The following is a 57,671-nucleotide window of genomic DNA, read 5'->3' on the forward strand; positions in this document are numbered from 1 at the left end:
CAGTTTGCCATGCGAAAGTAGGGAATTGCCAAGCTCTTAACATCAAAACCCAAGCCGGGTGGCTTGGGTTTTTTTTTGTATTTTTAATGTGCTTGAAGAATCGAAGGCGCTCGAATGATCAATGACATTTACCTGTTATCAGAGCGCTTCAGGTTGAGTTTGTAGAACCGTGTGGTTCATGGCTTGATAAACCCATCACGTAATTGACAGCTGGAAATGGCAGTATAAGTATACTTTTACAACTTCAAAAACGCCATTTAGGTACACCGATAGTCCTAAGTTCATTAACCCCAAAGTACTCACGACGACTAAGCCACCACCCAAGAACCGTTTGAACAACAAATCATTACGCATAATGGCCGTATGGGCTTTTAAGCCTAGTAAATGACCTATAGCCGCAATAGGAATCAACATCAGCGCCGCCTGAAAATGCAGTTCCACCGATAAGGCAATAAAAGTGGTCATTTTAATGCTGACCAGAATAAACCACAGCACAAATAAGGTATCGCGTAATTTGTCTTTACTCACATGACGCATATACACCGCTACCATCAGTGGTGCGCCCGTTAACGAGGTTCCGGCTACATAGCCGCCAATCACCAGCAATAGCTTATCCACCCAATTATGATGACTTTCGATGGCACGGTTAAACAGCCAAACAAAACCGTAAAACAGCGTAATGGAATAAATGAAGGCATTGAGCCATAAAATAGGCAGATTCACTAAGCCAAACACGCCCACAATAGCCGGGGGAATAATATACACGGATGTCTGGCGCAAATAATACCAGTCGACATTATGCAAGCGCGTGGTTAACGTTAACCCTGAAAAAAACAGCAGATGTACACTAATAATCGGTAACCACAAGCGTGGATCATTGTGCACAAACAGCATTAAAGGTAAACCCAAAGCCGCGCCGCCAAAACCAAGGCCAGTACGTACAAAGCCTGTCCAAACGAATAAAACGGCAATAATCAGAGTTTGAGGTAGGCTAAAATCGAGCAGAATGGTATTGTTTATCAGAATGCTTTTATTCGTCCGTCAATACAGCTCTAATAATACCGGCAATAGTACAAATTGTTTGTTTTTCAAGAAATGGGCAAATAGGCAAAGAAAAACAGGTAGCCGCAACCGCTTCAGTAACGGGCAAACTCACAGCCGCGCATTCTGCCTTAAAAACATTTTGTCGATGCAAAGGTACCGGGTAATAAACGGCGCAGCTGATTTCACTAGCCTGCAAAGCTTGCATGATGTCATCGCGCCGATCGGATAATAAGGTGTACTGATGATAAACGTGCTCGCCTAAGCCATCTTCAAATGGCGTGACGAGCGGCAAATCTGCCAGTAATGCCGAATATAGCTGTGCGACATCGCGACGCGCTTGATTGTATTGATCAATGCGTTTTAATTTTGCCCGTAAAATCACTGCCTGCATCTCATCAAGACGGCTGTTATAACCGATAATATCGTGGTAATAACGCACATCTGAACCGTGATTGCGCAAACGGTTTATGTGCGCGGCACTGTCATCCGAGTTGGTGACAACCAGGCCACCATCACCAAATGCGCCCAGATTTTTACTGGGGAAAAAACTAAAACCAGAAGCATGACCTATTGCGCCAGTTTGTATGCCATTAATACTTGCACCAAAAGATTGGCAGCAATCTTCAATCAATTTTAAATTATGCTCGTCACATAGTTGTTTAATGCGTGCCATATCCGCAGGTTGCCCGAACAAATGTACCGGCATCACCGCTTTGGTTTTGGCAGTAATCGCTTGCTCTATGGCTTCTGGGGAAATATTAAAGGTTTTAGGATCAATATCGACAAAAACCGGAATAGCGCCGACATATTTAATAGCTTCGGCGGTCGCAATAAAGGTAAACGCTGTAGTAATGACCTCATCGCCGACACCGATGCCTTCAGCAAGCAATGCAAAATGCAGCGCATCGGTTCCAGAAGCCACGCCAATCGCGTGTTTTACACCCAAATAAGCGGCTGCTTCTTGCTCAAACGCATGCACATTTGGCCCTAGTATGAACGTGCAATTCGCTATCGTTTCTGCTAAACCTTGCTCTACCTCTTGTTTTATTTCAGCATACTGCGCTTTCAGGTTTACCATGGGTATCATTTTATAGGCCTGTTTGTATGTAATAATTCACCAATTTTTATGGCAGTCGCCAACGCACGTCGTCCTGCTGACCCCGAAACCAGCGGGTTTTCGCCAGTGTGAATACAGTTTACGAAATGTTGAATTTCTGCCAATAAAGCATCACCGCTTTCAAACACCGTTTCTTCCGTTTCTATTTCCGGAATACCCGGAAACATTTCTTTACTACCGGTACGATGTTGAGTTAACACCCGATTTTGAAAATCCACCGACACATAAGAAGAAGGCCGAAACAGACGCATCTTGCGTTCAAGCTTCATGCTAATCCGGCTGGCGGTTACATTGGCGACACAGCCATTTTTAAAAAGCAGCCGTACATTAGCAATATCAATACCCTCTGTCAGCACCGGCGTACCACTGGCATCTATGCGGTCTATCTCTGAATCTACCAATGCCAAAATAATGTCAATATCATGAATCATCAAATCGAGCACCACGCTAACATCATTAGCACGCGGATTAAACGGTGCCAACCGGTGTGCCTCAATAAACAAAGGCTTTTCTTCTCTGTCCAGCCCGATTATTGCAGGGTTAAAACGCTCCAAGTGTCCCACTTGCAACACCCGTTGCTTGGCCTTAGCCAAGGCAATCAGCTCATCGGCTTCTGCAACCGTAACGGTAATGGGTTTTTCAACTAAAACATGTGCACCTGCATTGAGAAAATCTTTGGCAACGCGGTAATGCAAAGTAGTGGGCACCACAATACTGACCGCATCTACATTACCCAGCAAAGACTGGTAGCTTGTGAGTGCAGCACTACCATGCTTATCCGCCACTGTTTGCGCGGCCACTTCATCAATATCGACTACCGCGACCAGCTCACAATCAGCTAAGCCAGCATATTTTTCAGCATGAAAGCGCCCCAAATAACCGGTGCCGATGACCGCACATTTTAATTTTTTCATGGGATTTAACCGTTAATTTTGAGCGTAGGGCACAGTTAATTCAGCCCAGGTTTGCTAGCCAACACAGCTAAAAATGCGGGTATTGTAAACGATTTCCTGAGGATCAAGGTTTTTAAAGTGCTGCCAACACTTTGCATCAGTCCAGCGGCGCAGGCGCACCGATGTAATAGCCCTGCACAAAATCAATGCCAATTTCTTTAAGAATATTCAAGGCTGCTTCGCTTTCAACTGATTCAGCCACGGTTTTTTTACCGTAAGCTTGAGCCACACCGGATAACGCTTTCACGAATACCTTGTCATCATCGCTTTTATCAATTTTACGGATAAATGAGCCGTCTATTTTTACATAAGCAATTGGGAAGCGATTAAGATAATACACTGAGGAAAAACCGACGCCGAAATTATCAAAGGCAATTAAATAGCCTAAGTCGTTAATTTGCGCAATCAAGCGATCAGCAGCGGCAAAATTGGAAATAATCGTGGTTTCGGCGATTTCGAAAATAATCTTGCCGGGATCAACATTTTTATCTTTAATTAACCAGGCAATATCATCAAAAATCGATACATCATTAAATAATCTGCCTGACAAATTAATCGTTAGTTTGTAGTCTTTACCTTGTTGATTTAATTCAATATGCTTTTGTACTACTTTTTTCAACACTAAACGATCTATTCTACCCGCTAAGCCAAGCTCCTCGGCATAATTAATAAAATCAGCCGGCATGATCAGCTCACCATCATCTTGTTGCAACCGAATCAGGCACTCAAAATGACTGATCACTTGGGTATTAAGATTGCGAATGGGTTGATAATAAAGAATAAACTTGTCTTGGGCGATGGCATTTTCAATGGTTTCTCGCCAATGTAACATAAGGTTGAGCTTGTCCTGATAATGACTGTCAGGCGAAAAAATGCGGTATTGACCATGCCCAGCAGCTTTAGCCTGATACATGGCGCGATCCGCATTTTTGAGTAACTCAGTCGTTATCAGGCCGTGTGATGGAAAAATAGCCACGCCAATACTGGCAGTAATTTTATAACGTTTGCCAGACAGATCAATGTCCTGTGCTAAAAGCACCCGGTTTATTTTTTGCGCAATATGATCGACACCATTCAGATCAGCATGGGGCATAATGAGTGCGAATTTATCGCCGCCAATGCGCGACAATAAATCCGTTAAGCGCATGGCATCTTTAAGTACGGTAGCGACATGCGTCAGTGCTTTGTCGCCAGCTTCACGGCCTTCCAGATCATTAATAACTTTAAATTTATCTAAATCCAAATAAAATAAGGCCACTTGATAACCGTACCGTTTGGCCGAAGCCAATTCCAGCATGAAATCCTCTTCAAACTTTCGGCGGTTACTCAGTCCGGTCACATAATCGTAGGTTGCCATCCGAAGCATTTTTTCCTGCGCTATTTTGCTAACGCTGATATCAATTCCTAACGTTAAAATAACGGCTTCATCACTGTATCCGTTAACCTTTATTATCGTATGCCACCAGGAAATTTCTTTTTGTCTACTGTCTTTAGTCACCAAAAACCCAGTTATCTGGAACTGTTTTTCTCCTCTATCTAGTCTTAGGTTACTGAGCTTTTTAAGGTGTTCGCGTTCGGATTCGGGGAGAAATATATCAAACACTTTACCCACAATAGAATGTCGATCGGTTTCAAAACCATTAATACCGGCCTGATTGACATTTAAAATAATACCGTTCAATTTTTGGGTCAGGATAATAACAGGCGCAACTTCGATAAGTTGATAAATAAAATCCCGTTCTTTAGCCAAATGCTGGCTTTTTTCCATTAATTCACAGGTGTTGCCATGTACTTCCTGCTCACTATTTTGCAATTTGTTGACTAGCGCTAAAGCCGCGTGATTCAGCTTATCCAATTCATCAGGGCCGTAGCGTACATTTTTAATGATGAGTTGCTCTCGAAATGAAGCGTATTGATTTTGCAATAGTAACGGAAAAGCCTTTGATAATTTGCCGACGCGTTTCAAGCAATCTTGTAGTGTTAAAATCAATAGCAGCAGTACACAAACTAATGCAATTACCCCGTATAACCACATTTGTTGTGCTTGTTTTTGCAGATATTTAACATTTGATGTCACATCATCTACTAATAAAAAATAGGCAGGACTGTCTAAATTAGACGTATTTTGTGGCTGAATAGACAGCACACCGACATCAAAGAAACGGCCTGTCAGCTCTACCAGTTTCCGGCGATTTAAAAAATCACTGATCGGGTAATTAGCTGAAATGAATTCAAAAAGAGGAATATTTTGTTCAGCCAAATTAGCCGTTGATAATTTATAAGACCAGCGATGATTATTGGCATCAACATGGGTATTGGCAATCAAAATACTCATATCTGATCCGCTAGCGCGTTTGTACTTATCAATAATATAGCCAAACGAACGTACCGTGCTGAATAATCCTTGCGTTGCCAGTTCCCCCAATGGTGAAATAAGCTGTTGAAAACAATCGCTAACACAAAGAACACGTTGTTCAGGTAACGCTTTTTTTAAAACGCTCGGCACGGCTAATTTTGGCAACAGGACAGCATTACCCCAAGATTTAACAGACTCGCCTTTTTTATCAAACACGGTGGCATTTTCCAATCGCCAATTTAATTGCCATTGTGGCCAGTTTTTATCAATAACATCCCAATTCTGAGGCAGAAGTTTTGTCTTTTGAACTGGAGTATGCCGGAGTGAGGTAACCAAAGAAGCAAATTGTTGCAGTGCCAAGAACGAATCTTCCGTTAAGGCGTTAGCCAAGCCGACATGACTTGTGTAAACAGTATTTCTATCCATGACAAAATTAGCCTTGGCATTGAGATAGTTTAGGTATGAAAAAAAACTATGCAATATGAGAAGGACACCACCTATTAAGAGCGTCACTTTCCATCTTAAGCTAAAAAACAGTTTGGTCTTTTCCATTTAATTACTATTCAAAAAATTGCACGTCACACAATTTTAAATCCTTTGATTTATAAGGTCATTAGCTGTAATTACTCGGGTAAATTCAGTGCGATAACGATTATCATCACTGAATTTACACGCTTAAACATTATTTTTTTACGTTGGGAAAGCACGCTAATACTGATAAGAAGTGATCAATATTAGCAAGCACCTCATGACGTGAGAAACAGCAATTGCCAACAAGATTATTGATTTCCCGTGGTCTTTAGGAAATAAGTAAACCATGGTAATTCAACAGCATATTAGAAAGTTTGTTAAACCATTAAGTCATTTGTGCGCGATAAATGCCACCTTAAACATTTCTACGACACTATAAACCTTACAGCACAAACTGCAACAAGCAATACATATTAGTTGACATTATTTTAAAAACGTAAAAAGTAACGAACAAAATTCCTTCAAGAAATCATTTGCCCGCCCATTCAAACGGTTTTCTAAATATGTGGACTTAGCTACAGCTAACGTTTTAATGTCATAAAATATAATGGATTGCATTAATGGCAGATCCGGCATTAAGCAGATATATCAACAAACCCGTGCAAACCACGTTTAGATTTTACTGACAGCCAATCTTTTAAATACTTTAACTCTAGCGTTTCGGGTAACTCATCCAGATTTTTTTTATTTTTTAACAGCCTGAAAGCTTGAGCAAGCACTGCGTAGCGATCGCCGGTAATGCCTGCGCGTCGTAAGCCTACCGTGTTTAATTTATAGTGCCGGGCAGGACGGCCGCCAATCAGCATAAAGGGTATAACATCCATATTGAGTCCCGTGGTACCTTGCACAATCGCAAACGATCCTATGCGGCAAAATTGATGGACGACCACAGCTCCGCCCATAAAAACATTATGGCCAACATCCACAAAACCACCGATAGCGACATTATTGGCAAAAATAGTTTTGTCGCCAATCCGGCAATCATGAGCGACGTGGCTGTTATTCATAAAATAACAATCGCTACCAATGAGGGTTTCTGCATGTTCCTTGGTGGCGCGGTGTGCAGTAAAGCCTTCTCGGAATACATTATTATCCCCACAAACCAGCCACGAAACCGTTTCTGCTTTAAAACTGGTATCTTGCGGCAAACCACCCAAAACAGCGTGCGGATGCAAAGTATTGCCACACCCCATTTTTACATGGCCATGCACGACAGCATGTGCCCCTATATGGCAGTTCGCGCCAATAACTGCACCCGTTTCAATCACCGCAAAAGGGCCTACGGTAGTATTTTCACCCAGCGAAATAGCTGAACCTAAATAAGCAGTCGGGTGTATGCGTTGTGTCATGTGATTCTATCCTCTGGGATGATATTTTGCATGTAATTCTTTTAGACGTTCGCGGGCAATGTGGGTATAAATCTGGGTTGTGGATAAATTTGAATGCCCAAGCAACAGTTGTACAACCCGTAAGTCCGCGCCATGATTAAGTAAATGGGTTGCAAATGCGTGCCGCAAGGTATGCGGCGATAAGTCTTTTTTAATATCGGCTTTTTTGGCATAACGTTTAATAATATGCCAAAAAGCCTGCCGGGTCATTGGATCAGCTCGGTTAGTCACGAATAAATAATCTGACTGCCGACCATTAAGCAGCGTTTTTCGGCTGTTATTGATATAGTTTTCCAGCCAGCTAATCGCTTCTTCGCCGATGGGCACCAAACGTTCCTTATCGCCTTTGCCGGTGATTCTGACCCAGCCCTGATTAAAATTTACCTGTTCAAACTTTAGGTTGATCAGCTCTGATACTCGAAGCCCTGTGGCATACAAAGTTTCCAGCATGGTTTTATCTCGAAAACCCAGTAAATTACCGGCTTCAGGTCCTGCCAACAATAACTCGACATCATTCTCAGTCAGCGCAGTAGGTAATGATTGCGCTATACGAGGGGCGGCTATCATTGCTGTCGGATCAACAGCAATAAAGCTTTCACGCATATAGTAACCATAAAAGCGCTTTAAACTCGACAAGGTTCGCGCTAATGAGCGTTTACCGATACCTGTGCCATGACGGTACGCCATAAAACCAGAAATTTGGCTCTTATCAACATCCAACAATTTTATATCGGCTAACCAAAGGTTGAAAATATGCAAATCACTGGCATAAGCGGCTAAGGTATTCTTGCTTAATCCTTGCTCAACCCAAATCGCGTCCAAGAATTGATTTATTAATTTTTCGGCATCCATATCTCTGTGTGTCTCCAAAATTACTATTAGGCTATTGGTGTTTTAACACCTATAACATTAGCCTAACTCTGAGTATTTTGCAGAAGTAACGTTTATGGGTGGCTTTATCTACACACTTTAACTGGGTTTATAAAATAACCGTCGATGCCAAACTGGGTATTTTTACGGCGTATTCTTCCGAGACGTAAATTAATCCCCGCAATACCAAATTATCATCAATAATGGCTTCACAAGCCAGTTGGGTTGAGATAATGCCAGCATCACCACCGGTTAAAATCAGCTGTATCGGCTTGGGTTGCTGGGCAATTACCCGTTCTATCAACCCACAAGCCGCTGACAAAATACCACTGAATATTGCCGACTCTGTGCTGTTGGCCAATCCGACCGTATAATTTTGTTCACTTAACGGTAGCTGGTGCGTACCGTGCGCTAATGAGTGCCGCATCAGTGTTAATCCTGGACAAATCAAACCGCCCTGATGATTACCATCCCCCGTCATTACATCAACGGTTATTGCCGTACCGCAATCAACAATGCAAAGCGTTTGATGGTAACTATGATGGGCGGCAATTAAGGCCAACCAACGATCAACACCTAACTTTTCCGGTTGCTCATAAGCATTACGCACACCACATTGAGATGCCAGCGATTGAGCCTTAATAACGGGGCTATGGGGCCATAAAAAAGTAGCTGCCGAACTTATCAGCTCTATAATTTGTGGTGAATTAACACAGGACAGGGCGATGAGTTGTGGTGAAACTAGGGCTTGCCAGGTATCTATAAGTACCTGAGAGCTGATATGGCTGTTGACCAGCACGCCAGTCGCCATGATTTCACCTTGGTCAGCAAGACCCCATTTTAAACGGGTATTGCCAATATCGACCAGCAATCTCATAAGGTAGCGTTATGAAAACTGACTTCGCCAGAAGCATAGGCTTGGGTAAGGCCATCTGCGTGTTGCAGCAATAATAGACCTTTGTCATCAATGCCTTGCACGATGCCTTCGATGGTTTGATTGCCGATATACAAACACGCTGGCTTACCTTTTAAGCTGTCAAGCGTTCGCCATTCATCGAGATAAGCGGCGATACCTGCTGTTTCAAAATCCGCTATAACAGGGATAAGATGATTTAATAATGTAGCCGCGAGTGTATTTCGGCAGATTTTTTTAGAGCCAGGCAATCGACCTAAATCAGTCCAGGGCTGGGTAATTTTTTCGGCTTCGGTAGCCGGTAAATGTACATTAAGCCCAAGACCAATGACCGCACTGCAAGGCCCGCTGGCTTCACCGGAAACTTCAATCAATATGCCACCCAGCTTTTTGCCTTGGCTGTATAAATCATTAGGCCACTTTAGTTCAATACCTTCAATCTCTAACTGATTTAAAGCTCTAATCACCGCCACGCCAATTGCCAAACTTAAACCGGCAATTTCTCCGAGTCCGCTTTCCGGAAACCGCCACAGAATTGACAGATAAATATTGCTGCCAAATGGCGACACCCAGTCGCGTCCGCGTCTGCCTTTACCTGCGGTTTGATGCTCAGCAAAGCAGACAATACCTGAAGCATCGCCTTGTTGTGATTTTTGCGATAAATAGCTATTGGTAGAATCAAGCTGATCATGGACTTCCAGTAAAAAAATGTGGGCTCGGCTGCTATCATCCAAAGCAGCGGTAATTTTGGCGTGATCCAATAATTCCAGGCGTTTATTCAAGCGATAACCCCTGCCGCTAATACCCGTGTAATGTAGACCTAATTCCGTTAAACCGTTTAATTGCTTCCAAATTGCCGAACGGCTTAAGCCTAACGTTTCAGCCAATTCCTCTCCGGAATGGAATTCTCCATTAGCCAATAAAGCCAGTAATTTTTTTTGTTTATCGGTAATAGGCATACAAAGCTCCTGTAAAGATCAAATGCAAGTACATGTATAGCACATGATTTTAAAAGCTTAGAAGTGTATTTTGATGGTAAGCCTTAGCCTACCTTTAAAAAAAAGAAATCGAGGAAGATTTATTTAGAAAATCCCCTTGATCCTTCTTTTTTAAAAGGGAATGGGACAATTAGCTGTGTTCAACGCGCTTTTGAGAAGACTGGGATTTTTCCAGGGCTTTATTAAAATCCTGCAACTGACGCTTTAATTGGTCGCCAAAGCTTTCCAGGCCTTTTTCAATCAACGGCACTTGTTGTTGTAACTGCTCACCAAAAGTTTCGCCAATATTTTGTAGCTCATTGACTATACCCTGGAACGGAATCATAGAAATATTCATACGGGTTTGCTGATAATCGACTTTCCATACATCATCTTCTTTAAGCAACGCCGTATTAAACGAAACCTTTTTATTGTTTTGGGACAGCATAGTTACAACTGTGGCGCTGTCGCCATCCAATGTCATGGCACCAATCTGCACTAAAGAAAATTTGCTGGCTTCATCGGTAGCAAGAGAGGTTTGGCTGTCTTTAGTAACATAATTTTGCGCCGTTTTTAAATTGCCCGCAATAAAAGCCTGCCAAAACGCGGAGGTCACCGTGTCGGGTGTGGTTTCTGCCACGGTTTGACACGCGGCAAGTAAAACAGAAATGCCCACCAGCCTAATCAAAACCATCAGGCTGGTAAAGCAGTTAAAGCATATCGAATTAATCGTCGCCACCAAAAATCCCCAGTATTTGCAACAAGCTCAAAAACAAGTTGTAAATGGAAACGTACAAAGAAACGGTCGCTAAAATATAATTGGTTTCGCCGCCGTGAATAATTTCACTGGTTTGAAACAAAATCATGCCGGACATCAGCAAAATAAACATAGCTGAAACGGCAATGGATAAGCCAGGTAATGAGAAAACCATCGCGCCAATACCAGCCAAAAAGGCCACTAGCACGCCCACCATTAAAAAACCGCCCAGGAAACTAAAATCTTTACGGCTAGTTAAAGCATAAGCAGAAAGCCCTAGAAAAATAACACCTGTGCCGCCTAATGCTGTCATTACCAGCTGATGACCATTACTAAAAGACTGCACGTACATGCTAATAATGGGGCCTAAAGTTAAACCCATGAAGCCGGTTAAAGCAAATACAGACACCAAGCCCCAAGCACTGTTACTGAGTTTTGTTGTTAAATACAACAATCCAAAATAACCTACCATGGTGACTATCATACCGGGATGCGGCATATTAAAGTACATGGCCGCTCCCGCAGTCATGGCACTGAATAATAAGGTCATTGCCAATAACGTATAGGTGTTTCTTAACATTTTGTTGGCGGATAATATTTGTGTATCCGACCGAGTTACCGCAGTATTCAAATTCATTTTAGTTAAACTCCTTAAATTAAAACAGCACTGCTAAGACATTTGAAGAATCAAGATGTTCAGCGTTACCAGCAAAAAATCAACAATACACCGAGGTTTCGTAAGGGTAGGGTACATCCATCTGATTGGCCTTGTAAATAGCCAAAACGTATCCACCTCATGAATAAAGATGCTCAGCAGTTATAAAGTCCAAGATTAATGAAAAATTAAACCCTAATTAATAAATTAACTAAAATCTGTTCATAAATTTCGGACAAAATTTCTAAATCATCCAGGCCAATACATTCATTAATTTTATGTATGGTTTCGTTAAGAGGCCCTAATTCAATGACCTGTGCGCCAGTTGGTGCAACAAATCGGCCATCCGATGTACCACCGCCAGTATCATCTTTCGTCTCAAAACCAGTCACCGATTTAATCGCCACATGCGCTGCATCAATCAATGCGCCAGATGCCGTTAAGAACGGATTGCCCGACAAGCGCCAGTGCAATTCATAGTTAAAGCCGTATTGATCTAAAATAGCATGGGTGCGCTGTTTAATGGTGGCTTCATCCAGCTCGGTAGAAAAACGCAGGTTAAACTGGGCTTCCAAAGACCCTGGAATAATATTTTCCGCTCCGGTACCGGAATTGATATTAGAGACTTGCAAACTGGTGGGTGGAAAACAACTGTTACCGTGATCCCAGACTTCTTCAGTTAAGGCTTTTAATGCCGGTGCAAAGCTATGGATAGGGTTATTACCCAGCTCAGGGTAAGCGACATGGCCTTGAATGCCCAGCACCGTCAACTTGGCACATAACGATCCCCGCCGACCGACACGGATAACATCGCCCAGCTTTTTATCACTGGATGGCTCGCCCACCAAACACCAGTCAATTTTTTCGTTGCGCTGTTCCAGTACTTCAATAACTTTGACTACACCGTGTGTAGCGATACCTTCTTCATCGCTGGTCATCATCACCGCAATTGAGCCTTGGTGATCGGGATATTTAGCCACAAAGCGCTCCACAGCTGTCATAAACGCAGCAATACCGCCTTTCATATCAGCAGCACCACGACCGTACAGTTTGCCATCACGGGCAGTCGGTTCAAACGGTGGCGACAGCCATTTATCCAGTGGCCCAGTCGGTACCACGTCGGTATGGCCTAAAAAGGTGAACAACGGCCGTTGCTTACCACGGCGCAGCCACAGGTTTTGGGTGTCGCCAAAATCCAGGCGTTCTTCGATAAAATTTAGTTTGGCCAAACGCTCTGCCAACACATCTTGGCAACCTTCATCCAGTGGAGTTACCGACTGGCGGCGGATCAGGTCTTGCAGTAATTCCAGGGTTTCACTCATAGTAGTTCGGTGCGGTAAACGTCAGCTTTAAAACCGATCAACAGCGTATTGTCTCTTTGTAAAATAGGACGTTTAATTAAAGTAGGTATAGCCAGCATTAATTGCAATGCCGTTGCTTGGGTTATGTCGGTTTTTTGTTCATCGGAAAGCTGTCGCCAGCTGGTGCTGCTGCGATTGAGCATGATTTTCCAACCCAATCGTGCTTCAAAATTCACTAGTTGCTCATAACTTAAATCATCCACGCGGTAATCGTGAAAGCGATAAGCGATGGCATTTTCATCCAACCATTGCCGCGCTTTTTTAACCGTATCGCAGTTTTTTATGCCATACAGCGTGTGCATCACTTACAGCGGATCATTCAGTAATTCATCAAGACTCGGCAACTGTTTATCGGCTTTGCAGCGGCCTTTGTAAAAATCGACAAACTCCATAAATGCCTGCTCCAGATCGCCTAAAACCTCTTCTTCATCTTCGCGTTCATCGGCGGGCACATCAGTGGATTCCACATACTCACGTTGCAGGGCTGCTTCGCTGTTAAGGGCAAGCAGGGCGTAGATGATGGCGTTGTTTGATAATTCTGTCATGATATTTTTTTTAGATTTAAGGTTATTTTAAAGGTTATTTAATGCGGCAATGTCTTCGGATGTTAAGCCAGTTGCATTGATGATAGCGTGTTCATCCAGTCCCATCGCCCGCAAATTTTTAACAATGTTCGCCACTTGAGCGTTTATCAATTCACGCTGGTTATATTCTTCAAACATGGCCGCCCGCTCGGTCGGCGTAATGCCATCTTTTTCAATGGAATCAAATGTTTTTTGGATCATTGCGTCATGGTAATGACTTTCATCGACTTCTTCATCCAGGGTATCCTGGATGGCAGCTAGCCACTCCCTATAGGCTTTAGGAGTGTTGTCATTGACATACTTGGGGCATAAATACAGCACTTTATGCGGGATTTCGTTAACACCATTGCCTTGCAAATCTTTCGGGTCAAAGTCGATAGTCAGCACATCTTTTTGATGCCTATCACCCGACGTTAACACGACAATGGTAAACACTTTTAAGGCTGGGCGATAATTTTTGGCCTTGGCAATTTGTTCTAGTAAAGCCACGCAATGGTAATGCAAAAACCGATCGTAGTGGTCGGCATTTTGTGCGTGTTGGATGTCGACAATAATGCGGTTCTTATCATCTTGCGCGAACAAATCGAAACGCGAATCCACATAACCCACCGTGGGTTTAAAGGATTTTTCCGTTTCAACCTTGTCAATTTCAAGCTCTATACCCAATACCGCCTTAACAAAGGCTTTAAAAATATCCGGTTGGGAAAAGGCTTTCTTAAAGATGACACCGTAGCGTAATGAAGCGACTTGTTTCATGGCTAGTCCTTGGGCAATTGGTGGGCAAAAAAGCGTTGCTCACCCTACTAAATCATCAGGCTATATCGGCTAGATTACCCCGCGTTTCCAACCAAGACTTCCTATCTTGCGAACGCTTTTTAGCCAGCAGTAAATCTAGTTGATCATGGGTATCGTTGCTGTCGTCTATGGTCAATTGTACCAGTCTTCGCGTGTCAGGATTCATGGTAGTTTCACGCAATTGGCTGGGATTCATCTCGCCCAAGCCTTTAAAGCGCTGCACGTTGATCTGGCCTTTAAGCTTTTCGGCCGCGATACGATCCAGTACGCCTTGGCGCTCGCTATCATCCAGCGCATAAAATACCCGCTTGCCAACATCAATCCGGTACAACGGCGGCATAGCAACAAACACATGGCCAGCACGTATCATCGGCCTAAAATGCTGGTAGAACAACGCGCAAATCAGCGTGGCAATGTGGTTGCCGTCCGAATCGGCATCGGCCAGTATGCACACCTTGCCATAGCGCAAATACTGCAAATCACTGGAACCTGGCTCTATGCCCAAAGCCACAGCAATATCATGGACTTCCTGTGAAGCCATTACCTGGCTGGATTCCACTTCCCAGGTGTTCAAGATTTTACCGCGCAACGGCATGATGGCCTGAAAATCACGGTCGCGTGCCTGTTTGGCCGAACCACCGGCAGAATCGCCTTCCACCAAAAACAGTTCAGTACGTTTTAAATCTTGCGCGGAGCAATCAGCCAATTTGCCGGGCAACGCAGGCCCTGAAGTAATCTTTTTGCGGATGATTTTTTTATTGGATTTTAACCGTTTTTGGGCGCTGGAAATAATAATTTCGGCAATTTTTTCACCTTCAGCCGGATGCTGGTTTAACCATAAACTAAAGCTGTCTTTAGAAACACCTGACACAAACGCCACGCATTCGCGCGAACTCAAGCGTTCTTTGGTTTGGCCGGAAAACTGCGGGTCTTCCAGTTTGACCGCCAACACAAAATGGCAGTTTTCCCAGACATCTTCCGGTGCCAGCTTAACGCCGCGTGGCAAAATATTGCGGATGTCGCAGAACTCACGCATGGCTTCGGTCAAGCCTGCGCGTAGGCCATTAACATGGGTTCCTCCTTGCGCGGTTGGTACTAGATTGACATAGCTTTCGGCCAACGCCTCTTCAGGGTTTTCTATCGACCAGACAATACCCCATTCGACGGCCTCGTGGTTGGCAGCCATATTGCCCATGAAAGGCGAAACTGGACTGAATTCAATATCGCCGACCCGATCCAGCAGATATTCGCGCAAGCCATCCTGATAACACCACTGGTATTCCTCATCCGTGCCATCAACCTTCAGGCTAATTTTTAGGCCAGAACACAGCACCGCCTTAGCACGCAATACATGCTTAAGCTTTACCACCGAAATTTTATTGGAATCAAAGTATTTTTCATTCGGCCAGAACTTGACTGACGTGCCAGTATTGTTGCGGCCTACCGTGCCGGTTTCGGTCAATTCGGTGAGTTTATGGCCATCGGCAAATTCTATGTGATAGACCTTGCCGTTGCGTTTGACTTCCACTTCCAGCTTGGCCGACAAGGCATTCACCACCGACACGCCCACGCCATGCAAACCGCCGGAAAATTGGTAGTTTTTGTTGGAAAACTTACCACCCGCATGCAGTTGGGTTAAGATGACTTCTACGCCAGGAATGCCTTGTTCGGGGTGTATATCCACCGGCATCCCACGACCATCATCGCTGACCAGCACCGAGCCATCTTTATATAAAACCACATCGATGCTTTTGGCATGGCCAGCGATGGCTTCATCAACGCTGTTATCGACAACTTCTTGCACCAGATGGTTGGGGCGGGTGGTGTCTGTGTACATGCCAGGACGCTTTCTGACCGGATCCAGACCACTTAAGACTTCAATGGCCGACGCGTTATATTCGTTACTCATGTGTTGCTGTTATCCTGATGCACTGTTTGTTCCATTGTATTTTTGTTTGTCCACGAAAAGCACGAAAGACACGAAAAATCTGTTGTTGAAAAATTGGCCTACCCAAAAGTAGGGTGGATAATAGCAACTCATCCACCCTACATAAATATGCTTGTGAATCTCATTCTATAAGACAGGGCAGTTTTAAAAATCTTTTTTTCGTGCTTTTCGTGTCTTTCGTGGACAAGTCCTCTTTAGCTATTTGATCTTGACCAATACCTCAGCCTTGCCCATTTCCGACATATCACCGGCATAGCGCTGCACACGGTTAAACGCCACCGACGCATCGGCAAACTTGGAATTAAACTTTTTAAACGAATTAAATAATAGCGGTAAAAAGCCTAAAGTGTGTGATCCACAATCATTAAAGCTGGCCGACAGTTGCGGTGGATTCCACAATAACAGCGTACCCCGTCGCATGGCATAACCTAAATAACGTCCGGTTTGCCCCATAACGGCGATGGTTCCGGCCGTCATACGCGAACCACAGTAATCACCCGCATTGCCTTCAATCAAAATAGTGCCACGACGTAAATGATCGCCCACCCGCTCACCGGCATTGCCTTTAATTAAAATGGTGCCGCCCTTCATGCCCATTTTATTGCCAGGTAACGCAGCGCCCAAAAAGTCGCCGACGTTGCCGCCAATTTCCAGATAACCTTTTTTCATCTCGCAAGCGGCGTATAAACCTGCATTACCTGTCACTTTAACCTCGCCGTTTTTCATGCCCATCGCCAAATACGCACCGGCATCGCCTTCCACAGTAATGCTGCCGCCATCCAGTTCCTTGCCGATAAAGTCCAGTTTCTCGAAGCTGTTTTTTATGACGATAGCCTGGGCATCTTCACCGGAAATATCAAACACCTGATCGACGCGTAACTTGAGCTTACCACTTTGCAGCTCAAGCGCGGCAATTTGTGCAACGGTTTTTCCCTGTAATAACTGACAGACCAAAGGTGACATGTCCACGCGCTGTTTGGGCTGGTATTTTAAGGTGAAGGTTAACGCGCTCATGCCATGATCTCCTGTAAATGAAAGTGAAACGGCCCCAGTTTACCGCCGTAATTTCCCGCGCTAATACGTTTGATACCGTTGGCCGCCCCCAAGTCGCACACCGCCTGGATGCCAACGCGCATGGCCTTGTCGATGTCTTCTTTGGTTAAACCATCGATAACAATTTCCATGACCGATTCAATTTCCGGTGACAATTCGGTTTTGGTCAAGCCTTTTAGCGTGGGGCAAAACGCATCGTTAGTTGAGGCGTTCAAAGTCGTATATTTTGAGCCGACTTTAGAGCCAGAGCGTACTACGCCACCAGGAAATGGCATGATCACGCCAGGCACTTTTTGCATTACTTCAATAGCCGCCTCACAAGCAGTCAAGGCTTGTTCTTGCGACTGCGCCAACACCAAAAAATTACCGCCGCCAATGGCGCTGACTTGTCCGGTGGTGGCTTCGGTTAAAAATTCGCCATCCATGACCGGTATGCGCCAATAGCGTTTACCGTTAATCACTTTGGCGATTTGGAAGCCGTCGCCAAAATAACGCAGGTTTTTGCCAAGCGGAATTTTAATATCGCTGTCGATACCGGCAAATAATGCCGATGTCGGTGAGGTTAACACGCATTGTCCGGCGCGGGTTTCCAGCTGTTTAGCTAAGCCTTTGCCACCCATCGCAAAAATCATCACGGCGACACCAGGGCGACCATCTGGGGTTTCGGAAGGCTCTAGTATTCTATCGATGCCGGCTTCACAGCCACAGGCGATTACCGAGGTGGCAAAGCCGGTCATGGCTTGTGCTGAAATCATTGCCCATTTTGCGTTGTGCGCGGTGATAATGGCGCGGGTGGCTTTCATAGGGAACGCTTCCGCAAAGGTTGCGTCGATGGTTACACCGTTAATAATCATATTGTTATGCTCATTGTTAATATCTTTTTCTGGTGTTGAATATTATTTATGGATTGAGAATAGTATTTGCTAAGTCAGCTTCTCTTCTAGCTCTTTTAATGTTACTTGATGCAAGAAATCTATTTCAGACATTCAAAATCTTCAATACCGATGCAAGGCTCTATTAAATCACCGGTAATCTTGCTTTTACCTTCGATAGAGGTAGGTGGCTGCCGCCTTTTTTCTTTAATTGTCTGGTATTCCTCATCAGTCATTTCAGGGCTATCGAGCAGAAATCGCTGAAAATCGCTGCTATCTGCATCGTCGTCATCCGCAGATAAAATAATCAACTCTACCCGTTTGGCGGTAAAGTTTTTAGGCAGATTTATGTGGATACTGCCGTCAATGACTTCTGTGTATTGTTTGATGGCTTGCATATATGTTAAGTCCGACTCTTCTCTTCATGTTCAATATTTGACCTAAATATAGAATCCGCAAGTCTCGTCCCTGTTGATACTAATTTCGATAAAACTCTTAGTTGTTCTCTACAAGCTATGCTATCTGTTGGATGAGGATAGTTAATACTATGATCAATTTCGCCCCAAATCTCTTCAAACAATGTTCGTACTTGTATTTCACAACAAATGGAATTTTTATTGTTTGGTTTTACCACATAGTGAATACTTGTGTAATATGTTTCTCTTAGCTCTGTTAGAACGTTTTGAGTTTTATAAAACTTCTCGGATTCAGGATCCCATGTGAATGCTTTAGGCTGTTCGACAAAAACCCAATCACCATTTTCAATTTTTTTGTTAATCGCTTCGTTGATAGATGGAAATTGATCTTGATATAAATGTAAAACGCGAACCCCAATAAGGTCAGTAATTTCAGTAGATACATTCTCTTTTGTTATGACAGCACCGTCCTTGAATTTACGTCTAAGTTTATCTTCGAGGTGGCTCGGATCTTTCAATCTTGATTTTATTGAATGAATTAATGGAAAAGGTGCTTTATTTAGTTCGGGATGTTTTTGAAAAAAACATTCCACTTGTATCAAAAATTGTTCATATTCAAACTTTCTATCTTTGTAGGCTTGTATGGCCTCTTTAATTACTGCACTCATGTTATAGAAATTGGCATTTTTTCTAATGTAGCAACTCTTTCAAGCAATGATTTTGCAAAATCCATATAATTTTGTTTTGTATGGCGATACTTACCATAACTACCTGTATTCACCTCGAAAGAGTTTTCTTTTAATATTTTCTTATATTCTTTTGAAAGAGAATCATACTTATCTGGAACTTTCCACATTGGACATTTTAGTGCCTGCGCTACGGATGGAAATGTGTTATGCGTATGGATAACTGACGAGCCACCAATGGGTTGGTGTAGCATGTAATCACTCAAGTGACTTCTGTTACACTGTTTAATGTAATCCTCAATAATATCTGGAATTTTTTTCAAATAAAAATCATGTGCATCAGCCAAATTATATTCATTTTTTCCACTAGAATATTTTTTAGCGTTATATATTGTAAAGCCTAAAAACTGTACAAATTTTTTAGGAAACTTGTTTCGTTTATCTTCAGAAATTAAACTGTAAATAGTCTCAAATTCTTTCTGCCACAATTCTAACGAATTACCGATATTTCTAATACCATATAAACTAAACATGTCTGGTTGTGCTGGAATAAAAAAACCATCAACTGTAGAAATAATCGTTTTATTTAAAATACCCAAGCTTGGAGACGTATCGATTATCACATATTCAAAATCATATTGTTCCGAGTATTGCTCACAAATATTTCTGATATTGGTTATAGTTCTGATTGCTAAATTGTCTCCCTGATAAGCGCCGTTCCATCTTTCGGCAAGTTTATTTTCATACTTATGCAATGATAAACGACCTGGTATTAAATAAAGATTTTCATCTAGCTTTATAGCTGGGGGTATTGATGATAAATCACTCACACCCTCTTCAGTAGGTTTTAATAGAAAGTGAATACTACGAGGTGTTTCATTAATTTTAGGATTTTTTTGCAGTGCCTTTTCATAGTCTTCAATGAAGGAGTCTTCCTCATCCCAAATTTTATGCAGTGCTTCTTCTTCGATGCTACAAATGGTTAAATTGCACTGTGGGTCTAAGTCAATGAATAAAGTTTTATGTCCCATTTCATTCAACGCATATCCCAAATGATAACCAAGAGTAGATTTCCCCACACCGCCTTTATTGTTAAACAACGAGATTATTTTCATTTAATTTGCCAATGGATGCACCGTAATACTCCCCCGCCCATCCTCGGTAATCTCATCATCACTGATCTTAAAATTACCCAGCTTCATGGTCAGGTAGCGGTCGAAATAATCTTTCAAACCTGTTTCTACCGACGGATCAAAATCAGGTTGTACAACGTGCGTCGTGCCCCATTTGGTATGCACCACCTTGCCGTCAACCACCACCAGCTCGCCATCTTTAAACACATAATCCGGCTTCTCGAACATGGTTTGCCGATTGGTATTGTCGGTATACACAGTAATATCCGCCCAGTTACCGGCACTTAATCCACCACGATCTTTGAGGCCTATCAACTTAGCGGCACCGGCGCGGGTCATGATGGCAATTTCTTGCAGCGTATATTCACGGGTAATTGATGCCAGTGTAGTCATTTTTTGCGCTTCGGGGTGTATGGTAGACAGTACCTCGTTACGGAAACTTCTATCCATCAGCAAGCGTATCAAATGCGGATAACTGGTAAATGGCGCACCGTTGGGATGGTCGGTGGTCAAAAATATCCGCCACGGATCTTCGACCAATAAGAAAGTCTCCAGCCCGATTGCCCATTGCAGCGCATTAACGAAGTTTTGATCTTTGTACTTAAACGGCACTACACCACAACCGGCATCACATTCAATGTCCATCACCACCCATTTGTTAGGGCTGGCAAACTTATGATTGGCGTGCTGGCGCATATTATCGCCCGATGCGGTGACGGTTTGACCAAATAAAATCTGCCCGACATCGACGGTAATATTTTTGTTTTTGTTAATCGCTTCAGCAATTTGCGCCGCGCCGGAGGAGAATTTCATATCGCCTTCCGTGCCATAGCTGTGGAACTGGATATGCGTTAAGTGCATGGGCAAGCCGCCGATACCTTGGATGGTATCCAGCGTGGTTTGTACGTTGCCAGGCACACCCAGATTACAACCGTGTACATGCAACGGATGCTTAACGCCCAGTTCTTTAACAGCGGTTGCCAGCACTTCCAAAATATCCCGTGGCGTGACCCCGTAATGGGCGTTTTGCTCATCTAAATCCAGTTTGCGCTGATTGAATTTAAACGCGTTAATCCCGCCAGGATTGACGACTTTTACACCAATCGCCTTGGCGGCATTCATCGTCCAGGCAACATAATCGTTAATGGCTTTTTGGTCTTTTTTGGCGGTGAGCATGCGTAGCAGATAATCATCGCTGCCCAGCATGACGTAACCGCCCTTATCCAGAATGGGAATATCGCCCATTTCCATGTGCGCCTGGCGTGCGTTGATTGGCAATACCGCAGGCTCAAAACCGGCGGTATAGCCCATTTCGGCATAGCGATAGCCCGTTACAAAGCTGCTGGGCATGGCATGGCCACAACCGGAACGGGTAATGTCTGAACGTGACACCGGATCCTGGCGATGGTCTTCTGGCAGCATGGTGCGGGCGATATTGCCTTTGCCACCACCGATATGGGTGTGCATGTCTATCGCACCGGACATGACGACTTTGCCGTGCAAATCGTAGTCTTTATCGACCTTGAAATCACCCACCGGCATATCAACAATACGCCCGTCCTGGATGTAAATATCTTGAATTTGACCATCAACCCCGCTGGCAGGATCGTAAACTTGGCCACCGGTTAACTTAATTAACATACTGTTTCCTCGCATAAAGCCTTGTCTATGGCGTTCAGCACGTCCGCCGTACTGGGTAAGCCGGAATCCCGTAATTTTTTCAAGCGGATGGCAACCACGTTGTCGGTGCGGTAGGCATGGCCGACATGGTCGATACCTGGCGTACCGACCGGAATAAACACATCGGGTTCTTTAGCAAATGTCATGCCAGAACGCCCTATCACAATAGTCGGTAATTCAGTGACAGGTGGTACTGATTTGCTGTTAAACGCCTGCACCCATACCAACGCATCGGCTTCACCCTCGGCTATCAATACGTTGGTATCGTTCATAAACGGATCGTATTCAGGGTAGCCACGGCTAAAGCGCGTGCGTGCCGGATAACCGGTCGTCCAACCGCAGACTTGGTTAGCGGTCAGATCGCCTTCTTTACCCGCTAATGGCAAGCCTGAGCAACGGGTATTTTGATTATTGAGGTCCTTAATCATTTCGGAGACCGTCTGCACGGTCAATTCTGCATGGCGATAGGTGAGTGCGCCTGCCGCCCATGTAATCACACTGTATTTTGCAGCCTTTAATTTATCGGCCAGAATTTGTAAATCAGCGACTTTGATGCCTGCCACACTTTCAGTACGAATTGGTTTGCCTTTAATCAAGGCTCTTAAGACTGCGACGACATCGGGTAAATCCTCGGTTGCACAGGGTAAGATTTGTGCTGCTTTACCTGTAGGCGATGTTGCTGCACTGCCCGATGGTGCTGTACCTAAATAAATTACTTCGCGTTGATCGGTTTTTTCGATGAACATGGATTCGGCGTTCCAAATATAGCGTTCGAAAAACCGTGGCAACAGCGTTTCCAAATCTGCACCGATCACTACGAACAAATCGCAGCGATTTTTAACTTCCGCCAGTGTAGTGTTCATCCAGCCGGAATCTTGCAAGGCCAAAAAGTTATTACGGGCGCGGGTAAAGTTCATGTTATCAACCACCGCACCACAGCGATCCGCCAAAGCCAGCAAGCCACGCATACCATTCACATCGGTCGCACAGCCGCCTATTACTGGCAACACGGTATTTTTTAATAGCGCAGCCGCTTTGGCAACGGCAATATCCAGGCTCACTATCTGGCCATCAACTCTAGGCTGCGTATCGGTAATCGCTTGTTCAAATGCTGGTGTATTCACCGCGCAGCCATTTTCCAGTATTCTAACTGTCAGGCCATCAATCTGTATTTTCAGATCGTCCGTGCCGATCCCGCAAAAAGGACTGGGTACTTCAGCTATTTCAGTCACACGCAAACCTCTTGTTCATTTTCGTTAACATTCATTCAAAACCTTTTAACGCTGTATAAAAGCGATTTTCAATGTCTATTCTAACCTTGATTTACGGCGCTGTCTTTACTGTACAGCGTAGCTCCCTAAAACGGCTTATCATTAAGGCTGTAGTTTAGAGCGCTCCACGAACCAGATTGGTAAATTTATGCGTTTATCGTAAAAGCAATATCTGGTAGTATTCGACCACAGCGGGCTTAGCTGTCGCCCGGTAAATCCAGAGGGTTAGATTTCACGGGTTTTGCCATAAAAACCAACCTAAAACAATAGAACAATAAATAATTTTTTTTGGAGATGTAGTTATGAATAGTTTAACCGCGCTGTCTTTAAGCATAGGCGTTTTGAGTGGAGTGGCCACATTTTTGGCTGTAGGCCCTTTAAGCGGCGTATTTTTTATCTGGGCGGCAACGATTGCCTGGGCAGCTTATTTTGCTTTGGGTGCTAACGAGGATGCACTGAAAAAAACCATCGCATGCAGTATTTTCGGTGTGTTTATGGCGACTTTCACGGCGTATGAATTAACCAATGTGCCTGCGGATGCTTATTTTCCTGCTTGGGCAGCATTTACAGTAACTGTATCAGTTGTGGTAACTTGTTTGGCGGCTAATCTGCCTATGCTGTCAGCTATTCCTGCCAGCGTATGGGGTTATTCATCAACGTTTGCTTACTTGCTGCAAACACCTGACAAAATGAACAAAGACGTATTACTGGGTATTTCTCTTGATAACCCGCTGGTGGTTATTTCAATTTCTATTGTAGTGGGTGCTTATTTTGGGGTGGCTTCTGGCAAGCTGGCTGCCATGTGGACAACTAAAGCAGAATAATCTGCTGAGCAACAAAATAACGGCGGACATGATTTCAACGTATTTTCATGTCCGCTCCGCCTATTAATGACCACAACAGTCTTTATCACCTTGCTGTATAGGCGGACAAGGCACTGTGGCATAAGAACAAAAAACGCAACAATCCCCCGATTTTGGCTTTAGTACTACTTTGCAATTCCCGCATTCATAAAACCACTGACACGCATCTGTTGGCATAATCTCGATTTTTACATGACCGCATTCGGGGCACGTAATCGTTGATTCAAGGATTATTGCTTGCGCCATTATTTTTTACCGTCTTGCAGTTTTGATGGATAACCTACATTTTCCGTCGCCTTTAAAAGATCAGGTAGTCCACTTAGTTGGTCATCAAAAACAACCGCCGCTGTTTTGCTTTCATAACTGACATCAACTGATTTAACCCCCGCAACCTTTTGCAAACTTTTCTTGATGGTAATGGGACAAACGGGGCAATCCATACCTGGAATGGATAATACAACGGACTGCTCTGCGGCAAACAAAAACCCAGACTGTGTTAACAATAATAAAAAAACAATATTTTTCATAACAATCTACCTATACATAAATGAAATCAAATAAGGCGATGCAATAGCGGCTATCACCACCGCCACAACGCCCCAAAATGCGCTTTTATACCAGTGCTGCGAAGCTGGTTCTGCACATATCTTGCCTTCTTCACAGGACTGATCAGAGGCGGATTGGTGAATAGCCAAATAAGCAATAACCAAAGCAATCAATGCTATTGCGATAAATAACGGACGATAGGGTTCAAGTGCGGTTAAATTGCTAATCCATGCGCCACTAACGCCCAATGACAATAAAATCAAAGGCCCAGCACAACACAGTGATGATGCAATACCCGCGAGCAAGCCCCCTATTAATGGGAGACTAAATTTTTCTGACACAATAAACACCTCTGATTTTTTAACGGTGTTGAGAAGTGTAGCCCCCGTACCTAACTACAGAGTCAAGGCATTTTTATTTTTTTGAAATAGCGGTGATGATGGGGCATCCGTGAGGGACTGAATTGGATTCGCACGATTGGATAAGCTTTTCCAATGTACTGGCTATGGCTTGCAAGTCCTGAAGTTTGCTTTTGATGATGTCTAGCTTGTGTATAGCAAGCTCTTTTGTCTCCAAACAACTGCCGTCATCCAATGCTAGCAGGTTAGAAATTTCAGTAAGACTGAAGCCCAGTTCTTTAGCGCGTTGAATAAAAAGCAACCGCGCAACGGTATCCTCACCGTAAACACGGTAGCCAGACAATGGTTTTTCAGGTTTCTCTATCAGTCCAATACGTTGGTAGTAGCGGATGGTTTCGAGTCCAATACCTGCTTTTTTGGCTATTATGTTGATAGTTGCTGGTTTATTTGGCATTGACAATGCTTATATAATTAACAGGTTATACTGAGACTCTAGTCATTGAATTTAATCCAGCGCAAACGGTTCGCATTAAACACCACCGTTAACGACGACATGGCCATAGCGGCTCCTGCAATCATCGGATTCAATAACACACCCGCTATCGGATAAAGCAATCCCGCCGCCACCGGAATACTCAAGGTATTATAGAAAAACGCCCCAAACAAATTCTGCTTAATATTTTTTACCGTCGCCTTGGATAAATCAATCGCTTCAGAGACTTTTAACAACGACCCTTGCAAAATCACCACATCGGCACTTTCAATGGCTACGTCAGTGCCTGTGCCAATCGCAAAGCCAACATCAGCCTGCACCAAAGCAGGCGCATCATTCACGCCATCACCGACCATGCCGACAATCTCTTGCGCTTGCAAAGTTTTAATAATCGCCGCTTTATCCTGTGGCAACACTTGCGCCTTAACTTCGGTAATACCAGCAAGATTAGCAATCGCCTGCGCCGTAATCGGATTATCGCCGGTAACCATAATCACGCGGATACCACGCGCTCTTAAATGCTGCACCGCCTGCACAGAATCTTTTTTAATCGGATCAGAAACCGCCACAATACCGACAATTTTATTATCAACAGCCAGTAACATGGGGGTTTGCCCTAAGGCCGACAGTTGTTCAAGTTTTGCGTTGTAGGCATCATAATTCACCAATTTTTTGTCCATTAATGCCTTATTGCCAAAAAATATCCTTTTCTTGTTGATAAGCGCAGTAACTCCGTGACCTGACACGCTTTCAAACTGCTCTACTTTTTCAAGGCTGAGGTTTTTATCTGCTGCAGCGCTTAACACACTGGCCGCCAAAGGATGTTCCGAGCCAGACTCAATGCTTGCAGCCCATTGTAAAATCGTATCTTCGGTGTAATCATCAAAGGTATGAACCGATGCAACAGTCGGTTTGCCTTCGGTAATCGTGCCGGTTTTATCCAACACCAGGCAAGTAATCTCGCCTGCTTTCTGTAAAGCCTCGCCTTTGCGTATCAAAATACCGGATTCTGCTGCTCTGCCCACCGCCACCATCACCGAAATAGGCGTGGCCAAACCTAATGCACAAGGACAAGCAATCACCAAAACCGTCATAGAGGTGACAAACGCATAACCCAAGGACGGTTCTGGCCCCCAGTTATACCAGATGGTAAAGGTAAGCACGGCTATGACGACTACTGCGGGTACAAAAACAGCAGAAATCTTATCCACCAAACGAGCAATATCCGGCTTGCTGCTTTGCGCTTGTTGCACACTTTGGATGATTTGCGCTAACGCGGTATCTCGGCCTATGCGCGTCGCTTTAAACAAAAAACTGCCGGTTTGGTTCATGGAACCCGCCACCACTTTGGAACCGAGCATTTTTTCCACAGGCATGGATTCACCGGTTAGCATGGATTCATCAACTGTGGAATGGCCTTCGAACAACTCGCCATCTACCGGTATCTTTTCGCCGGGTCGAACTCTAACTGTTTCGCCCAGGCCGACTTGCTCAATTTCAATATCAATTTCTTTGCCATCACGCACCACCCGTGCTGTACGGGGTTGCAGACCAATTAATTTACGAATAGCGCCCGAAGTTTTGCCGCGTGATAGCGTTTCTAACCCAGAACCCAGATTGATAAACGCCAAAATCACGACGGCGGCCTCAAAATAAGCATGTTTTGCTATGGATGGCAAAACACCCGAATAACTGATGATTATGCAAGAATACAACCACGCCGAACCCGTGCCCAAGGCAATCAGGGTGTCCATATTGGCCTGGCCGTGTTTTAAGGCATTCAGCGCACCCTTATAAAAGTGCAATCCTGAATACACCAACACGCCCAGCGTAATCAATGCGACTTCTGGCCAAAACTTTTGGCCAGCCGGTGATCCAATTTCAGGAAACCAGGCTAAATGCTCACCTAGCATCAGTAGAATGCCCACTACAGCGGCAACGGCGGCTTTTTTCATTAAGCTGCGATAATGTTGCAACTCCAGTTTTTCCTGCTGACTAGGATCTTCCAGACCTTGCATCACAGCGGCATCGTAACCGGCATTTTTAACGGCAACAATTAATGCATCAGGATCAGCACGGCCTTTTACCCTAGCAGAGTGATCGGCAAAATTGACCGCAACCTCAGTGACACCCGGCACAGACTTTAAAGCTGATTCTACTGCACTTACGCAACCGGCACAGGTCATGCCGAGGATTGATAAACGCAATTCTTCAGAAGCTTGTTCTACACTCATATCCCCATCCTTTTTCTTTGTTAAGGAATGAAAACCACTGTGATGTTACGATTTTTGCCCACGAAAACCACGAAAAAGTAATAGGCAGCTCGTAGGCTGGGTTAGCAGCTTTATCGCGTAACCCAGCGTGTTTGTTAATTGCTGAGTTATTGCACGCTATAACCAGCGGCCTGAATAATACTCTTAATAGCATCCATGCTGGTTTTATCCGGATCAAAATCAACACTAACGCTCTTGTTTGCGCTGGATGCTTTCACCGCAGCCACACCATCAACAGCAGCAAGCTTAGTGCTGACATTGCTTTCACAGCCACCGCATTTCATACCCAATACTGTTAACTCGATTGATTCAATCATTTCATCCACCTTTTGTTTGTATTCACTTTCAATGCTTTATATCACAACTCGACTACTATCCGGTAATCATGGTATAAAAGCCACTAATCATACATACACTTACCTTTCATTATTGCTATTGTTGCCTATTTTACTTAAGAGGTTAAATTGTTGTTACGCTTCTGTTCATTGTCACATCACGGATAACTCATGCAATTAAACTCTCTCACCAACCAAACGATAGCCTTGGCCGGTATCGCACAGGCCGCAGCTTTAATGGATCAACTCGCAACTACCGGCACAGCTGATCCTATTGCCCTGGAAGCCAGTATTGGCAGTATTTTAAAAATAGATTCGGACAGCGTAGTCGATGTGTATGGCGGTTTGTCGGGGCTTAAGTTGGGTCTTGAGCAAATGCAAACGCAAATGACCGGTTATAGAATACCCAGTCACCAACAAGCACGTTATGCGGCTTCCATTGTGTATCTGGAAACTAAGCTGTCTGGTAATAAAGACATGTTAAAAACCATACAAACCGGCATTGCCAGAGCTAAGGCGCAAAGTGAGCAATTTGGCATATTGCATGAAAATGTCATTGCCAATCTGGGTGATATTTATTTTAATACGGTCAGAACGTTAGCACCGCCGGTTATGGTCAACGGCGAACAGGAATATTTATCCAGAACTGACACCACCAACAAAATTCGTGCTTTGCTGTTGGCCGGTGTGCGCTCATCTTTGTTATGGAAACAATGTGGCGGCGCGCGTTGGAAGTTTTTGTTTCATCGTAAAAAAATTGTTACTGAATTGCAGGATTTGTTGAAGCGGGTATAGCGATCAAAATTCAAAGAAACTTAATGACTTTATTGCAATCGTATAGCCAATAAAACGGGGAAATTGATTTTTTTCTTGTTATACATAAAATTAGCATTTTCTTTTAATCCTGCATTTCGGAACTTATTCATCCCATCGTGCAACAAAAACCCTTTAAAATTCACAGCCGTTTTCAACCCGCGGGTAGCCAACCTGAAGCCATTAAGCATTTGGTGGATGGCTTGAATGACGGTGAGCTTCACCAGACTTTATTAGGCGTAACCGGCTCCGGAAAAACTTTCACCATTGCCAATGTTATTAATCAAGTGCAGCGCCCTGCGATGATTATGGCGCCCAATAAAACCCTGGCTGCGCAGTTGTACGGCGAAATGAAAGAGTTTTTCCCAGAAAACAGCGTCGAGTATTTTGTCTCCTATTACGATTATTACCAACCGGAAGCTTATATGCCAGCTTCTGATACGTTTATCGACAAAGATGCTTCGCTCAACGAACACATCGAGCAAATGCGCTTATCCGCTACCAAAGCCTTGATTGAGCGCCGCGATACTATCGTTGTCGCTACCGTTTCCGCTATTTACGGTCTGGGCGAGCCGGAATCGTATTTTAAAATGGTCTTGCATCTGGTCAAAGGCGATATGATCAAGCAGCGCGACGTTCTGCGCCGTCTGGCTGAAATGCAATATACCCGCAACGATATAGAATTACGCCGTGGGACTTACCGTGTACGCGGTGAAATCATTGATGTTTTTCCTGCCGAAGCCGATCAGCAAGCCTTACGTATTGAATTATTTGATGATGAAATTGAGCGCCTGTCGTTATTTGATCCATTGACCGGCGAGATTTTGCATCGCTTGGCGCGTTATACGGTGTATCCTAAAAACCATTACGTTACCCCGCGCGAACAGCTATTATCGGCAGTTGAATCCATAAAAGCGGAACTCAAACAACGCCTGGAATATCTGCGTTCAGTCAATAAACTAGTCGAAGCGCAGCGCCTGGAGCAACGTACTTTATTTGATATCGAGATGATTTTTGAAGTCGGTTATTGTTCCGGTATAGAAAACTATTCACGTTATTTATCGGGCCGGGATGCCGGTGAATCCCCGCCCACTATGTTTGATTATCTGGGCAAAGATGCCCTGCTGATTGTGGATGAAAGCCACGTCAGTATTCCGCAAATTGGTGCGATGTATAAAGGTGATCGATCCCGCAAGGAAACCTTGGTGGAATATGGTTTCAGATTACCATCCGCGTTGGATAACCGACCCTTGCGCTTCGATGAATTTGAAAACAAATCGCCACAGCGTATTTATGTATCAGCAACGCCCGGCAAATATGAAAAAGAACATTCTGGAGTTTTTGTTGAACAAGTGGTCAGGCCCACAGGCTTGCTTGATCCCATTGTAGAAGTCCGTCCGGCCAGCAATCAAGTCGATGATTTATTGTCGGAAATTAACTTGCGTGTTGCGGTAAAAGAGCGGGTGTTAGTTACCACCTTAACCAAAAAAATGTCCGAAGACTTAACCGAATACCTGACTGAAAACGGTGTGCGGGTACGCTATTTGCATTCCGATATAGAAACCGTAGAGCGGGTGGAAATTATCCGTGATTTACGTTTGGGTCAGTTTGATGTATTGGTGGGCATTAACTTACTGCGTGAAGGCCTGGATATACCGGAAGTATCTTTGGTGGCCATATTGGACGCTGATAAGGAAGGCTTTTTGCGTTCGGTAGTATCGCTGGTGCAAACCATAGGCCGTGCCGCGCGTAATGTGAATGGTAAAGCAATTTTGTACGGCGATCGCATCACCAACTCCATGCAACAGGCGATTGACGAAACTGATCGTCGCCGCGAAACCCAACAGCTTTATAATACTGAACATAACATCAGTCCGACGACCATTTATAAATCCGTCCTTGATATTATGCAGGCAAGCATTCCTGGATCCGGTAAACCGTCAAACAATAAAGCCCAAGATAAAGTAGCGGAAATTTCCGCCAGTTATCAGGTCATGACACCCAAGCAATTGAGTAAAAGGCTTAAACAACTGGAAGATGCCATGTATCAACACGCCAAAAATCTTGAATTTGAACAGGCCGCCAAAACCCGTGATGAAATTAAGTTATTGCGTGAGCAAATGCTGATTTAAATATGTTGAGTCAATGCCTGTAGTGTTGTACCTTAATTCGCAAGTACAACAAAATTCCTGCTTGAATCTCTCACCACAGTCCACACAGAAAACACCGCATGACGCAGCCTCCAAGCCAACAAATTTTTCTAAGCTTCAGCCCAACAGACAGGCAAGCCGCCGCCATTTTACGTGCAGAACTGGAAAAAGCAGGAATGCTGGTATTTCAAGAGAAAAACACAGTAAGTTTGAGTGATAGCTGGTTATATAACCTACAAGATAAGCTAAAAAACTGCTCTGTGTTTATCGCACTGGTGGGACACGAAGGTGTGCAGCAATGGACGAGTGTTGAAATGCAACTTGCCCTGGCGCGTAATCTATTACCCCATGATGATAGCCAGTGGCTCCCCATTTATTTATTGTCGCTACCGGATGCCGATCCTCAAAAAATCCCACCTATACTCAGCGATTTTCAGTGGCTATCGTGGCAAATTGACAGCGCCGTCCCTAAAATTCTGCTTACCGCCATACAATCACGCACCGAACTGGTTGCTACCGAAAAACAGGCTGAAATTTGTCCGTACCTGGGGCTTAACACCTTTCAACGCGAGCATGCGCCGCTATTTTTTGGTCGCCGCAAAGAAACACTGGAAATAATCCGTTTTTTTGGTACCCAATCACAAGTTAATCCCGATCATATCCGTCGTGATGATGATCAGTTCTGTCGCTGGATACAGATTGAAGGCAGCAGCGTTAGCGGCAAATCGTCATTAATTAACGCCGGATTGATTCCGTTAATTGAACAAGGGGCATTGTGGCCACGCACCGGATTTAAAACCTGGAAAATTCTGGGGCCAATGATACCCAGCGAAAACCCTTTGCAGCAATTGGCGGAATTACTGGAATGTGCCTTAGTTAAAGATCCTGACGAGCGTGATTTTAACCGAAGCTACAAACAGCTGTTACCGGATGATACGGTACTTAATAAGCGTCTGAATGCAGTTAAAGAGCTCGATGTGGGTTTTGTGCTAATTGTCGATCAGTTTGAAGAGCTGTTTACGCTATCAAATAAAAATGAGCAGCGTCGGTTTGATGCCCAGCTAGCCAATGCCTTACTGGAAAAAGACAGTCGTTTTTTTCTGATGACATCGATAGCGACCGGTTTTCTGGAAGGCTTCGAACACTTGCTGTATCTTTCGGAATGGTATAACACCCGCTGTAAGCGCTATGCGCTGCCTAGTATTTCGCAAACAGCTTTGCGTGAGATTATTGAACGGCCTGCGCAGTTATCTGGGCTAAATGTTAAAGATATTGTACCGGTTATACTGGCCGATGCTAAAAATGAAACCGGTGTTTTACCCCTTGTTGAAAATGCCCTGCATTACTTGTGGGAACACCGGCACGATAATCGGCTCAGTGTTACTTTATACACACAAAAAGGTGGGATTGCCGGCTTACTGGAAACAGAAGCCGATGAATTGCTGGTACGTTTAGAGCAGGAAATTCCAGGCAGTAAAGAAAATGCTTTAAAACTGCTGCTTGCGCTAACACGCATGAGTCCCGATGGCCGCCATAATCGTCAACGCTTGGCTTTGGATGAAGCCAGACATATTGCCGGGCAAGGTGATGTGAAATTGGGTCGAAAAATAATCAATTTCTTATCCGGCAAACCCGACGCCAGCCAAGCCAGTCAAAAAAGCAAGGGTGGCCTGCGTTTGCTGACCATAGTAGGTGCAGGAGAATCTACCGGCAATTATCAAATGCCACTGCATAAGCAACAATTTATCGATCTATTGTATGAACCGTTGATTCGCCCCCGTGGTCAAGATGAAGACACAGGCCAGCCAGTGGGTTATTGGCGAACACTGTATGAATATATTGGCAGTAGCAGCCAAATCAATAACTATCAACACTCGTTAACGCAACGCGCTAAAGCCTGGAACCATAGTCGAGGTTTTTGGCGCTGGTGGCAGCTGGCGGGGTGGTCCGATTTACGCACTTATCACAAGCTGGCTATCAGCAATCCTGAGTCTACAGAAGGCCGATTTATACACTGGAGTAAGATTGCTCTAGGCGTAAAAACGGCATTACAGGTACTGGTGCTGGCTTTTGTGGGTCAATCTTTTTATTGGACGGTAAAACACAATTTACCCCTCAGTTATATGCTGATGCAGCAACGTTTTCGCTTGATGGATGCAGGTTTTTTACCCGTGCCTCTACCCGAAATGGTAGCCATTGAAAGCGATGAAGTGTCACCACCAATGAGTGATCCGAATATCAGTTTTCTGTCTGATGACGGCGAACCGGCGCTACAAGCCGCAAAATTTGCTGCACCGGGCACCGAAATTGGCTTGGCGAAACGCTTTTATCTGAGCAAATACGAAATTACTTATCAACAGTTTGATTATTACGTCTGGACGCAAAATGACAAAGTAGATTATCCCGCCACAGCCAAGGGCGGACGTGATCAGCATCCGGTCGCGAATGTGTCCTGGTACAATGCCAATGCCTATTTAACCTGGCTCAGTGACAAAACCCACAAGCATTACCGGTTACCCACAGAAGCCGAATGGCAATATGCGGATCGCGCCAAAACCACTACCAATTTTTGGTGGGGTGATGGCATCGGTAAAAACAAAGCCAATTGTACTGATTGTGGCAGTGCCTGGGATGGTGAGCAATCTGCGCCCGTGGGTAGTTTTGCAGCAAATTCTTTCGGCTTGTATGATACGGTAGGGAACGTCCATGAATGGACTTGTTCAGCATGGAAAGAACAACCCGATGGCAACGAATATACGTGCGCTATGCAAAGCGGTGCCTCAAGGGTATTTTTGGGGGGGTCATTCCGTAACCGTTCGATATTTTTATTATATTCATCGCGGGATTGGGATGTGCCGGGCTATACCAGTGATAACTTGGGTTTTCGGGTGGCCAGGATTGATTGATTATGCTTAAAAGTTGATGTTATAAAGATGAAGCTGAATCAACTGGGGGTTTAAAAAGCAAAAAACCATTTGCGAATTAACCGAACCTGTCTGGAAGTAAGATTGTTATTAATATCTACGCTAGCACTAATACCACGAATGATGCCATCGTACCTTGGCACATTTGTGATTGATAAAGCCGATTATTAAAAAATTAACAAGCGCGTCTATAGTAAAGAAATGAAGCAAGCAATGATCGGTAGAGGGGTTAAGTCCACTGATCTTTAAACCTAAGCATCGAAAAATTTTTTCTCGTGGAGGTTAATTATGCGTATCGCCCATATAGAGTCATCCATGCACTGGGGTGGACAGGAATTAAGAATTGTCGAGCAAACTGAATGGCTTAATGGACATAATCATCCAACCTGGATAATCGCTCGTCCGGGCGCTGCGATTGTCGAAAAAGCCCAGGAAAAGTCGTTACCTGTCTACCAAATGCCCATTAGAGGAGCTTTTAATGTCAATACCTTGCGGAAATTACGGCGATTTTTGGACTTTCAGGGCATTGAGATAATGGATTGTCATGGCAGCCGAGATGCTACTTATGGCGCTTACATCCGCTGGCTGACCGGCTTGCCGGTAGTTAGATCCAGACATATTATTGATCCGATTCGTAGCGATCGTTTTAATCGCCTTATATGGCGACACGGTAATAACGGTATTATAGTGACGGCGAAAGCGATTCGCGACGACATTATTAAATCTGGTCTAAATTCCCAGGATAAAATTTTTGTTGCTGAAGCCGGCGTTGACGAAAAGCGTTTTCATCCACAAATTGATGGCGCTAAATTAAGGCATCGCTTAGGGATTCCCTTGCATCATTTGGTAATAGCCAATATCGGCATGATCCGCGCTGACAAAGGTCAATTGCAGTTTATCCATGCGTGTCGTCACTTATTAGCCAAGCACAAGAATATTACCTGTATCCAGATTGGTGAAGCGCCATCACACTCTATTTCTTATAAGAAAAAAGTAGTGGAAGCGGCCAATAAATACCCTACCCAAGGCTGTATTCGTTTTTTGGGCTATAAACCTGATATTGAAAATTGGCTGGCATTAGCTGATGTGATTATCATTGCCTCCATTGGCACCGAGGCCAAGACTCGCTTGGTATCGCAAGCCTTTTTAATGAAAAAAAATATTGTAGCCACCAATGTTGGCGGTTTGCCAGAAATGATTGAGCACCAGAAAACTGGCCTGCTTTGCCCGGCAAATAATCCTGGTGCGTTGGCAGAGGCGGTCGAACAGCTTATTGACAATAAACCATTTGCGCAACATTTATGCGAAAATGCCTATCAATATGCCCAGCAAACTCTCACTTTTGGACGTATGATGAATGGTATGCTGTATACGTATGAGAAGGGAATAGCCGCAGCACAAAAACCACTAAACAATCGCTCTATTTTTATACCTTGATTTGGATAAACCCATGCTAGAACAATACCGCAAACATGTAGCCGAACGCGCCGCTGAAGGCATCGTACCTAAACCGCTCAATGCCGAACAAACAGCAGCTTTAGTTGAATTAATCAAGCAGCCACCTACTGGAGAAGAAGGCTTTGTATTAGATTTGCTAGCCAACCGAATCCCGGCAGGTGTCGATGAAGCTGCTTATGTTAAAGCCGGATTTCTAGCAGCAGTGGCTAAAGGTGAAGTTAATTCGCCCATATTAAGCGCAGAACGAGCCACTGAATTATTGGGAACTATGCTGGGTGGTTACAACGTTGCGCCGTTGATTGAATTATTAGATAACCCCGTAATGGCATCGATTGCCGCGCAGGCTTTATCTCGAACCTTGCTGATTTTTGACGCTTTCCATGATGTGGAGGAAAAAGCCCAAGCAGGTAATACTTACGCCAAACAGGTCATTCAGTCTTGGGCAGATGCAGAGTGGTTTACTAATAAGCCGGTTGTGCCGGAAAAATTAACCGTTACCGTGTTTAAAGTGACGGGTGAGACTAACACGGATGATTTATCACCGGCACCGGATGCCTGGTCGCGCCCTGATATTCCTTTACATGCCAAAGCCATGTTAAAAATGCCCCGCGAAGGCATTACCAACGCCGAACAGCAAATCAACGAACTTAAACAAAAAGGCTTCCCCATTGCTTATGTCGGCGATGTGGTCGGCACAGGATCGTCGCGCAAATCCGCTACCAATTCAGTATTATGGTTTATGGGCAATGACATGCCGTATATTCCTAACAAGCGCGAAGGCGGTGTGTGCATAGGCGGCAAGATTGCGCCGATCTTTTTTAATACCATGGAAGATTCCGGCGCATTGCCGTTTGAATGCGATGTAACCAGTATGGCGATGGGCGATGTTATTGATATTTACCCTTACCAAGGTGTTGTTAAACGCCATGATACTAATCAAGAAATCTGCAAATTCGAACTCAAAACCGATATCCTGCTTGATGAAGTCCGCGCCGGTGGCCGTATTCCGCTAATTATCGGCCGTGCTTTAACAGACCGCGCCCGCAAACTCTTAGGTTTAGATGCTTCTACAGTCTTTAAACGTGCTGGCGATGTCGTGATCAGCAGCAAAGGCTTTACGCTGGCACAGAAAATAGTGGGTAAAGCGTGTGGTGTAGCCGGGGTACGTCCCAATACGTATTGCGAGCCGTATATGACCACCGTAGGTTCACAAGATACCACCGGCCCTATGACCCGTGACGAGTTGAAAGACTTGGCTTGTTTGGGTTTTTCGGCTGATTTGGTATTGCAATCGTTTTGCCATACCGCCGCTTACCCCAAACCAATTGATGTGGCCATGCAACACAGCCTGCCGGACTTTATCATGAACCGTGGCGGTGTGTCGTTACGGCCTGGCGATGGCATTATTCATTCCTGGTTAAACCGTATGTTATTACCCGATACTGTCGGTACGGGTGGTGATTCGCACACCCGTTTCCCTATCGGTATTTCCTTTCCGGCAGGTTCCGGTTTAGTGGCTTTTGCAGCGGCAACTGGGGTAATGCCATTGGATATGCCGGAATCGGTACTGGTGCGGTTTAAAGGCACAATGCAACCTGGTATTACTTTGCGCGATATGGTTAATGCCATCCCTTACGCTGCTTTAAAAAGTGGTTTGCTGACGCTGGATAAAAAAGGCAAGAAGAACGTGTTTTCTGGCCGTATCTTGGAAATTGAAGGCTTGCCGGATTTAAAAGTCGAGCAGGCGTTTGAGTTATCTGATGCGTCTGCCGAACGCTCTGCCGGTGGCTGTACTATTCGTTTGAATGAATCACCGATCCGTGAATATCTCACTTCCAACGTTAGTTTGTTAACATGGATGATCGCCCAGGGTTATGGGGATGTACGCACTATTGAACGCCGCATTAAACATATGCAAGACTGGTTGGCTAATCCGGTATTAATGGAAGCCGATGCGGATGCTGAATATTTTGAAATCATTGAAATCAATATGGATGATATCAAAGAGCCGTTGCTGGCTTGTCCGAATGATCCCGATGACATCAAACCATTATCGGAAGTGGCCGGAACGGTAATTGATGAGGTATTTTTAGGGTCATGTATGACCAATATTGGTCATTTCCGTGCCGCAGGTAAATTGCTGGAACAACAAAAAGGCGATTTGCCCACACGGCTTTGGATAGCCCCGCCCACTAAGATGGATCAGAAGCAACTCACTGAAGAAGGCTATTACGGTATATTCGGTAAAACCGGAGCCCGAATGGAAATGCCGGGGTGTTCTTTATGTATGGGTAATCAGGCACGGGTAAAAGAGGGCGCGACTGTGGTCTCAACCTCTACGCGTAATTTCCCTAACCGTTTGGGAAATGGTGCGAATGTATTTTTGTCGTCTGCTGAATTGGCGGCAGTGTGTTCAATTTTGGGCAAGATTCCAACTTTTGATGAATACATGCAGTATGCAAATCAGATTAGTGCAACAGCTGATGATACCTTCCGCTATCTCAATTTTGACCAAATGGACAGCTATCAAAAGGCGGGTTGAGTTGTTTAAGGTCAGTTAAGATTCAATTGATTGCATTCACCCTATAAACGGTTATGAGTTTTCCCCTTTTTCAAAGAGGGGAATTGAATCTTATTGGAACCTTGAATCCTGGTTATAGTTTGTATCCATGCTAAAAAAGCCCAACTTACCGATTAGCGCTAACTTGCTGCTCGCGCATTATCAAGACAGAGTAGCCAAGCAGACTATTCACGCGGATGATGCCCAGCTAATCACTTTGCAACATCTCCAGAACCTTTTGGATAACGCGCTGCTTACTATTGCTTACGAGCAAAAATCTAGCCTGGAAAAGTTGCTGTCCAAACGGCCAGAGCCTTGTAAAAGCTTGTATTTGTACGGCGGTGTGGGGCGCGGAAAGTCTATGTTGATGGATTTGTTTTACGACGCTTGCCCTATTTCACAAAAGCGCCGTGTCCATTTCAGCGCTTTTTTGCTGGAAGTCCACACGTTTACTCATCAATGTCGGCAACAAAATATTCCTGATGCGCTGCTGCTGTTAGCAAAATATCTGCGCGATTATGTGCGTGTATTGTGCATTGATGAGTTTCACGTTACCGATATTGCCGATGCCATGATTATAGGCCGCTTGTTTAGCGCATTGTTTGAACATGGCGTTATCGTGGTAATTACTTCTAATCGGCATCCAAATGATTTATATCAGGGCGGTTTGCTAAAAGAACAGTTTTTGTTTTTTATTACCGTGTTGCAAAAAGCAGCGGATATTATTGAGCTCCAGGCGCTAGAAGATTTTCGTCTAAGGCAACCGCATACCCATAAAATCAGCTATTGCTTTCCATTGGATGCTTACGCCAATGCTTTTATCCAACATCATTATGATACTTTAACGCGCTGCGTTCCCCGTCAGCCCATGATATTGGAAGTATGGGGCCATCGTATTACCTTAACGGCGGTATATGAAGATATTGCGCTCAGTTCTTTTGAAGAGTTGTGCGTACACCCCTTGGGTGCAGCGGATTACATTAAAATAGCCAGCTTATTTAACACACTTATTATTGCGGGCATTCCAAAATTAACCGCCGCCATGCGTAACGAAGCCAAGCGTTTCGTCAGTTTGGTAGATGCGCTTTATGAGCATAAGGTCAGATTAATTTGCAGTGCCGCTGTGCCCATTACTGAAATTTATACCGAAGGCGATGGCTCATTCGAATTTGAACGTACGGTGTCGCGATTGATTGAGATGCAATCGGAGCGCTATTTGGATAGTGTTGGTTAGATTATTACTTTCGGCGCTGACTACGCAAAAGTATTTTCCTGTTACAATTAACCCATAAAAATGTAATGTATTGTGAAGTTTTAATACATTATTTTGCCCTTGATTTCTACTCCAGCCAAAATATGATCGAATACCCCATAGGCCCCGTTATGCTTGATGTTGCTGGCTTAACGCTAACGCAGCATGAACGTGAAATAATTAATCACCCCAATACCGGCGCGGTTATCTTTTTTGCCAGAAATTATGAAAGTCCCGAGCAAATTACCGCGTTAGTTAACAGTATACGGACAGCACGGCAGGGGGATATTTTAATCGCCGTCGATCAGGAAGGTGGTCGTGTACAGCGTTTTAGAAACGGTTTTACCCGTTTGCCAGCGGCCTGTTGTTATGCAGATTCACCCGAATTGGCAGAACCTGCTGGTTGGCTAATGGCAGCGGAATTGCGGGCAGTTGGCGTGGATTTCAGCTTTGCGCCTGTGCTGGATGTTGATTGCGGCATCAGTCAGGTTATTGGTGATCGCTCCTTTTCAACCGAATGTGTTGATGCTGCAAAACTGGCCAGTGCTTTCAGGAAAGGCATGAACAGTGCCGGAATGGCAGCTACCGGCAAACATTTCCCAGGGCATGGCGCAGTGGCGGCAGATTCACATCTGGCATCACCGGTAGACGATCGGGATTTTGACAGCATCATGGCAAAAGACGTGCTGCCGTTTAAACAATTGATTGCTGAAGGGCTGGAAGCCATCATGCCAGCCCATGTGGTGTATTCTAAAGTCGATGCTAATCCGGCCGGTTTTTCAGCGTTCTGGATACAACAAGTGTTACGTCAGCAACTGAATTTTAACGGCACAGTATTCAGTGATGACTTAAGCATGGAAGGTGCGGCGTTTGCAGGTGGTTTCGTTGAACGGGCATTGATGGCGCAACAAGCCGGTTGTGATATGTTGTTGGTTTGTAATAACTCGGACGCGGCTGAACAAGTGCTGGAATCACTGCCAATAACCCAAAACTCAGTGCGTGAACAACGTTTAAACGCCATGCGGGGCAGGGCGGCGCTCAATCTTGAACAATTACAGCAAACTGAAAAATGGCAACAGACTGTTGTACTTATCAATCAACTCATGGCTAAACATGCTTAACGAAATCCAACAAATCCAACAAACATCGCAATTACTGCATACCGAACGTCAGGTTGAAGCGGCGTTAGATGTTATGGCTCAGCAGATTAACACCGTGCTGGCGGATAAAAATCCACTGGTATTGTGCGTGATGAATGGTGGTATTGTCGTTGCGGGTAAGTTATTAACTCGATTAACCATGCCGTTAACGATTGATGCCATTAATGCAACTCGCTATCAAAACAAAACTATTGGCCAGATTATTGAGTGGGTACTTAAGCCTTCAGTATCCATTAAAAATAGAACAGTTTTGATTGTTGATGATATTCTTGACGAAGGCATTACCTTGAAGGCAATCCAGGAGTATTGTTTAGAGCAAGGCGCAAGCGCTGTTTATAGTGCGGTTTTGGTTAATAAAATACTGGATCATCAAAAACCTATTGCAGCCGATTTTGTTGGTTTAGATGTAGAAAATCGTTACGTATTTGGTTATGGTATGGATTACAAAGGTTATTTGCGTAATGCCGCTGGTATTTATGCTGTGCCGTAGAGACGCAAAATCTTGCATCTCTACCTAGATAATTATCAAAAAATGACTGAATTTTAGAACAAAGAGTTGAACGTGAAAAAAATAGCAATCATCGGTGGTACCGGCTTAACGCAAATCAGTGGTTTAAACATTATTAAGCACGAGCAAATCGCTACGCCTTACGGTTCGCCTTCTGCTGAGTTTGTCACTGGGGAATTTAACAAAAAGCAGGTGGTGTTTTTGGCCAGACATGGTAATCCGCATAGCATACCGCCGCACCGTATAAATTACCGCGCTAATATGTGGGCGCTTAAGCAACTGGACGTCGAAGGCATTGTTGCCGTTGCCGCAGTAGGGGGGATTACATCAGCTATGGAGCCTGCGTGTTTGGCATTGCCGGATCAAATTATCGATTACAGCTACGACCGTAAACACACGTTTTTTGACGATGAGTTCAGCCCCGTTACCCATATAGATTTTACTGTGCCGTACAGTCAGTCATTGCGCGAGCAGTTGATTACGGCGGCGGCTAACGCTAATGTAAAACTGGTAACTAATGGCACTTACGGTTGTACCCAGGGTCCGCGTCTGGAAACGGCTGCTGAAATAAGACGCATGGAAAGAGACGGCTGTGATTTAGTCGGCATGACCGGTATGCCGGAAGCGGCTTTAGCGCGTGAGCTGGAACTGGAGTATGCAGCGCTTGCGGTAGTGGCTAACTGGGGGGCTGGCAAAACCGAAGGTGAAATCACCATGGCCGAGATAGAACAACATTTGTACACAGGCATGGCCAATGCGCTTGCATTATTAAAGGCGTTTATTGCTTTGGTATGATTGATTCAGCAAGCTTAATGATGGCTGCGATTTAAAAAAGTGATTTGCACCTTTATACAGAAATTTTTCCTTTGCGTTGAATGAAGTATTTTTGTCTGATGTAAAGGGCAACCTTAACTAAACCGATCAATACTGGCACTTCTATTAGCGGCCCAATCACCGCCGCAAAAGCCTCGCCTGATTGCAGACCAAATACGGCGACTGCTACGGCGATAGCCAGTTCAAAATTATTACTGGCAGCGGTAAATGCTAATGTCGCACTGACTGGATAAGTAGCACCCACTTTAGCTGACAAGTAAAACGTAACCAGAAACATGATAATGAAATAAATGACCAAAGGGATTGCGATACGCAGCACATCGAACGGCAATTGCACAATGTAATCACCTTTCAGGGAGAACATGACCAAAATAGTAAACAACAGCGCGATTAAGGTCATCGGGCTTATTTTGGGAATAAAGGTTGTTTCATACCATGATAAACCTTTGCGCCGAACCAGAAAAAAGCGCGTCAACATACCGCCGAAAAACGGGATACCCAGATAAATCAATACACTTTTGCTCACTTCCAGAATAGTAATAGGGACGGCAAGGCCGGAAGCAATACCCAGCCAGTCCGGTAACAAGGTCACGAAAACATAAGCGTACAACGAAAAAAACAGCATTTGGAAGGTCGAGTTAAACGCCACCAATCCAGCGCAATAGTCCGGATCACCCTCTGCTAGCTCATTCCAGACCAACACCATCGCAATGCAGGGTGAAATGCCGATAATGATTAGGCCAACCATATATTCCGGATAGTCACGCAGAAACACAATGGCGAGAACGAACATCAACGTAGGGGCAATAATCCAGTTTAGCGTGATTGAAAGCAAAAGCACTTTGGTGTTCTTGAAGACCTTGGGCAATTCCTCGTAACGCACCTTGGCAAGCGGTGGATACATCATCACAATCAGGCCGACCGCAATGGGAATAGAGGTTGTGCCTAATTGAAACTGGTTCAGCCATTGCGTAAAGCTGGGCACGAAAAAGCCCAGAGCGATACCACCTGCCATAGTCATAAAAATCCACAGCGTTAAGTAGCGTTCTACGAAACCCAGGCGTTTGGAAGTGTTAGTCAACGTGTTATGGCATTGTTTATTCATGGACAGTGTTCTCCGAGTGGTTAAACGATTTCTGATCCGATCTTGTTCAGTGCTTGAGTCAACTCAGTTTTAGACAAGGTTTCAACCGGTAGCGCCAGCAATTGCTGGATACGTTTTTCCAGGGTAGCGTAGGTCGCCTCAAATGCCGCTTCGATAACCTCAGCACTGCCCTCAACATGGCCAGGATCAGATACCCCCCAATGTCCACGAATTGCAGAACCTAAATAAACCGGACAGGTTTCGTCAGCTGCGGAGTCGCATACTGAAATCATAATGTCGATCTGCTTATCGTTGAATTCATCCCAGGATTGGCTGATATAGCCTTCTGTCGGTAAACCATGGCGTGCCAAGGTAGCCAGTGCGCCATTGTTGATTCTGCCAATAGGGTGGCTGCCGGCGCTATAGGCTTTGAAACGGCCAGCACTGAGGTGATTAAATAGCGCCTCGCCCAGCACACTTCGGCAGGAGTTGCCTGTGCAAAGTACCAGGATATTAAGAGGGCGTTGAGTCATGATTATTTCCTTGTAGTCATATCGGATAATAAAGTAGGGATGCGATGTACGTGTTAAGCAGTGAATTTAAACAATGCGTTCATAGATTTTCTACCATGAGATCACACTTGATGTGTTCAGAGCGTGTTAAATCTTGTTGAAATTGTTCGGTTGTTTCAGCGGCGGCTAACACGTTCGTTAAAATCGGATAAACCCAGTCTGGCAGTTTTGGATTAATCTGATAAAACACCCACTGGCCGTCTCGGCTATCCAGCAATAAACCACATTGGCGCAATTGCGCTAAATGCCGGGAAATTTTAGGCTGCGATACATCCAGTGCGGTGGTTAGTTCGCACACGCACAGCTTGCCTTTTTTGTGTAGCAACGTTACGCAACGTAAGCGCGTGTCATCGGATAAGCATTTAAAGAGTAGAGCAGGGGTCATGAGTTGATAGGTCTGTATATATTGATATATGGATAATCATATATCAATAGGGGCTATATCTCAATGTTTTGTATTTTTGTGCCGAGAGGTTATTGCTTGATGACGTGGGGAAAGTACGTTAGCTTGAAGGTAACGAATCTTATATCTGCTGGGCTATATTGATGTTCTTAATGTTATCCCGTACTGAAAATCTTCTCCTTTATACCCAAAGATATAAAAGAGAAGATAAATAAAATCAGTTTTGTCTAATGCGTTTTATGATTCAGTTTCGCTATTATGATGAAAGTCTTCATGGGTTTTAGGTGCAGATTCTGTAATCACTGGCGCTGGTGACGGCGATGCTACGGCGGCCGGAGCTTTCGGTGCTTCAGCAGGTTCGGTTTTGGTCATTCTTTCTGCAAAACCTGCGGCGTAAGTATTACTGGATGTTGAGCTTATTTCGGATGCACCTTCTTCGGAAGGAGTGGTTTCACCGTTAAAGCCGGGGTCATTAGGATCGCGTTTTTTGTAATTGGGATTACGTGGCCGTCTGCGGTTTGGGCCTCTACGGGTATTATTTTTTCCGTTAGCGGGTTTGGCTTGTTGCTCAGTTGTTACTTCTTCCGTTGCTATGGTGTGGACAACTTCTTCAGTACCAGAAATCTGCGTGGGGATTTGTGCGGGAGCAGGAATCGTCTCATGGTTTATGGCTTCCGGCTTTATGGTTTCCGGAACGGCAGACGGTAAGTTACGACGCACGTTTCTACCCAGTTCTCTAGGTTGGCGCGGTGGACGATTTTCCTGAGGGGCTGCTTGCTCGGTTGGCTGTGATTGCGGTTGTGCGGGAGCCGGACGCTCTTTGCGATCATTTTGGCGCTTGTTTTTCTGGTTACGCCTGTTGTTGCGATTTCTGTCGGGCTGGTGCGTTTCGCTAACCGTTTCGGCGGGTACATCGCTAGGCGAAGTAATTTCAACCGATATATCACCGACTTCAGATTCGCTGGGAGCGCCTACCAGCTTGTTCCAAAAGCGTTTAATCAGGCTTGCGGATTCATTTTTGTGCTGCATTGGCGCTGGCGCAGGAGAATCGTGTAAAAATTCTGTAATAACGGCTTTTTCAACACGGGGTTTTATTTGCTGTGCAAATTCAGGAACGGTAATGTCTTCGGCTTTAATTTGCAAATAGCTGGGTTTTTCAGGGCCGGTTTCTTTTTCCTTGATGCGCTCGATGTCGTAAGCCGGTGTTTCCAGGTGTCTGCTAGGCAAAATAACGATACTAACTTTTAAACGGTTTTCGATTTGTTCTATGGCACTGCGTTTTTCGTTTAACAAAAAGGTGGCGCATTCAATCGGCAAATGCGCAATCACTTTTTCGGTGCCTTTTTTCATGGCATCTTCTTCAATAATGCGTAGCACCGAAAGGGCAACTGATTCCACATTACGGATAGTGCCTTGACCTTTACAACGCGGGCAGGGCAGTTGAGTAGAATCGCCTAAAGACGGCCGCATGCGCTGTCTGGACATTTCCAGTAAACCAAAGCGCGAAATGCGGCTGGTTTGTACGCGTGCACGGTCAATTTTTAACGCTTCGCGCAGGTGGTTTTCAACAGCACGCTGATTTTTATTGGACATCATGTCGATGAAGTCGATAACAAACAGTCCGCCTGAATCACGCAGTCTAAGTTGACGGGCAATTTCTTCAGCGGCTTCCAGGTTGGTATTTAGCGCGGTTTCTTCAATATCACTGCCTTTGGTAGCACGGGCAGAGTTAATGTCAATAGAGGTTAAGGCTTCGGTATGATCGATAACGATAGAACCGCCGGAAGGTAGTGACACTTCACGGCCATAAGCGATTTCAATCTGTGATTCGATCTGATAGCGGTTAAATAAGGGCACGACATCTTGATACAGTTTTGCCTTGGGCAAAAAGTGCGGCATGACTTGCTTTAAAAATTTTTGTACCAAGCCAAAAGCATCTTCATTATCGATCAGAATTTCGTCGATATTACCGCGTAAATGATCACGCAAGGCGCGGATGATGACGTTGCTTTCCTGGAATACCAGAAACGGTGCGGCTTGGTCATTGCAAGAGCGTTCAATGGCTTCCCACAGTTGCACCAGATAGTTTAAATCCCATTGCAGTTCTTCAGCGCTTTTGCCACAGCCTGCGGTTCTGACGATCAAGCCCATATTTTCGGGGATATCCAGATTGGCCATAACTTCACGCAGGTCGTCACGCGTCTCGCCTTCAATGCGTCTTGAAATACCACCGGCCTTGGGGTTATTGGGCATGAGCACTAAATAAGTACCGGCCAGACTGATGTATGTAGTTAGCGCCGCGCCTTTGTTGCCGCGTTCTTCTTTTTCAATCTGAACAACAATTTCCTGACCTTCTTTAATCAGGTCTTTAATGCCCAGGCGACGGCCATCATTTTCGGCATTGTCTTGAGGGTGTCTAAAAGCAGGAGATATTTCTTTAAACGGTAAAAAACCGTGTTTATCGGCACCATAATTAATAAACGCAGCTTCTAAACTAGGTTCTACCCGAGTAATAATTCCTTTGTAAATGTTGGATTTCTTTTGTTCTTTCGAAGGTATTTCAATGTCAAAATCGTATAACTTTTGACCATCTACCAAAGCGACTCGCAGTTCTTCAGCCTGCGTAGCATTGATAAGCATTCTTTTCATGTTGTATCCTTGTAGTTTCCTGCTCCTTGATCAGATTTACTGATTGGGACTGGTTTTGGCGCATTGCTGTTTCTATAATGCAACACAGATTTCTGTGTATGGCCAATAACACAATCAACTTAGGTTTTTACGGCACAATTATGGCCGTCATCTGGGTGTTTAATCTGTGTGTTGCAACAGTGGTAGCAACCCGAGCTGCGCTAAGCAAATAAATATTCTTTTTGTCAGTCTTGCTTGTAAATTCTGTCTTAAACAGGATTTGTATCTCGTTCGTCATGGGTCGAACGCTAACCCGAAAATCTTACAATGACCCTTGATCCGATAAATCAGGAAAAGTGGGCTTCCATTGTGTAGCTCAAATACGCCATGTATAAAATAGGCGTAGAGCTTCTATATTTTTGTTGTAGGCCTAACTAATATAACAACCTTATGGCTTAACATCAATTTAAACAATCAATTCTCGGCAGATGCTGATATTATTTACACTATGAATACAGATACTCAAAACACCAAAAGCCAAGTTAAATTGTTTGAAGTTACCGATAACCATAGCGATCAGCGACTGGATAATTTTTTAATCACTTATTTAAAAGGTGTGCCTAAAAGCCATATCTATAGAATAGTCCGTAAAGGCGAAGTACGTGTAAATAAAGGCCGTGTAGACGTTAAATATCGTCTGGTTATTGGTGATATTGTCCGAATTCCGCCAATGAGGGTCGCAGAAACCAACGATGTTGTGTATGTTAAACAAAGTTTACGTGATGCCTTACAACAAGGCATTTTGTTTGAAGATGAGGGCTTTATCGTTTTAAATAAGCCCGCAGGTTTTGCGGTACATGGTGGTACCGGTATAGATTCGGGGATTATCGAAGGTCTTCGTGTCATTCGACCTGAGGCGCATTTTTTGGAACTGGTGCATCGGCTCGATAGGGATACGTCGGGCTGCCTGATTATTGCCAAAAAACGCAGCGCACTGCGCAAATTACATGAATACTTCCGGACTGATCAGGTGCAAAAGACTTATCTGGCGTTATTATCTGGGCAATGGGCACGCAAAAAACTGGTGGTGACCGCGCCGTTGCTGAAAAATATCAGTAAAGGTGGTGAGCGCATGGTAGTGATTAGTCAAGCGGGTAAAGAAGCGGAAACGCTATTTAGACGCTTGCGATTATTTGCGGATGCGACATTGGTTGAAGCCTCACCCAAAACGGGCCGTACCCATCAAATACGGGTTCATGCGGCGTCATTGGGACATCCCATCGTTGGTGACGAACGTTATGGACTGAATGACGTGAATAAAAACTTTAAACAAAGAGGCTATAATCGTATGTTTCTACATGCAGAAACCTTACGTTTTGAGCACCCTACTACCGGTGAACCTATGACATTTTCTGCACCGTTGCCACAGCAATTACAAAGCCTGCTACAACATGAACAACAAGTTTGATTTAATCATATTCGATTGGGATGGCACTCTCATTAATTCCATAGACTGGATTGCCCATTGTTTACAAAAAGCTGGGCAGGTGTGTGGCTTTATTATTCCTGAACTACAAGAAGCTAAAAATGTCATTGGTTTGAGTATTCACCACGCCATGCTAGCCTTGTTTCCTGATGCCGATAAAATAATTCTGGAAAAACTGGTGGATTGTTACAGCCAGGAATATTTTTCCAAGCAATTAAGTCGCGATGATTTTTTCCCGGGCGTATATGACATGCTGCTGCATCTCAAACAATCGGGTTACCAGCTGGCGGTGGCAACCGGCAAAAATAGGCTAGGGCTGGAACAAGCCTTGTCAGCTACCGATACCCGCGATTTATTTTGCGTGACGCGTTGTGCAGATGAAACCGCATCAAAACCTGATCCTAAGATGTTACATGAAATTATGGATCATACTAATACAGCTAAACACCGGACGTTAATGGTAGGGGATTCTGTCCACGATTTGCAAATGGCAAGCAATGCTCAAATTGTTTCTGTCGGGGTATTATGCGGTTCGCATACCGAAGATTTTTTACAACAACATAATCCGTTGGCCTGTTTGCGGCAGCCGACGGAATTACTGGATTTTATTTAGGTTTAACAACGAATGGATAATCAACAAGATAATCAAGTTAAGACGGGCAGTTCTCAACAACCGGGTTGGGAGCGTGAAATTGTTGAAAAACTGGCTTTTGCAGCCATCACTGAACAAAGAAGAACACGGCGCTGGGGCATTTTTTTTAAAGCGATAGTATTTTCGTACTTGCTGATAATGTTTGGTGTATTGATGTACCCAAAAATTAAAAATGACGTGGGTGCGGGCAATGATCACACGGCAGTTATTGATGTCGTGGGAGTTATTGCCGAAGACCAGGCTGCTAATGCCGATAGCATTATTCAAAGCCTGCGCGAAGCGGCAAAAGACAAGCATACCAAGGGTATTATTTTACATGCCAACTCACCCGGTGGCAGTCCGGTTCAGTCCTCTTACGTGTATGAAGAGATTAAGGTGATTAAGAAAGAACACCCGGGAATGCCGATTTACACTGTAGTCAGTGATATCTGTGCATCAGGTTGTTATTTTATTGCTTCTGCAACCGATAAGATTTTTGTTAATCCGTCCAGCTTGATAGGTTCTATTGGTGTCATTATGGATGGCTTCGGTTTTGTAGATGTTATGCAAAAACTGGGTGTGGAACGCCGATTGATTATCGCAGGTGCGCATAAAGCTTTGCTGGATCCTTTTTCGGCCTCTAAACCCGATGAAAAACAGTTCATGCAAGGTTTGATCGATCAAGTGCACCAGCAATTTATTGCCGCCGTAAAAAATGGCCGAGGCAATAAGTTAAAGGAAACCCCCGATACTTTTTCCGGGCTGGTATGGACCGGTGAAGAGGGCATAAAAAACGGTATCGCGGATGCGGTAGGTACGCAAGATTCTGTCGCCAAAAGCATTGGGGCTAAAAAACTGGTTGATTTTACCGAGCAAGGCCGTTTGATTGACAGATTGGCCGGTAAGTTGGGCGCGTCTTTTGCCCATAGCGTCAGTAGCTTTGCAAAAGATGTGTCGTTACGTTAATAATTCAGGCTGGATTCAGGCTATCTGGTTAATATGACTCATGCCTGAAACCCCAGTAATATATCTTGCTAAACGCTTTGTTTGGATTTATGCAAGGCGTATTACTCGGGGGATGGAAGGCGCATACTTAACTGGATATGATCATGAAGAGCGCGATTAAAGTTGTTATATTGTTTTTTTTAGCTTCAAGCCTTTGTTTTTCTGAAGGCGAGAATATTTTGACGCGTGTCAGCCTGGATCAGGCGACCCAACAGATTTTAAGCATGGCCAATCATAAGGTTTTGGGAGCAACAACCGAAATTCTTGAGGGTAAAGAGGTTCATATTATTAAGGTGTTAGATGCCGATGGCTGGATTAAATTTTATAAGATTGATGCGGAAACAGGTATTCTAATCAGCTAGCCGCTGGCATAAACAAGGGAGTTAATATGCGCATTCTTATTGTTGAAGATGAGATGGTCCTCGCTAAACAAATTGATAAATATCTGAGTGACAAAGGTTTTGCAGTTGATGTCGCCAATAACGGTAGTGAAGGTTACTTTATGGGGAAGGAATATCCTATAGATGCTGCTGTGATTGATATTGGTTTGCCGGATTTTTCGGGTATTGAGCTGATCAAACGCTTGCGTAAAGACAATGTAGTAACGCCTATACTTATTCTAACGGCCAGAAGCCGCTGGCAGGAAAAAGTAGAAGGCTTAGAAGCGGGCGCTGATGACTATTTAGTCAAGCCTTTTCATTATGAAGAATTGCTGGCACGTCTAAACGCTTTATTACGGCGATCAATGGGATTGTCGCATCCTGTGTTAACCCATGACAATATTACCCTTGATACCGTAACACAAGAAGTATTGGTATCCGGTGAAAAGCTCGAGCTGACCGCTTTTGAGTATAAGGTGCTGGAGTATTTAATGTTTCACAAAGGTCAGTTAATTTCCAAATCTGTGCTGACCGCGCATATTTACGATGAAGAGTTTGACCGCGACAGCAATGTGATTGAAGTGTTTATTGGGCGGTTAAGAAAAAAACTCGATCCAGATGGCAGCCGCAAGCCAATTGAAACCTTACGCGGTCGCGGCTATAGAATTCCTGATGAGATTAGTTGATGTCCCCTGTGCTGTTGGCAGCGTTTTTGTTCATCATCCATTTGAGTTATGAAGGCTAAATCATTAAGCTTTCGGCTGGTGGTTTCTGAAGGCTTGGTATTAATTGCTTTCTTTGCTCTGGTAACGTTGGTGTTAGAGCAAAGTTTTCGCGAAAGTGCCGAGCAAGCCTTACAGGAGCGTTTGCAGATTCATGTCTATGCCTTATTATCTTCTGTTGATCTGAATAATTCCGGACAATTAAAAATGCCCGCCACTTTGCCGGAACCGCGTTTTGCCAGCCCAGGTTCTGGTTTGTATGGGTTTATTCAGCAACCTAAGAAAAAAAATTTGGTGTGGCGTTCACCTTCGGCGATTGGTTTAGACGTTATCGATCCCCCTAAACTCAAAGCCGGTAAATCGGCTTTTTTGCTTGAAAAGCACAAGCGTTATGCCTTGCATTATGATGTGGTCTGGAAAAATATTGCTGGTATTGAACGTGAATATGTCTTTACTGTCTCCGAGGATGCTCAGTTTGTGACCGATCAGGTGCAGCGCTTTAGGGCGACCTTAAGATTTTGGTTGTTAATTATTGGCATCGTGTTGGTATTCATTCAGTTTAGCTTGTTGCGCTGGAGTTTAAAACCCTTGCGCATTATCGCGCACGATCTTGAAGCCATTGAAAAAGGTAAAAAAACCCATCTGGATGGCGAATATCCGGTCGAGTTGCAAGGCCTAGCCGGAAACCTGAATGTGTTTATTAACCATGAGCGGGCGCATCTGGAACGTTACCGCAATACGCTCGCCGATTTGGCGCACAGCTTAAAAACTCCGCTGGCCATCTTGCAAGGCTGTACTGAATCTTTCAGCGATAATAAAGATACGGTACAAGAACAAATTTCCCGCATGAATAAAATTGTCGAATATCAGTTACAACGTGCTGCTGCCAAAGGTGAGCAACATACCAGTAAATCGGTGGATTTGTCGGATGTCATCAATAAAATACACTTGTCCTTATCTAAGGTATACATCGACAAGAACATTGTGTTTGATATTGTTATTCCCGATCTATGTCAGGTTTATTGCGAGGAAGGTGATATCTACGAAATTGTCGGCAATTTAATGGATAATGCCTGCAAATGGTGTCATAAAGCCGTTAAGGTGAGTATCTTGCTAGATCAACGCAAGGCTAGGCGCAATTTTTCGGTAATGTTGCAGATAGAAGATGATGGTCCCGGTATTCCGGTGGGTAAGTTTAATGATATTTTAAAACGGGGTGTGCGTGCTGATCAAAACATCCATGGCCATGGCATTGGCGTATCGGTGGTGGCCGAGTTAGTTGGGCTTTTGGGCGGAAAATTGGAAGGCGGTGAAAGCACTGTGCTAAAGGGAATGCGCTGGAGTGTTTATTTACCTTAGCCATTATTGGGTTAATAGGTAATTAACATCGACAAAAATAATTAAGGCGACATCTGTCGACATGAGTCTGGAACAAAACTTTTTATGAAAATTGCCATACTGTCCCGGAATCCAAAATTGTATTCTACTACCCGATTAGTCGAAGCGGCTACCGCACGCGGCCATGAAGTACGGGTGCTTGATGTATTACGCTGTTATATGAATATCACCTCATATAACCCCTCCATACATTATCGCGGTGAAGCGTTGACGGGTTTTGATGCCGTTATTCCGCGTATTGGCGCATCGGTTACTTTTTATGGCACAGCGGTATTACGCCAGTTTGAAATGATGAATGTGTATCCGCTGAATGAATCAGTGGCGATTTCCCGTTCACGCGACAAGCTGCGCTCGATCCAGTTGCTGGCGCGTAAAGGTATCGGTTTGCCGGTAACGGGGTTTGCCCATAATCCGGATGACATTGCCGATTTAATCGCACAAGTAGGTGGCGCGCCGCTGGTGATTAAGTTATTGCAAGGCACGCAGGGCATTGGTGTGGTTTTAGCCGAAACGCATAATGCTGCCGAAAGTGTCATCCAGGCGTTTATGGGGCTGAATGCCAATATTATGATTCAGGAATTTATTAAAGAAGCGGATGGCAGTGATATTCGCTGTTTTGTGGTGGGCGATAAGGTGGTTGCCGCCATGAAGCGTCAAGGTGCGCCGGGCGAATTTCGCTCAAATTTGCATCGGGGTGGTTCGGCAACGTTGGTGCGCTTAAGCCCTGAAGAACGTTCTACTGCGGTGCGTGCTGCCAAAATTATGGGGCTTAATGTCTGCGGTGTGGATATGCTCCGTTCCAATCATGGTTCTGTGGTAATGGAGGTGAATTCATCGCCAGGATTACGAGGCATTGAAGATGTCTGTGGCAAAGATATTGCCGGTATGATGATTGAGTTTATTGAGTGCCGACTTAAATCATTGGAGACTGCCAAGCAAGATTCATCCGGCCAAACACCTACGCGTACGCGTACGCGTGGTAAAGGGTAAGTTGTTACGGCGCAAGAATTCAGGGGTGACACATCAGCTCACCGATGCTGGCGACGCGCCCAACACATCGTGTGCGCCAACGCCCATCAGGGCTCCTGTCTAAAGCTATACCGGATTGTAACACAACAAAAACGCCTGCCGTTTGGTAGGTTGGCTTCAGGTAAGCATTGGGTTGCCGGATAGGGTGCATACGGGTTTTTAGTTTTTTAGCTTGCGTAGATGGGCACACTGCGCTTTGCACATCCTATAGTTGTATTTATTATTCTGCTTCCAAGCCATCCACCCGCTGAAAACCGCGCGGCAATGGCATACCGCGTTTGGCGCGTCCACTGGTGTAATGCAGTATGTCCAGATGTTTCAATGACAGATGGCGCTTACCCGACAGGACTTTTAATGCGCCATCTGATGGCATGGCCACGGCGGCAAGTACATAGTCTCTTTTGCCATCCAAATCCGCTGGTGGAATTTGAATCAACTTATTGCCTTTGCCTTTTACCAATGCTGGTAATTCTGCGCTAGGGAAAATCAGTAACCGACCTTGCAAAGTGACCACAGCCAATAAATCGCTCTCGTTTTGTAAAGCTATCGGTTTGATAACACTGGCAGCATCGGGCAGATTAATCATTAACTTCCCCGCCTTGTTTTTGCTCAGCAGTTCTTTTAATTGCACTCTAAAGCCATAGCCAAACGTACTGGCCAGAATATACCAATCATCCGGATTACCCGACAGTAAATGGGTAAATACCGCGCCATCGGGCGGGTTGAGCCGTCCGGTTAACGGTTCGCCCTGTGTTCTGGCAGAAGGTAGATTATGTGCGGGTGTGCTGTAAGCGCGTCCGGTAGAATCCAGGATATAGACTGGTTGCGTAGAACGGCATTTCACCACATCTAAAAGGCTATCGCCTGAGCGGTAGCCTAAGCTTTCAACATCAAAATCATGGCCTTTGGCGGCACGTATCCAGCCTTTTTGCGACAATACCACGGTAAGCGGTTCATTGGCGATTAAGGCGACAGTTTCCAAGGGCTGCGAGGCTATGCGGGCTACAATCGGTGATTGGCGATCATCGCCGTATTTGTCGGCATCTTGCTTTAGTTCTTTACGGATGAGCTGGCTTAACAAGCGTGGTGAGCCCAGGATTTTTTCCAGTGCGGCGCGTTCTTTATTCAATTCGTTCTGTTCGCCGCGTATCTGCATTTCCTCTAGCTTAGCCAGATGTCGCAGTTTTAAATCCAGCACTGATTCAGCCTGGATATTGGTCAACCCAAAGCGTGCCATCAGCACCGGCTTGGGCTTGTCTTCGCTGCGGATTATGGCGATGACTTCATCGATATTAAGATAAGCGATCAGCAAACCGTCCAAAATATGCAGTCTGGCAATCACTTTGTCCAGGCGATATTGCAAGCGCTTACGCACGGTTTCAGTACGGAAACTCAGCCATTCCACCAGGATGTCACGTAGGTTTTTAACCTTAGGACGACCATCCAGACCAATCATGTTCATGTTAACGCGATAGCTTTTTTCAAGATCGGTGGTGGCGAACAGATGCGACATTACCGCCTCGACATCAATGCGTTTGGATTTGGGGATAATCAGCAAGCGGGTCGGGTTTTCGTGGTCGGATTCGTCACGTAAATCTTCAATCATCGGCAGTTTTTTGGCCAGCATTTGCGCGGCGATCTGTTCCATTAACTTTGCGCCAGACACTTGGTGGGGCAGGGCGGTGATGACGATTACGCCGTCTTCCTGCTCATACAACGCACGCATTTTGATTGAACCGCCGCCGGTCAAATATATTCTCTGGATGTCATCATTAGAGCTGATGATCTCGGCTTTAGTGGGGTAATCCGGGCCTTTGACTAAGCCAAATAATACGTCGTCCGTGGTCGTAGGATCGTCCAGCAACTGCAAACAGGCAGTGGTGATTTCACGCAGGTTATGCGGCGGTATGTCGGTGGCCATGCCGACGGCGATGCCCATCGTGCCATTAAGCAAGATATTGGGCAAGCGTGCGGGCAACAGTTCAGGTTCTTTCAGCGAGCCGTCAAAGTTGTCTTCCCAGTTAACGGTGCCTTGCGCCAATTCACTCAGCAAGGTGTTGGCGTAGCCGGTCAGCCGCGATTCGGTGTAACGCATGGCGGCGAAAGATTTAGGGTCATCCGGCGAACCCCAGTTGCCTTGGCCGTCAATCAGCGGATAGCGGTAGGAGAAACTTTGTGCCATCAATACCATCGCTTCGTAACACGCGGAATCCCCGTGCGGGTGGTATTTACCCAGCACATCGCCTACCGTACGTGCGGACTTTTTGAACTTAGCCAGCGAGCTTAAACCAAGCTCAGACATGGCATAGACGATGCGCCGCTGTACTGGCTTTAAGCCATCGGCAATATGCGGCAGCGCCCGATCTAAAATCACATACATGGAGTAATTCAGATAGGCTTTTTCGGCGAAATCTTTTAATGGCTGTTGTTCGTAATTTTCCTGCAAACCCACTTAATACTCCTCTTCGGGTAAATCAATGTTTAAGATACGTTCTTTTTCCAGGCTTTCCTGGCGTAGTTGTTTGCGTAGTGCTGCGGCGGCAAACTGTCTTTTTTCGGCATCAGTATTTAATTCTAGTCGTGGTACTTCTATACTGCAACCGTTGTCATCTAAAGCAACCATCGTAAAATAACACGAGGTGGTCGGGCGTTTTTGGTGGGTGCGCAAATTTTCCGCCACTACGTTGACACCAATTTCCATCGATGAGCGCCCGACGTAATTGACATTGGCATGGAAGGTTACGAGCTCGCCGACGTTGACTTGCTGGCGAAAAAATACCTGATCCAGCGAGGCAGTCACCACATAATTTTTGCAAAATTTAGCGGCACAAGCGTAGGCCACTTGATCGAGCAATTTTAATAACGAACCACCGTGGACGTGCCCGGAAAAATTGGCCATGTCGGGGGTCATCAATACCGTCATGGCCAGGGATTTTTCTTGTTTCATGCAGTTGTTGCCTTGTATTTTTGGATGCTGCTATTATCCACGAAAGTTAGGAAAAATGGCTTTTTGCTTAACGTGGGCAAAATTTTTTAGGCTATTGCCATGGAAATATAAGCGTTTTGTAAAGCCAATGCATGCCATTTAACCTCTAACCCATCAATAATGCTGAGCTATATGGTAAACCTGATTATAACTATCCGTTATTTTAAAATTTACATTCAAAACTCTTCTTACAAAAAAAGAAGCCATAAAAGGTCCTGTACTGACAATAAAGGGCATTATTAATCTGAGATTTTAAAGCTAGAACCACAAGAAAATGCCGTTTTTATGTACTACACCATGCGATTTATTATGATGGCTAATAAATTAAAAACAATTACTTGGAAGATGATCTGTAAACAATAAAATCAACTCGGCCTATTCCTTTTAAAACCTGGCACAGCTATTGCATTTCAAAATTAATGATGAGCTCGTCTTATTTATTTTGGAAAACTATTCGTTTTGTATCTGCTAGCGTTGTCACAAATAATTTAGCGTAGACAGCGCCCCGCTTAAATGGAAAAATTATGTATTCAATGCCTTTTAAAAAACCTGTTTCAAACAATGTTGTTTTAACACTCAAATATGCCGCCATTGGTTTAATACTTTGCATGGGATTACATACGCCACGTAGTCATGCAGACGTAGTGGCAAACTTTTCCGGGAGCAGTCTCAATCCCAATGTCCATCTTGATGTGGCGAATGCCGGTTTGTCCAGTGCGATTGCCAATAGTGAGGACACTCGACTGGAGTTTAGGTTATTTGGCGATGTTAATAATATGTGGATCCCGCGTAATAGTGACCTATTTGCCTGGAAGGAGCTCCCTGTGATATCTTTTAGCAATATCATAGGGATGGAAACCAAGGTATCAATGCCAAATAGCGACGCTAGGACATTTGCGGGATTTGCTTTTTATGACAGACCTAAAGGAATTAGCTTTAATCAGGATGCTGAAAGTTTGTTTTTATCATCTATAATTTTGATTTCTTTATTTTTGGCGAGGGCGCATCAAAAAACAATCACGCGTTATCGTTTGTTAACTACTAATGAAGATGCTTTAAGTCTTACCTGAACAATGCCGAATGTTTTAATTAATTTCGTTTTTAATTTGCATTAATACTTTTTCAAGCAAATCCGTTTGACCCGTTTCAAAATGGTGCGCATCGATTTCTTTGCGTAACCAAGTAAATTGCCGCTTAGCCAGTTGCCGAGTGGCAATAATACCTTTCTCAACCATAGTCGCATAATCGTCATCGCCTTGCAGATAAGACCAGACTTGTCGGTAACCCACGGCGCGGATCGCTGGCATTTTTTCGCTTAAATCGCCGCGCTGATATAAAGCATCCACTTCATTTATTAAACCTTGTTGTAACATGGTCTTAAAACGCTTAGCGATAGTATTGTGCAATATTGCTCTATCTGATGGCGCGATAATGAGCTTTATAATATGGTAAGGAAGGG

Annotated in this window: 54 protein-coding genes (1 of these 54 running past the window's edge); 18 read left to right on the forward strand and 36 right to left on the reverse strand. The window is 44.5% G+C overall.

The window, feature by feature from the left end; translation table 11 throughout:
* Positions 1-195 precede the first annotated feature (195 nt).
* From ACHZC4_RS05755 to ACHZC4_RS05860, 22 genes are all read right to left on the reverse strand, one after another.
* On the reverse strand, positions 196-1,026 hold the full coding sequence (locus tag ACHZC4_RS05755) for a TSUP family transporter (protein ID WP_394753057.1): 831 nt from the start codon (positions 1,024-1,026) through the stop codon (positions 196-198).
* A 4-nt stretch (positions 1,027-1,030) separates the two neighbouring features.
* Complete coding sequence (locus ACHZC4_RS05760; RefSeq protein WP_394752871.1) at positions 1,031-2,131, reverse strand: DegT/DnrJ/EryC1/StrS family aminotransferase; 1,101 nt, start codon at positions 2,129-2,131, stop codon at positions 1,031-1,033.
* Positions 2,128-3,075 carry a Gfo/Idh/MocA family oxidoreductase gene (locus ACHZC4_RS05765; RefSeq protein WP_394752872.1) on the reverse strand — a complete coding sequence of 316 codons (948 nt, stop codon included), beginning with the start codon at positions 3,073-3,075 and terminating at the stop codon, positions 2,128-2,130. The genes ACHZC4_RS05760 and ACHZC4_RS05765 overlap by 4 nt, the downstream gene beginning before the upstream one ends.
* A 136-nt stretch (positions 3,076-3,211) precedes the next feature.
* Complete coding sequence (locus ACHZC4_RS05770; RefSeq protein ID WP_394752873.1) at positions 3,212-5,896, reverse strand: EAL domain-containing protein; 2,685 nt, start codon at positions 5,894-5,896, stop codon at positions 3,212-3,214.
* A 680-nt stretch (positions 5,897-6,576) separates the two neighbouring features.
* The gene (gene lpxA, locus ACHZC4_RS05775) at positions 6,577-7,350 is read right to left on the reverse strand and encodes an acyl-ACP--UDP-N-acetylglucosamine O-acyltransferase (RefSeq protein WP_394752874.1); all 774 of its coding nucleotides are present in this window, start codon (positions 7,348-7,350) and stop codon (positions 6,577-6,579) included.
* Between the two features lie 6 nt (positions 7,351-7,356).
* A complete protein-coding gene (gene xerD / locus ACHZC4_RS05780; protein ID WP_394752875.1) occupies positions 7,357-8,241 on the reverse strand; it encodes a site-specific tyrosine recombinase XerD in 885 nt (294 codons plus the stop codon).
* A gap of 127 nt (positions 8,242-8,368) precedes the next feature.
* The gene (locus ACHZC4_RS05785; protein WP_394752876.1) at positions 8,369-9,136 is read right to left on the reverse strand and encodes a type III pantothenate kinase; all 768 of its coding nucleotides are present in this window, start codon (positions 9,134-9,136) and stop codon (positions 8,369-8,371) included.
* The gene (gene birA / locus ACHZC4_RS05790; RefSeq protein ID WP_394752877.1) at positions 9,133-10,131 is read right to left on the reverse strand and encodes a bifunctional biotin--[acetyl-CoA-carboxylase] ligase/biotin operon repressor BirA; all 999 of its coding nucleotides are present in this window, start codon (positions 10,129-10,131) and stop codon (positions 9,133-9,135) included. The genes ACHZC4_RS05785 and birA overlap by 4 nt, the downstream gene beginning before the upstream one ends.
* A 169-nt stretch (positions 10,132-10,300) precedes the next feature.
* Complete coding sequence (locus tag ACHZC4_RS05795) at positions 10,301-10,843, reverse strand: hypothetical protein (RefSeq protein WP_394752878.1); 543 nt, start codon at positions 10,841-10,843, stop codon at positions 10,301-10,303.
* A 31-nt stretch (positions 10,844-10,874) separates the two neighbouring features.
* Complete coding sequence (locus tag ACHZC4_RS05800; RefSeq protein WP_394752879.1) at positions 10,875-11,543, reverse strand: Bax inhibitor-1/YccA family protein; 669 nt, start codon at positions 11,541-11,543, stop codon at positions 10,875-10,877.
* Between the two features lie 206 nt (positions 11,544-11,749).
* A complete protein-coding gene (gene dapE / locus ACHZC4_RS05805) occupies positions 11,750-12,883 on the reverse strand; it encodes a succinyl-diaminopimelate desuccinylase (RefSeq protein ID WP_394752880.1) in 1,134 nt (377 codons plus the stop codon).
* A complete protein-coding gene (locus ACHZC4_RS05810) occupies positions 12,880-13,224 on the reverse strand; it encodes an ArsC family reductase (RefSeq protein WP_394752881.1) in 345 nt (114 codons plus the stop codon). The genes dapE and ACHZC4_RS05810 overlap by 4 nt, the downstream gene beginning before the upstream one ends.
* Before the next feature lie 3 nt (positions 13,225-13,227).
* A complete protein-coding gene (locus ACHZC4_RS05815; protein ID WP_394752882.1) occupies positions 13,228-13,467 on the reverse strand; it encodes a hypothetical protein in 240 nt (79 codons plus the stop codon).
* A 27-nt stretch (positions 13,468-13,494) separates the two neighbouring features.
* Positions 13,495-14,262: a PD-(D/E)XK nuclease family transposase gene (locus ACHZC4_RS05820; protein ID WP_394752883.1), complete on the reverse strand. Its 768-nt coding sequence runs from the start codon at positions 14,260-14,262 to the stop codon at positions 13,495-13,497.
* A gap of 55 nt (positions 14,263-14,317) precedes the next feature.
* A complete protein-coding gene (gene parE / locus ACHZC4_RS05825) occupies positions 14,318-16,210 on the reverse strand; it encodes a DNA topoisomerase IV subunit B (RefSeq protein ID WP_394752884.1) in 1,893 nt (630 codons plus the stop codon).
* Positions 16,211-16,447: 237 nt separating this feature from the next.
* Positions 16,448-17,263 (reverse strand): formylmethanofuran dehydrogenase subunit C, encoded by an 816-nt coding sequence (locus tag ACHZC4_RS05830; RefSeq protein WP_394752885.1) that lies wholly within the window; start codon positions 17,261-17,263, stop codon positions 16,448-16,450.
* Positions 17,260-18,156, reverse strand: a complete 897-nt coding sequence (gene fhcD / locus ACHZC4_RS05835; RefSeq protein ID WP_394752886.1) for a formylmethanofuran--tetrahydromethanopterin N-formyltransferase — start codon at positions 18,154-18,156, stop codon at positions 17,260-17,262. Before fhcD ends, ACHZC4_RS05830 begins: the two co-directional genes overlap by 4 nt.
* A gap of 119 nt (positions 18,157-18,275) precedes the next feature.
* A complete protein-coding gene (locus ACHZC4_RS05840; RefSeq protein WP_394752887.1) occupies positions 18,276-18,572 on the reverse strand; it encodes a hypothetical protein in 297 nt (98 codons plus the stop codon).
* Positions 18,573-18,577: 5 nt separating this feature from the next.
* On the reverse strand, positions 18,578-19,258 hold the full coding sequence (locus ACHZC4_RS05845) for a RelA/SpoT domain-containing protein (RefSeq protein ID WP_394752888.1): 681 nt from the start codon (positions 19,256-19,258) through the stop codon (positions 18,578-18,580).
* On the reverse strand, positions 19,255-20,391 hold the full coding sequence (locus ACHZC4_RS05850; protein WP_394752889.1) for a ParA family protein: 1,137 nt from the start codon (positions 20,389-20,391) through the stop codon (positions 19,255-19,257). The genes ACHZC4_RS05845 and ACHZC4_RS05850 overlap by 4 nt, the downstream gene beginning before the upstream one ends.
* Positions 20,392-22,050: a formylmethanofuran dehydrogenase subunit A gene (locus ACHZC4_RS05855; RefSeq protein WP_394752890.1), complete on the reverse strand. Its 1,659-nt coding sequence runs from the start codon at positions 22,048-22,050 to the stop codon at positions 20,392-20,394.
* A complete protein-coding gene (locus tag ACHZC4_RS05860; RefSeq protein WP_394752891.1) occupies positions 22,044-23,321 on the reverse strand; it encodes a formylmethanofuran dehydrogenase subunit B in 1,278 nt (425 codons plus the stop codon). The genes ACHZC4_RS05855 and ACHZC4_RS05860 overlap by 7 nt, the downstream gene beginning before the upstream one ends.
* A gap of 341 nt (positions 23,322-23,662) precedes the next feature.
* On the opposite strand from ACHZC4_RS05860, the gene ACHZC4_RS05865 reads away from it, so the two are divergent.
* The gene (locus ACHZC4_RS05865) at positions 23,663-24,184 is read left to right on the forward strand and encodes a DUF1097 domain-containing protein (RefSeq protein ID WP_394752892.1); all 522 of its coding nucleotides are present in this window, start codon (positions 23,663-23,665) and stop codon (positions 24,182-24,184) included.
* Between the two features lie 63 nt (positions 24,185-24,247).
* Here ACHZC4_RS05865 and ACHZC4_RS05870 read toward each other — a convergent pair whose 3' ends face one another.
* The 6 genes from ACHZC4_RS05870 to ACHZC4_RS05895 form a co-directional block, all read right to left on the reverse strand.
* Positions 24,248-24,469: a GDCCVxC domain-containing (seleno)protein gene (locus ACHZC4_RS05870; RefSeq protein WP_394752893.1), complete on the reverse strand. Its 222-nt coding sequence runs from the start codon at positions 24,467-24,469 to the stop codon at positions 24,248-24,250.
* Complete coding sequence (locus ACHZC4_RS05875; RefSeq protein ID WP_394752894.1) at positions 24,469-24,750, reverse strand: cation transporter; 282 nt, start codon at positions 24,748-24,750, stop codon at positions 24,469-24,471. Before ACHZC4_RS05875 ends, ACHZC4_RS05870 begins: the two co-directional genes overlap by 1 nt.
* A 6-nt stretch (positions 24,751-24,756) precedes the next feature.
* Complete coding sequence (locus tag ACHZC4_RS05880; RefSeq protein ID WP_394752895.1) at positions 24,757-25,110, reverse strand: mercuric transporter MerT family protein; 354 nt, start codon at positions 25,108-25,110, stop codon at positions 24,757-24,759.
* Positions 25,111-25,183: 73 nt separating this feature from the next.
* Positions 25,184-25,582, reverse strand: coding sequence for a MerR family transcriptional regulator (locus tag ACHZC4_RS05885; protein ID WP_394752896.1), 399 nt, complete (start codon positions 25,580-25,582; stop codon positions 25,184-25,186).
* Positions 25,583-25,620: 38 nt separating this feature from the next.
* Positions 25,621-27,855: a heavy metal translocating P-type ATPase gene (locus tag ACHZC4_RS05890; protein WP_394752897.1), complete on the reverse strand. Its 2,235-nt coding sequence runs from the start codon at positions 27,853-27,855 to the stop codon at positions 25,621-25,623.
* Between the two features lie 146 nt (positions 27,856-28,001).
* Complete coding sequence (locus ACHZC4_RS05895; protein WP_394752898.1) at positions 28,002-28,211, reverse strand: heavy-metal-associated domain-containing protein; 210 nt, start codon at positions 28,209-28,211, stop codon at positions 28,002-28,004.
* Positions 28,212-28,400: 189 nt separating this feature from the next.
* Here ACHZC4_RS05895 and hflD point away from each other — a divergent pair, with 189 nt between their 5' ends.
* From hflD to ACHZC4_RS05940, 9 genes are all read left to right on the forward strand, one after another.
* On the forward strand, positions 28,401-29,024 hold the full coding sequence (gene hflD / locus ACHZC4_RS05900; RefSeq protein ID WP_394752899.1) for a high frequency lysogenization protein HflD: 624 nt from the start codon (positions 28,401-28,403) through the stop codon (positions 29,022-29,024).
* 137 nt (positions 29,025-29,161) lie between these two features.
* Positions 29,162-31,174: an excinuclease ABC subunit UvrB gene (uvrB, locus tag ACHZC4_RS05905; RefSeq protein WP_394752900.1), complete on the forward strand. Its 2,013-nt coding sequence runs from the start codon at positions 29,162-29,164 to the stop codon at positions 31,172-31,174.
* A gap of 98 nt (positions 31,175-31,272) precedes the next feature.
* On the forward strand, positions 31,273-34,098 hold the full coding sequence (locus tag ACHZC4_RS05910) for an SUMF1/EgtB/PvdO family nonheme iron enzyme (protein ID WP_394752901.1): 2,826 nt from the start codon (positions 31,273-31,275) through the stop codon (positions 34,096-34,098).
* A 306-nt stretch (positions 34,099-34,404) separates the two neighbouring features.
* A complete protein-coding gene (locus ACHZC4_RS05915) occupies positions 34,405-35,553 on the forward strand; it encodes a glycosyltransferase family 4 protein (protein WP_394752902.1) in 1,149 nt (382 codons plus the stop codon).
* 13 nt (positions 35,554-35,566) lie between these two features.
* Positions 35,567-38,116: a bifunctional aconitate hydratase 2/2-methylisocitrate dehydratase gene (gene acnB / locus ACHZC4_RS05920; RefSeq protein ID WP_394752903.1), complete on the forward strand. Its 2,550-nt coding sequence runs from the start codon at positions 35,567-35,569 to the stop codon at positions 38,114-38,116.
* Between the two features lie 127 nt (positions 38,117-38,243).
* The gene (gene zapE / locus ACHZC4_RS05925; protein ID WP_394752904.1) at positions 38,244-39,368 is read left to right on the forward strand and encodes a cell division protein ZapE; all 1,125 of its coding nucleotides are present in this window, start codon (positions 38,244-38,246) and stop codon (positions 39,366-39,368) included.
* A 122-nt stretch (positions 39,369-39,490) separates the two neighbouring features.
* Complete coding sequence (gene nagZ, locus ACHZC4_RS05930; protein ID WP_394752905.1) at positions 39,491-40,507, forward strand: beta-N-acetylhexosaminidase; 1,017 nt, start codon at positions 39,491-39,493, stop codon at positions 40,505-40,507.
* Entirely contained in the window at positions 40,500-41,036 is a 537-nt protein-coding gene (locus ACHZC4_RS05935) for a hypoxanthine-guanine phosphoribosyltransferase (RefSeq protein ID WP_394752906.1), read from the forward strand. Before nagZ ends, ACHZC4_RS05935 begins: the two co-directional genes overlap by 8 nt.
* A gap of 72 nt (positions 41,037-41,108) precedes the next feature.
* The gene (locus ACHZC4_RS05940) at positions 41,109-41,849 is read left to right on the forward strand and encodes an S-methyl-5'-thioinosine phosphorylase (protein ID WP_394752907.1); all 741 of its coding nucleotides are present in this window, start codon (positions 41,109-41,111) and stop codon (positions 41,847-41,849) included.
* Between the two features lie 52 nt (positions 41,850-41,901).
* Here ACHZC4_RS05940 and arsB read toward each other — a convergent pair whose 3' ends face one another.
* From arsB to ACHZC4_RS05960, 4 genes are all read right to left on the reverse strand, one after another.
* Complete coding sequence (gene arsB, locus ACHZC4_RS05945; RefSeq protein ID WP_394752908.1) at positions 41,902-42,993, reverse strand: ACR3 family arsenite efflux transporter; 1,092 nt, start codon at positions 42,991-42,993, stop codon at positions 41,902-41,904.
* Between the two features lie 20 nt (positions 42,994-43,013).
* A complete protein-coding gene (locus tag ACHZC4_RS05950; RefSeq protein ID WP_394752909.1) occupies positions 43,014-43,505 on the reverse strand; it encodes an arsenate reductase ArsC in 492 nt (163 codons plus the stop codon).
* Positions 43,506-43,584: 79 nt separating this feature from the next.
* On the reverse strand, positions 43,585-43,929 hold the full coding sequence (locus ACHZC4_RS05955; RefSeq protein WP_394752910.1) for a metalloregulator ArsR/SmtB family transcription factor: 345 nt from the start codon (positions 43,927-43,929) through the stop codon (positions 43,585-43,587).
* Between the two features lie 255 nt (positions 43,930-44,184).
* The gene (locus ACHZC4_RS05960) at positions 44,185-46,596 is read right to left on the reverse strand and encodes a ribonuclease E/G (RefSeq protein WP_394752911.1); all 2,412 of its coding nucleotides are present in this window, start codon (positions 46,594-46,596) and stop codon (positions 44,185-44,187) included.
* A 487-nt stretch (positions 46,597-47,083) separates the two neighbouring features.
* Between ACHZC4_RS05960 and rluC the strand changes: the two genes are divergently transcribed.
* From rluC to rimK, 7 genes are all read left to right on the forward strand, one after another.
* A complete protein-coding gene (rluC, locus tag ACHZC4_RS05965; RefSeq protein WP_394752912.1) occupies positions 47,084-48,043 on the forward strand; it encodes a 23S rRNA pseudouridine(955/2504/2580) synthase RluC in 960 nt (319 codons plus the stop codon).
* The gene (locus ACHZC4_RS05970; RefSeq protein WP_394752913.1) at positions 48,027-48,674 is read left to right on the forward strand and encodes an HAD family hydrolase; all 648 of its coding nucleotides are present in this window, start codon (positions 48,027-48,029) and stop codon (positions 48,672-48,674) included. The genes rluC and ACHZC4_RS05970 overlap by 17 nt, the downstream gene beginning before the upstream one ends.
* A gap of 12 nt (positions 48,675-48,686) precedes the next feature.
* Positions 48,687-49,658 carry a signal peptide peptidase SppA gene (gene sppA / locus ACHZC4_RS05975; RefSeq protein ID WP_394752914.1) on the forward strand — a complete coding sequence of 324 codons (972 nt, stop codon included), beginning with the start codon at positions 48,687-48,689 and terminating at the stop codon, positions 49,656-49,658.
* 143 nt (positions 49,659-49,801) lie between these two features.
* Positions 49,802-50,059, forward strand: a complete 258-nt coding sequence (locus ACHZC4_RS05980; RefSeq protein WP_394752915.1) for a PepSY domain-containing protein — start codon at positions 49,802-49,804, stop codon at positions 50,057-50,059.
* Positions 50,060-50,085: 26 nt separating this feature from the next.
* Positions 50,086-50,763 carry a response regulator transcription factor gene (locus tag ACHZC4_RS05985; RefSeq protein ID WP_394752916.1) on the forward strand — a complete coding sequence of 226 codons (678 nt, stop codon included), beginning with the start codon at positions 50,086-50,088 and terminating at the stop codon, positions 50,761-50,763.
* 48 nt (positions 50,764-50,811) lie between these two features.
* Positions 50,812-52,158, forward strand: coding sequence for an ATP-binding protein (locus ACHZC4_RS05990; protein WP_394752917.1), 1,347 nt, complete (start codon positions 50,812-50,814; stop codon positions 52,156-52,158).
* An 84-nt stretch (positions 52,159-52,242) separates the two neighbouring features.
* Positions 52,243-53,187, forward strand: coding sequence for a 30S ribosomal protein S6--L-glutamate ligase (rimK, locus tag ACHZC4_RS05995; protein WP_394752918.1), 945 nt, complete (start codon positions 52,243-52,245; stop codon positions 53,185-53,187).
* Between the two features lie 19 nt (positions 53,188-53,206).
* Here rimK and ACHZC4_RS06000 read toward each other — a convergent pair whose 3' ends face one another.
* The 3 genes from ACHZC4_RS06000 to ACHZC4_RS06010 are packed head-to-tail and all read right to left on the reverse strand — an operon-like array spanning position 53,207 to position 56,173.
* Entirely contained in the window at positions 53,207-53,428 is a 222-nt protein-coding gene (locus ACHZC4_RS06000) for a hypothetical protein (RefSeq protein ID WP_394752919.1), read from the reverse strand.
* Between the two features lie 18 nt (positions 53,429-53,446).
* Complete coding sequence (parC, locus tag ACHZC4_RS06005; RefSeq protein WP_394752920.1) at positions 53,447-55,678, reverse strand: DNA topoisomerase IV subunit A; 2,232 nt, start codon at positions 55,676-55,678, stop codon at positions 53,447-53,449.
* Complete coding sequence (locus tag ACHZC4_RS06010) at positions 55,679-56,173, reverse strand: acyl-CoA thioesterase (protein ID WP_394752921.1); 495 nt, start codon at positions 56,171-56,173, stop codon at positions 55,679-55,681.
* A 563-nt stretch (positions 56,174-56,736) separates the two neighbouring features.
* Here ACHZC4_RS06010 and ACHZC4_RS06015 point away from each other — a divergent pair.
* Entirely contained in the window at positions 56,737-57,282 is a 546-nt protein-coding gene (locus ACHZC4_RS06015; protein ID WP_394752922.1) for a hypothetical protein, read from the forward strand.
* A gap of 15 nt (positions 57,283-57,297) precedes the next feature.
* Here the strand turns inward: ACHZC4_RS06015 and miaA are convergent, their stop codons facing one another.
* On the reverse strand, positions 57,298-57,671 hold the final stretch of the coding sequence (gene miaA, locus ACHZC4_RS06020; protein ID WP_394752923.1) for a tRNA (adenosine(37)-N6)-dimethylallyltransferase MiaA. The gene runs 565 nt beyond the window's last position; 374 of the gene's 939 nt are visible here — the last part of the coding sequence; its start codon lies off the right edge, out of view; it ends in the stop codon at positions 57,298-57,300.

It is taken from the genome of Crenothrix sp., from assembly GCF_043729335.1.
Classification (GTDB): domain Bacteria; phylum Pseudomonadota; class Gammaproteobacteria; order Methylococcales; family Methylomonadaceae; genus Crenothrix.

Excerpts from the sequence above, each read along its gene's own strand:
- ACHZC4_RS05950 (WP_394752909.1), bottom strand. The coding sequence starts at position 43,505 with ATGACTCAACGCCCTCTTAATATCCTGGTACTTTGCACAGGCAACTCC.
- ACHZC4_RS05870 (WP_394752893.1), bottom strand. The coding sequence starts at position 24,469 with ATGGCGCAAGCAATAATCCTTGAATCAACGATTACGTGCCCCGAATGC.
- ACHZC4_RS05955 (WP_394752910.1), bottom strand. The coding sequence starts at position 43,929 with ATGACCCCTGCTCTACTCTTTAAATGCTTATCCGATGACACGCGCTTA.
- ACHZC4_RS05785 (WP_394752876.1), bottom strand. The coding sequence starts at position 9,136 with ATGAGATTGCTGGTCGATATTGGCAATACCCGTTTAAAATGGGGTCTT.
- ACHZC4_RS05980 (WP_394752915.1), top strand. The coding sequence starts at position 49,802 with ATGAAGAGCGCGATTAAAGTTGTTATATTGTTTTTTTTAGCTTCAAGC.
- ACHZC4_RS06015 (WP_394752922.1), top strand. The coding sequence starts at position 56,737 with ATGTATTCAATGCCTTTTAAAAAACCTGTTTCAAACAATGTTGTTTTA.
- lpxA (WP_394752874.1), bottom strand. The coding sequence starts at position 7,350 with ATGACACAACGCATACACCCGACTGCTTATTTAGGTTCAGCTATTTCG.
- xerD (WP_394752875.1), bottom strand. The coding sequence starts at position 8,241 with ATGGATGCCGAAAAATTAATAAATCAATTCTTGGACGCGATTTGGGTT.
- birA (WP_394752877.1), bottom strand. The coding sequence starts at position 10,131 with ATGCCTATTACCGATAAACAAAAAAAATTACTGGCTTTATTGGCTAAT.
- acnB (WP_394752903.1), top strand. The coding sequence starts at position 35,567 with ATGCTAGAACAATACCGCAAACATGTAGCCGAACGCGCCGCTGAAGGC.
- fhcD (WP_394752886.1), bottom strand. The coding sequence starts at position 18,156 with ATGATTATTAACGGTGTAACCATCGACGCAACCTTTGCGGAAGCGTTC.
- ACHZC4_RS05850 (WP_394752889.1), bottom strand. The coding sequence starts at position 20,391 with ATGAAAATAATCTCGTTGTTTAACAATAAAGGCGGTGTGGGGAAATCT.
- ACHZC4_RS05760 (WP_394752871.1), bottom strand. The coding sequence starts at position 2,131 with ATGATACCCATGGTAAACCTGAAAGCGCAGTATGCTGAAATAAAACAA.
- ACHZC4_RS05865 (WP_394752892.1), top strand. The coding sequence starts at position 23,663 with ATGAATAGTTTAACCGCGCTGTCTTTAAGCATAGGCGTTTTGAGTGGA.
- ACHZC4_RS05885 (WP_394752896.1), bottom strand. The coding sequence starts at position 25,582 with ATGCCAAATAAACCAGCAACTATCAACATAATAGCCAAAAAAGCAGGT.
- ACHZC4_RS05795 (WP_394752878.1), bottom strand. The coding sequence starts at position 10,843 with ATGGTTTTGATTAGGCTGGTGGGCATTTCTGTTTTACTTGCCGCGTGT.
- ACHZC4_RS05820 (WP_394752883.1), bottom strand. The coding sequence starts at position 14,262 with ATGAAACAAGTCGCTTCATTACGCTACGGTGTCATCTTTAAGAAAGCC.
- ACHZC4_RS05875 (WP_394752894.1), bottom strand. The coding sequence starts at position 24,750 with ATGAAAAATATTGTTTTTTTATTATTGTTAACACAGTCTGGGTTTTTG.
- ACHZC4_RS05970 (WP_394752913.1), top strand. The coding sequence starts at position 48,027 with ATGAACAACAAGTTTGATTTAATCATATTCGATTGGGATGGCACTCTC.
- ACHZC4_RS05935 (WP_394752906.1), top strand. The coding sequence starts at position 40,500 with ATGCTTAACGAAATCCAACAAATCCAACAAACATCGCAATTACTGCAT.
- dapE (WP_394752880.1), bottom strand. The coding sequence starts at position 12,883 with ATGAGTGAAACCCTGGAATTACTGCAAGACCTGATCCGCCGCCAGTCG.
- ACHZC4_RS05855 (WP_394752890.1), bottom strand. The coding sequence starts at position 22,050 with ATGTTAATTAAGTTAACCGGTGGCCAAGTTTACGATCCTGCCAGCGGG.
- ACHZC4_RS05770 (WP_394752873.1), bottom strand. The coding sequence starts at position 5,896 with ATGGATAGAAATACTGTTTACACAAGTCATGTCGGCTTGGCTAACGCC.
- ACHZC4_RS05960 (WP_394752911.1), bottom strand. The coding sequence starts at position 46,596 with ATGAAAAGAATGCTTATCAATGCTACGCAGGCTGAAGAACTGCGAGTC.
- ACHZC4_RS05890 (WP_394752897.1), bottom strand. The coding sequence starts at position 27,855 with ATGAGTGTAGAACAAGCTTCTGAAGAATTGCGTTTATCAATCCTCGGC.
- rluC (WP_394752912.1), top strand. The coding sequence starts at position 47,084 with ATGAATACAGATACTCAAAACACCAAAAGCCAAGTTAAATTGTTTGAA.
- sppA (WP_394752914.1), top strand. The coding sequence starts at position 48,687 with ATGGATAATCAACAAGATAATCAAGTTAAGACGGGCAGTTCTCAACAA.
- zapE (WP_394752904.1), top strand. The coding sequence starts at position 38,244 with ATGCTAAAAAAGCCCAACTTACCGATTAGCGCTAACTTGCTGCTCGCG.
- ACHZC4_RS05810 (WP_394752881.1), bottom strand. The coding sequence starts at position 13,224 with ATGCACACGCTGTATGGCATAAAAAACTGCGATACGGTTAAAAAAGCG.
- ACHZC4_RS05800 (WP_394752879.1), bottom strand. The coding sequence starts at position 11,543 with ATGAATTTGAATACTGCGGTAACTCGGTCGGATACACAAATATTATCC.
- rimK (WP_394752918.1), top strand. The coding sequence starts at position 52,243 with ATGAAAATTGCCATACTGTCCCGGAATCCAAAATTGTATTCTACTACC.
- nagZ (WP_394752905.1), top strand. The coding sequence starts at position 39,491 with ATGATCGAATACCCCATAGGCCCCGTTATGCTTGATGTTGCTGGCTTA.
- parE (WP_394752884.1), bottom strand. The coding sequence starts at position 16,210 with ATGAGTAACGAATATAACGCGTCGGCCATTGAAGTCTTAAGTGGTCTG.
- ACHZC4_RS05910 (WP_394752901.1), top strand. The coding sequence starts at position 31,273 with ATGACGCAGCCTCCAAGCCAACAAATTTTTCTAAGCTTCAGCCCAACA.
- ACHZC4_RS05990 (WP_394752917.1), top strand. The coding sequence starts at position 50,812 with ATGAAGGCTAAATCATTAAGCTTTCGGCTGGTGGTTTCTGAAGGCTTG.
- ACHZC4_RS05845 (WP_394752888.1), bottom strand. The coding sequence starts at position 19,258 with ATGAGTGCAGTAATTAAAGAGGCCATACAAGCCTACAAAGATAGAAAG.
- arsB (WP_394752908.1), bottom strand. The coding sequence starts at position 42,993 with ATGAATAAACAATGCCATAACACGTTGACTAACACTTCCAAACGCCTG.
- ACHZC4_RS05895 (WP_394752898.1), bottom strand. The coding sequence starts at position 28,211 with ATGATTGAATCAATCGAGTTAACAGTATTGGGTATGAAATGCGGTGGC.
- ACHZC4_RS05815 (WP_394752882.1), bottom strand. The coding sequence starts at position 13,467 with ATGACAGAATTATCAAACAACGCCATCATCTACGCCCTGCTTGCCCTT.
- ACHZC4_RS05915 (WP_394752902.1), top strand. The coding sequence starts at position 34,405 with ATGCGTATCGCCCATATAGAGTCATCCATGCACTGGGGTGGACAGGAA.
- ACHZC4_RS05765 (WP_394752872.1), bottom strand. The coding sequence starts at position 3,075 with ATGAAAAAATTAAAATGTGCGGTCATCGGCACCGGTTATTTGGGGCGC.
- hflD (WP_394752899.1), top strand. The coding sequence starts at position 28,401 with ATGCAATTAAACTCTCTCACCAACCAAACGATAGCCTTGGCCGGTATC.
- ACHZC4_RS05840 (WP_394752887.1), bottom strand. The coding sequence starts at position 18,572 with ATGCAAGCCATCAAACAATACACAGAAGTCATTGACGGCAGTATCCAC.
- ACHZC4_RS05830 (WP_394752885.1), bottom strand. The coding sequence starts at position 17,263 with ATGAGCGCGTTAACCTTCACCTTAAAATACCAGCCCAAACAGCGCGTG.
- ACHZC4_RS06010 (WP_394752921.1), bottom strand. The coding sequence starts at position 56,173 with ATGAAACAAGAAAAATCCCTGGCCATGACGGTATTGATGACCCCCGAC.
- ACHZC4_RS05985 (WP_394752916.1), top strand. The coding sequence starts at position 50,086 with ATGCGCATTCTTATTGTTGAAGATGAGATGGTCCTCGCTAAACAAATT.